Origin of the sequence: Nocardiopsis valliformis DSM 45023, assembly GCF_000340985.1 — a bacterium.
In the GTDB taxonomy this organism is placed as follows: domain Bacteria; phylum Actinomycetota; class Actinomycetes; order Streptosporangiales; family Streptosporangiaceae; genus Nocardiopsis; species Nocardiopsis exhalans.
On record NZ_ANAZ01000003.1, the window covers coordinates 57,451 to 115,121 of the forward strand.

46 protein-coding genes and 1 pseudogene (2 of these 47 only partly in view) are annotated in these 57,671 nt (G+C 70.7%); 16 read left to right on the forward strand and 31 right to left on the reverse strand.

Annotated features, from left to right (window positions below):
• The 3 genes in view from D457_RS0102965 to D457_RS0102975 are tightly spaced (each overlapping or abutting the next) and all read right to left on the reverse strand, a layout consistent with a single transcriptional unit that may run on beyond the window.
• Positions 1–558, reverse strand: the 5' portion of a protein-coding gene (locus D457_RS0102965) for an ATP-binding protein (protein WP_017579151.1). The gene continues 552 nt to the left of window position 1, outside the view; the window shows 558 of its 1,110 coding nt (coding positions 1–558); it begins with the start codon at positions 556–558; its stop codon lies off the left edge, out of view.
• Positions 555–2,186 carry a DUF5691 domain-containing protein gene (locus tag D457_RS0102970; protein ID WP_017579152.1) on the reverse strand — a complete coding sequence of 544 codons (1,632 nt, stop codon included), beginning with the start codon at positions 2,184–2,186 and terminating at the stop codon, positions 555–557. Before D457_RS0102970 ends, D457_RS0102965 begins: the two co-directional genes overlap by 4 nt.
• The gene (locus D457_RS0102975; protein WP_017579153.1) at positions 2,183–3,520 is read right to left on the reverse strand and encodes an SWIM zinc finger family protein; all 1,338 of its coding nucleotides are present in this window, start codon (positions 3,518–3,520) and stop codon (positions 2,183–2,185) included. Before D457_RS0102975 ends, D457_RS0102970 begins: the two co-directional genes overlap by 4 nt.
• A 390-nt stretch (positions 3,521–3,910) precedes the next feature.
• Between D457_RS0102975 and D457_RS0102980 the strand changes: the two genes are divergently transcribed.
• Together D457_RS0102980 and D457_RS0102985 are read left to right on the forward strand one after the other, a co-directional pair.
• The gene (locus D457_RS0102980) at positions 3,911–5,431 is read left to right on the forward strand and encodes a cytochrome P450 (protein WP_026116274.1); all 1,521 of its coding nucleotides are present in this window, start codon (positions 3,911–3,913) and stop codon (positions 5,429–5,431) included.
• Positions 5,432–5,644: 213 nt separating this feature from the next.
• Entirely contained in the window at positions 5,645–6,577 is a 933-nt protein-coding gene (locus tag D457_RS0102985; RefSeq protein ID WP_026116275.1) for a dienelactone hydrolase family protein, read from the forward strand.
• 581 nt (positions 6,578–7,158) lie between these two features.
• Here D457_RS0102985 and D457_RS0102990 read toward each other — a convergent pair.
• The 6 genes from D457_RS0102990 to D457_RS0103015 all read right to left on the reverse strand — a co-directional run bounded on the left by D457_RS0102990 (position 7,159) and on the right by D457_RS0103015 (position 15,008).
• Complete coding sequence (locus D457_RS0102990; protein ID WP_026116276.1) at positions 7,159–8,484, reverse strand: ABC transporter substrate-binding protein; 1,326 nt, start codon at positions 8,482–8,484, stop codon at positions 7,159–7,161.
• A gap of 24 nt (positions 8,485–8,508) precedes the next feature.
• Entirely contained in the window at positions 8,509–9,606 is a 1,098-nt protein-coding gene (locus tag D457_RS0102995) for a branched-chain amino acid ABC transporter permease (RefSeq protein ID WP_017579157.1), read from the reverse strand.
• Between the two features lie 6 nt (positions 9,607–9,612).
• Positions 9,613–10,464, reverse strand: a complete 852-nt coding sequence (locus D457_RS0103000) for a branched-chain amino acid ABC transporter permease (RefSeq protein WP_017579158.1) — start codon at positions 10,462–10,464, stop codon at positions 9,613–9,615.
• Positions 10,465–10,474: 10 nt separating this feature from the next.
• Entirely contained in the window at positions 10,475–11,194 is a 720-nt protein-coding gene (locus D457_RS0103005) for an ABC transporter ATP-binding protein (RefSeq protein ID WP_026116277.1), read from the reverse strand.
• A 47-nt stretch (positions 11,195–11,241) separates the two neighbouring features.
• A complete protein-coding gene (locus tag D457_RS0103010; protein ID WP_017579160.1) occupies positions 11,242–12,096 on the reverse strand; it encodes an ABC transporter ATP-binding protein in 855 nt (284 codons plus the stop codon).
• A gap of 137 nt (positions 12,097–12,233) precedes the next feature.
• Positions 12,234–15,008 (reverse strand): LuxR family transcriptional regulator, encoded by a 2,775-nt coding sequence (locus tag D457_RS0103015; RefSeq protein ID WP_017579161.1) that lies wholly within the window; start codon positions 15,006–15,008, stop codon positions 12,234–12,236.
• A 415-nt stretch (positions 15,009–15,423) separates the two neighbouring features.
• Here D457_RS0103015 and D457_RS0103020 point away from each other — a divergent pair, with 415 nt between their 5' ends.
• A complete protein-coding gene (locus D457_RS0103020) occupies positions 15,424–16,578 on the forward strand; it encodes a carboxylate-amine ligase (RefSeq protein ID WP_017579162.1) in 1,155 nt (384 codons plus the stop codon).
• 260 nt (positions 16,579–16,838) lie between these two features.
• Here the strand turns inward: D457_RS0103020 and D457_RS0103025 are convergent, their stop codons facing one another.
• On the reverse strand, positions 16,839–17,813 hold the full coding sequence (locus D457_RS0103025; RefSeq protein WP_017579163.1) for a carbohydrate kinase family protein: 975 nt from the start codon (positions 17,811–17,813) through the stop codon (positions 16,839–16,841).
• On the reverse strand, positions 17,810–19,099 hold the full coding sequence (locus D457_RS0103030; protein ID WP_017579164.1) for an AGE family epimerase/isomerase: 1,290 nt from the start codon (positions 19,097–19,099) through the stop codon (positions 17,810–17,812). Before D457_RS0103030 ends, D457_RS0103025 begins: the two co-directional genes overlap by 4 nt.
• 270 nt (positions 19,100–19,369) lie before the next feature.
• Between D457_RS0103030 and D457_RS37425 the strand changes: the two genes are divergently transcribed.
• Positions 19,370–21,361: a cation:proton antiporter domain-containing protein gene (locus tag D457_RS37425; protein WP_017579165.1), complete on the forward strand. Its 1,992-nt coding sequence runs from the start codon at positions 19,370–19,372 to the stop codon at positions 21,359–21,361.
• A gap of 33 nt (positions 21,362–21,394) precedes the next feature.
• Here D457_RS37425 and D457_RS0103040 read toward each other — a convergent pair whose 3' ends face one another.
• The 6 genes from D457_RS0103040 to D457_RS0103065 all read right to left on the reverse strand — a co-directional run bounded on the left by D457_RS0103040 (position 21,395) and on the right by D457_RS0103065 (position 28,282).
• Entirely contained in the window at positions 21,395–22,216 is an 822-nt protein-coding gene (locus tag D457_RS0103040; protein ID WP_017579166.1) for an alpha/beta fold hydrolase, read from the reverse strand.
• An 18-nt stretch (positions 22,217–22,234) separates the two neighbouring features.
• Entirely contained in the window at positions 22,235–23,659 is a 1,425-nt protein-coding gene (locus tag D457_RS0103045; protein ID WP_017579167.1) for an acyltransferase family protein, read from the reverse strand.
• 372 nt (positions 23,660–24,031) lie between these two features.
• Positions 24,032–24,862 (reverse strand): ammonia-dependent NAD(+) synthetase, encoded by an 831-nt coding sequence (gene nadE, locus D457_RS0103050; RefSeq protein WP_017579168.1) that lies wholly within the window; start codon positions 24,860–24,862, stop codon positions 24,032–24,034.
• 99 nt (positions 24,863–24,961) lie between these two features.
• Positions 24,962–25,546: a putative glycolipid-binding domain-containing protein gene (locus tag D457_RS0103055; RefSeq protein ID WP_017579169.1), complete on the reverse strand. Its 585-nt coding sequence runs from the start codon at positions 25,544–25,546 to the stop codon at positions 24,962–24,964.
• Between the two features lie 139 nt (positions 25,547–25,685).
• Positions 25,686–27,230: a sodium/proline symporter PutP gene (putP, locus tag D457_RS0103060; RefSeq protein ID WP_039830946.1), complete on the reverse strand. Its 1,545-nt coding sequence runs from the start codon at positions 27,228–27,230 to the stop codon at positions 25,686–25,688.
• A gap of 323 nt (positions 27,231–27,553) precedes the next feature.
• Positions 27,554–28,282 carry a FadR/GntR family transcriptional regulator gene (locus D457_RS0103065; protein ID WP_017579171.1) on the reverse strand — a complete coding sequence of 243 codons (729 nt, stop codon included), beginning with the start codon at positions 28,280–28,282 and terminating at the stop codon, positions 27,554–27,556.
• Between the two features lie 267 nt (positions 28,283–28,549).
• Between D457_RS0103065 and fxsT the strand changes: the two genes are divergently transcribed.
• A complete protein-coding gene (fxsT, locus tag D457_RS0103070) occupies positions 28,550–31,063 on the forward strand; it encodes an FxSxx-COOH system tetratricopeptide repeat protein (RefSeq protein WP_017579172.1) in 2,514 nt (837 codons plus the stop codon).
• 7 nt (positions 31,064–31,070) lie between these two features.
• Here fxsT and D457_RS0103075 read toward each other — a convergent pair whose 3' ends face one another.
• The 7 genes from D457_RS0103075 to D457_RS0103105 all read right to left on the reverse strand — a co-directional run bounded on the left by D457_RS0103075 (position 31,071) and on the right by D457_RS0103105 (position 43,284).
• On the reverse strand, positions 31,071–31,283 hold the full coding sequence (locus D457_RS0103075; protein ID WP_017579173.1) for a DUF397 domain-containing protein: 213 nt from the start codon (positions 31,281–31,283) through the stop codon (positions 31,071–31,073).
• Positions 31,284–31,840: 557 nt separating this feature from the next.
• A complete protein-coding gene (locus D457_RS0103080) occupies positions 31,841–33,046 on the reverse strand; it encodes an acyl-CoA dehydrogenase family protein (RefSeq protein ID WP_017579174.1) in 1,206 nt (401 codons plus the stop codon).
• A gap of 245 nt (positions 33,047–33,291) precedes the next feature.
• Positions 33,292–34,374, reverse strand: a complete 1,083-nt coding sequence (locus D457_RS0103085) for a ribonucleotide-diphosphate reductase subunit beta (protein WP_017579175.1) — start codon at positions 34,372–34,374, stop codon at positions 33,292–33,294.
• Positions 34,375–34,483: 109 nt separating this feature from the next.
• Positions 34,484–37,033 carry a ribonucleoside-diphosphate reductase subunit alpha gene (locus D457_RS0103090; protein ID WP_017579176.1) on the reverse strand — a complete coding sequence of 850 codons (2,550 nt, stop codon included), beginning with the start codon at positions 37,031–37,033 and terminating at the stop codon, positions 34,484–34,486.
• 722 nt (positions 37,034–37,755) lie between these two features.
• Positions 37,756–38,328: a hypothetical protein gene (locus D457_RS0103095; protein WP_017579177.1), complete on the reverse strand. Its 573-nt coding sequence runs from the start codon at positions 38,326–38,328 to the stop codon at positions 37,756–37,758.
• A 26-nt stretch (positions 38,329–38,354) separates the two neighbouring features.
• The gene (locus tag D457_RS0103100) at positions 38,355–40,115 is read right to left on the reverse strand and encodes an NYN domain-containing protein (RefSeq protein ID WP_026116278.1); all 1,761 of its coding nucleotides are present in this window, start codon (positions 40,113–40,115) and stop codon (positions 38,355–38,357) included.
• A 199-nt stretch (positions 40,116–40,314) separates the two neighbouring features.
• Positions 40,315–43,284, reverse strand: a complete 2,970-nt coding sequence (locus D457_RS0103105; protein WP_026116279.1) for a sigma-70 family RNA polymerase sigma factor — start codon at positions 43,282–43,284, stop codon at positions 40,315–40,317.
• Between the two features lie 229 nt (positions 43,285–43,513).
• Between D457_RS0103105 and D457_RS0103110 the strand changes: the two genes are divergently transcribed.
• On the forward strand, positions 43,514–44,269 hold the full coding sequence (locus D457_RS0103110) for a hypothetical protein (protein WP_026116280.1): 756 nt from the start codon (positions 43,514–43,516) through the stop codon (positions 44,267–44,269).
• Between the two features lie 362 nt (positions 44,270–44,631).
• On the opposite strand, the gene D457_RS0103115 is transcribed toward D457_RS0103110, so the two are convergent.
• The 3 genes from D457_RS0103115 to D457_RS0103125 all read right to left on the reverse strand — a co-directional run bounded on the left by D457_RS0103115 (position 44,632) and on the right by D457_RS0103125 (position 46,318).
• A complete protein-coding gene (locus D457_RS0103115; RefSeq protein WP_017579179.1) occupies positions 44,632–45,054 on the reverse strand; it encodes a hypothetical protein in 423 nt (140 codons plus the stop codon).
• Positions 45,051–45,518: an ATP-binding protein gene (locus D457_RS0103120; RefSeq protein ID WP_017579180.1), complete on the reverse strand. Its 468-nt coding sequence runs from the start codon at positions 45,516–45,518 to the stop codon at positions 45,051–45,053. The genes D457_RS0103115 and D457_RS0103120 overlap by 4 nt, the downstream gene beginning before the upstream one ends.
• Before the next feature lie 245 nt (positions 45,519–45,763).
• Complete coding sequence (locus tag D457_RS0103125) at positions 45,764–46,318, reverse strand: ATP-binding protein (protein ID WP_039830917.1); 555 nt, start codon at positions 46,316–46,318, stop codon at positions 45,764–45,766.
• Between the two features lie 307 nt (positions 46,319–46,625).
• Between D457_RS0103125 and D457_RS0103130 the strand changes: the two genes are divergently transcribed.
• The 3 genes from D457_RS0103130 to D457_RS0103140 all read left to right on the forward strand — a co-directional run bounded on the left by D457_RS0103130 (position 46,626) and on the right by D457_RS0103140 (position 48,420).
• On the forward strand, positions 46,626–47,435 hold the full coding sequence (locus D457_RS0103130) for a helix-turn-helix domain-containing protein (protein ID WP_026116282.1): 810 nt from the start codon (positions 46,626–46,628) through the stop codon (positions 47,433–47,435).
• On the forward strand, positions 47,432–47,611 hold the full coding sequence (locus D457_RS0103135; RefSeq protein ID WP_017579183.1) for a DUF397 domain-containing protein: 180 nt from the start codon (positions 47,432–47,434) through the stop codon (positions 47,609–47,611). Before D457_RS0103130 ends, D457_RS0103135 begins: the two co-directional genes overlap by 4 nt.
• 215 nt (positions 47,612–47,826) lie before the next feature.
• Positions 47,827–48,420, forward strand: a complete 594-nt coding sequence (locus D457_RS0103140) for a hypothetical protein (protein ID WP_017579184.1) — start codon at positions 47,827–47,829, stop codon at positions 48,418–48,420.
• Here D457_RS0103140 and D457_RS31770 read toward each other — a convergent pair.
• From D457_RS31770 to cutA, 3 genes and pseudogenes are all read right to left on the reverse strand, one after another.
• Positions 48,390–49,046 (reverse strand): annotated as a pseudogene (locus D457_RS31770) (GNAT family N-acetyltransferase). The gene D457_RS0103140 and the pseudogene D457_RS31770 overlap by 31 nt on opposite strands.
• Positions 49,047–49,115: 69 nt before the next feature.
• Positions 49,116–49,697: a hypothetical protein gene (locus D457_RS0103150; protein WP_017579187.1), complete on the reverse strand. Its 582-nt coding sequence runs from the start codon at positions 49,695–49,697 to the stop codon at positions 49,116–49,118.
• Entirely contained in the window at positions 49,694–50,035 is a 342-nt protein-coding gene (gene cutA, locus D457_RS0103155; RefSeq protein ID WP_017579188.1) for a divalent-cation tolerance protein CutA, read from the reverse strand. The genes D457_RS0103150 and cutA overlap by 4 nt, the downstream gene beginning before the upstream one ends.
• A 67-nt stretch (positions 50,036–50,102) precedes the next feature.
• On the opposite strand from cutA, the gene pyrE reads away from it, so the two are divergent.
• The gene (pyrE, locus tag D457_RS0103160) at positions 50,103–50,636 is read left to right on the forward strand and encodes an orotate phosphoribosyltransferase (protein ID WP_017579189.1); all 534 of its coding nucleotides are present in this window, start codon (positions 50,103–50,105) and stop codon (positions 50,634–50,636) included.
• A 105-nt stretch (positions 50,637–50,741) separates the two neighbouring features.
• Here pyrE and D457_RS0103165 read toward each other — a convergent pair whose 3' ends face one another.
• Positions 50,742–51,125, reverse strand: a complete 384-nt coding sequence (locus tag D457_RS0103165; protein ID WP_017579190.1) for a RodZ domain-containing protein — start codon at positions 51,123–51,125, stop codon at positions 50,742–50,744.
• Positions 51,126–51,556: 431 nt separating this feature from the next.
• Between D457_RS0103165 and fbaA the strand changes: the two genes are divergently transcribed.
• From fbaA to D457_RS0103200, 6 genes are all read left to right on the forward strand, one after another.
• Positions 51,557–52,579 carry a class II fructose-bisphosphate aldolase gene (gene fbaA, locus D457_RS0103170; protein ID WP_017579191.1) on the forward strand — a complete coding sequence of 341 codons (1,023 nt, stop codon included), beginning with the start codon at positions 51,557–51,559 and terminating at the stop codon, positions 52,577–52,579.
• Positions 52,580–53,254: 675 nt separating this feature from the next.
• Positions 53,255–54,031: an ATP-binding cassette domain-containing protein gene (locus tag D457_RS0103180; RefSeq protein ID WP_017579193.1), complete on the forward strand. Its 777-nt coding sequence runs from the start codon at positions 53,255–53,257 to the stop codon at positions 54,029–54,031.
• Positions 54,032–54,198: 167 nt separating this feature from the next.
• A complete protein-coding gene (locus D457_RS0103185) occupies positions 54,199–55,425 on the forward strand; it encodes an ABC transporter permease (protein ID WP_239645996.1) in 1,227 nt (408 codons plus the stop codon).
• Complete coding sequence (locus tag D457_RS0103190) at positions 55,413–56,123, forward strand: hypothetical protein (protein WP_239645997.1); 711 nt, start codon at positions 55,413–55,415, stop codon at positions 56,121–56,123. Before D457_RS0103185 ends, D457_RS0103190 begins: the two co-directional genes overlap by 13 nt.
• A gap of 45 nt (positions 56,124–56,168) precedes the next feature.
• Entirely contained in the window at positions 56,169–56,585 is a 417-nt protein-coding gene (locus D457_RS0103195) for a DUF3151 domain-containing protein (protein WP_017579196.1), read from the forward strand.
• A 274-nt stretch (positions 56,586–56,859) separates the two neighbouring features.
• Positions 56,860–57,671: the 5' portion of an adenylosuccinate synthase gene (locus D457_RS0103200; RefSeq protein WP_017579197.1), read on the forward strand. 472 nt of this gene lie beyond the right edge of the window; 812 of the gene's 1,284 nt are visible here — the first part of the coding sequence; it begins with the start codon at positions 56,860–56,862; its stop codon lies beyond the right edge, outside the window.

A 57,671-nucleotide genomic window follows, 5' to 3' on the forward strand; every position in this document is an offset into this window, starting at 1 on the left:
CAGGGCCTTCTCCGACAGCACGGTGATGAGACCGTCCTGCACGTCGGAGGGCATGCGGGTGAGCTCCTCGATGCGGCCGATGGAGCCGCGCGCCATGGCGGTCATCACCGGGCTGGGCACCATCGCGGCCTCGGAGGGGCCCTCGGCGAGCAGGCGGGCGTAGTTCCAGCCGTACCGGACGGCTTCCTCGGAGGTCCCGGCGGTGCCCTGGACCAGCAGGGTGGAATCGCCGGAGACCGCCGCCGCGAGGTGCTCGGACAGCCAGGTCTTGGCGGTGCCGGGAACCCCGATGAGCAGGAGGGCGCGGTCGGTGGCCAGGGTGGCCACGGCCACCTCCACCACCCGGCGCGAGCCGATGTACTTGGGGGTGATCTCGGTGCCGTCGTCGAGGGTGGTGCCCAGCAGGTACTGGGTGACCGCCCACGGGGACAGGTGCCAGCCCGGGGGCCGCTGGCGGTCGTCGGCCTTGGCCAGCGCCTCGAGCTCGGCGGCGTAGGTCTGCTCGGCGTGGGGTCGCAGAGCGGTCGCTGCCTGCGTGCTGGTGGCGGTGGTGGTCAACTGAGCTCCCTGTGCATGTCGAGGCGGAATCGGAGGGTGTCTCGGAGGAGGGCGTGGGGGTGGGCCTCCTCCTCGTGGGGCGGGCGTTCCGGGAGGAGGTCGAGGTGCTGCGGCGGCATGCGCTCGGCGATGACCCCGCGGAGCACCCTTCTGCCCCGGTCCCGGGCGCTGTGCCGGGAACCGGGTCGGCTGTCGGCGGGGGCGCCGGAACCGCCTTCAACGAGAAGTCTGACGGCTGCCTCCGACAGTTCGCGGGTCCACGGGGCGCAGACGGCGCGGAGGGTTTCGCCCAGGAAGTCGTGCCGGTGGGCCCGTTCGGCGACGGCGAGGGCCCGCGCGCACTGTTCGGCCTCGGGCAGGGCGGCGAGCAGCGGGGCGATCCGCTGCCCGAGGGGGTCGTGGGCGCCCACGGCGACCATCCGGGGCAGTCCAGTTTCGGGGTCGTCGAGCACGGCCCTGGACCAGTCGGCGTCCTCGCGCAGGCAGGCGGCCTCGATGAGTGCCGAACGCAGCTCGGGGTGGTCGGCCGCCAGGGCCAGCACTCCGGCCGGGTCGGTGTCGAGCAGCTCGGTCCACACATCCAGCGGGGCCTGGGTGACGAGCGTGCGGCTGAGGACCCAGCGTTCGTCGTGGGTGGGGTTGGTCTTCCGGGGCGCGGTGAGGGCGAGGTCGCGCAGCAGGTCGGCCCGGCCGGTGTCCAGGTCGGCGACGTCCACCGGGCGCGGTGAGGCGCGGTCGATCCGCAGGTGGTGGCGCAGGTGGTCGCGGAGCCGGTGGGCGTGGGCGCTGTCGGGCAGGTGAGTGAGCAGGGTCAGGGCTCGGCCGCGCACGGTCGCGTTGCGGTCGTCCAGGGCGGGGGCGAGCACCGCCTCGTCCTCGGGTCCGAGGTTGACCACCAGGGCCTCCAGGAGGCCGCGCCGCTCCTCCCCCCTGGTCTCCTGCGGCCAGGCGGCGGCGAGCAGGTCGCGGGCGGCCGCGGGGTCCACGGCGCGCAGGGCGAACAGAGACCGGCGGCGCTCGGCGGGGGTGCCGCCGTGCCAGGCGGCGTCGGTGTACACGTCGGTGGCCAGGGGTTCGCGGGCGACGAAGGACCACGCGCCGTTGAACGAGGCCAGCCAGATGCCCCGGCCACCGACGGCGGTGGCGACGAGGGTTCGCAGCCCGCTGTCCCGGGCGGCGCGTTCGAGCAGGTCGGGGAGGTGGGTGTGGCTGGCCCGGCGGTCGCACCGAAACGCTAGGTACAGCCATTCGGGCAGGAGTTCGGGGCGGTCCGCGAGGATGACGTCCAGCCGGTGGGTGGCGGCGGCGCTGACCTCGGGACGGTGGTCGGGGGCGTCGGGGGTGACCGGTTCGGCGGTGTGCGCGGTGTACCCGGCGCGGGTGCGGACGGTGTCGAGGGCGACCAGGTCCAGCAGGGCGGCGGCACCCTCGCGGGTGCTGCGGGGCAGGTCGGGAAGGGCGGGCACGGGTCGGCGGGAGGTGCCGACCAGCGCGGTGGAGACCAGGCGGTCCCAGGAGGAGGACGGGAGCGATGAGGGCTGGGGCTCGGCGGACGTGCTTTCGGCGGTCTCGGGCTCGGAGGAGATGTTCTCAGAGAGGGCGCTCTCCGGGGGCTGGGGGTGGTTCACAGAGTCACTGCCTTTCCGTCGGCATCCCACACGGTCATGGGGGTCAGGCCGGTGGCGGGTGACCACTCGGCGGCGACGGTGGCGGGGCGGCCGCCGGTAACCGCGAGGAGCCGCCACAGCTCCGCGCTATCCATGGGCAGGGAGGCCCCGGTGGGGTCGGCCAGGTGCCAGCCGTCGGCGCGGGCGGGGACCGCGTTCTCCAGGACCACCGGCCAGGCCTCCAACCAGGGGTCCTCGGCCAGAGCCTCGGCGTAGGCGTCCAGGGCCTGGTCGACGGTGCCGCCGGGCGGCGGCGGGGCGGGGCGTTCGGTCATCGAGCCGGTGCGGACCGCGCGGCGGCCGTCCGGGTGGAAGGCGAGTTCGCCCTCGGCCTCGGTGCCGGCGCGGAAGGGGGAGTCCGGGGTCTGGCTGGGGCGGGCGAAGGTCAGGGAGAGGGCGTACCTGCCGGTGGCCGACCCGCGCAGCCATTGGCGACGGCTGCGCATGCCGTCGGGGGTGAGGCTGTCCCGGTGGCCGAGGACCCGCCAGGCGTCCTGGACCCGCTCCCCACCGGCCAGGACCTCCTCGGTGCGGGTACTGATCCCCACCCGGGCGCGCAGCACGGCCCGGGAGCGGAGTTTGGTCCGTGCGAGAGTGTCGCCGGAGGAACCAGTGGCGTCCTGGGCATCGGCAGGACCCGGGTCGGACTCGGCTGCAGCGACCGCCAGGTAGCCGTCGACCAGCAGGTGCAGCATGCCCAGGCGTTCCAGGAGGCGGTCCGGCCAGCGGTCCCCGTTCTCCCCGCCGCCCCAGCCGCCGGTTTGGGGCAGCTGGGTGACCAGTGAGGCCGCGCCGCCCGCTTTGGCGTCCACCAGGCGTTTGGCCATCCGGTCCCAGTGGTCGTAGCCGAGTTTGGGAACCTCGGCGAGGCCGCCGTCGACCTGGTCGTGCAGCCACAGCCGGAGCTCCTCGAGCCCGGCGGTGACCGACCCTTCCCGGGCGCGCAGGGTGGCGGCCGCCTTCCCGGGGTCGACCGGTGCGGGGGCCGCAGCGCCGCTCGCGCGCTCCTGGCGGGCCACACGTCCCGCGAGCCACGTGGCGACCCACTCGGGCCGGTCCTCGCGCTCGGCCACCGCGCCCTGGCTCCACAGCGCGAGCAGGGCGAGGACGTGTTTGCAGGGGATCTTGCGGCTGGGGCAGCTGCACTTGTAGGCGGGGCCCTTGTCCCCGTCCAGGTGCACTGCGGCCAGGTAGGGCTTGGTCCCGCTCCCCTTGCACTCACCCCAGACGGCCGAGGCGGCGCCGCCGTCGGCGGTGATGACGCCGCACTCGGGCCACGATCCGGCCTTGGCCACCTTGAGAGCGGCCTTGTGTGATGAGGGGTCCGGAGCCAGAGCCCAGACTTCGTCGGTACTCCATCGATCGCTCACACAGGCAACACTAGGGAGCACCACTGACAATCCGGGGCCCTCGGGACACCGCCCAGCCCCGGACAAAAAAGAAAAACCCCAACACGGTTCCGGAAAAGAATTCGGGCAGGAACCGGCACGTGTTGAAAAGCCGGTGCGAACAATCCTAGGATGCCAGGATCAAGGCGACTCGATCCCCGGCCGCCCCGCCCCGTTTCTCGAACACCCCGCTCCCCTTCCTTTCACCTTGTCAGTGCCGCGTGTCCAGGTGACGTATCAACCCGAAGGGAGGGAAGCGGCCCCGCGAACCTTTCTCCGGGTGTCCGCACCCCCGAGATGACGACGAATCCGCACCATGCTGAGAACGGCGGCGAGCGACCCGCTTCCGCCCCGGTCCGCGACCCCGCCCCGCACGACCCGACCGGGTCTTGGGGCTGCCCGGTCACGGCCGCCCCGGCCACACAGGTTTCTCCGGCCACACAGGTCTCCCCGCCCACACAGAGTCCCCCGGCCGCCCACGGCTCTCCCGCCGGCAGGATCCGGCTGTACGAGCCCACCCCGCCCGAGGGGCGCACCGAGCTCTGGAAACGGCTGCGCGAGCGGCACGGGCCCCTCGTTCCGGTGGAACTGGAGCCGGGGGTGCGCGCCTGGCTGCTGCTCGACTACCGGGAGACCCTCACCCTCCTCCAGCAACCGCACCTGTTCGCCCGGGACACCCGCAAGTGGCGCGAGGCCGTCGAGGGCCGGGTCGACCTCGACCGCACCGTCCCGATGATGACCTGGCTGCCCAACGCCCTCTACGCGGACGGCGCCGAGCACGCCCGGCTGCGCGCGCCGATCATGGACGGCCTGGCCCGGATCGACATGAACGCCATGGCCCGCACCGTGCACCGGATCGCCGACGAGCTGGTGGACTCGTTCGTGACCCGGGGCAGCGCCGACCTCGTCGGCGACTACGCCGGCCAGCTCCCCGCCCTGGTGGTGAACCGGCTCTTCGGGCTGCCCGACAGCTACGGCCACATGCTGAACGGCCTCACCGCCCTCATCTTCCACGAGGACGCCCAGCGCACGGACGAGGCGATCAACGGCATGCGGCAGTACTTCGCCGGCCTGGTCTCCCGCAAGGCGGACAACCCCGGGGACGACCTGGTCAGCGGGATGATGGCGCACCCCTCGAAGCTCACCCCGCTCGAGGTCGCCTACGAGGCGTCTCTCATCGTCAGCGCCAGCCACATGATGACCGCCCACCTCATCGGCAACACCATGCGCACACTGCTCACCGACGACCGCATCCGCTCCGCCCACACCGACGCGCGCCTGTCCACGCACGACCTGCTGGACCACGTCATGTGGAACGACAGCCCTCTGCAGCTGCTGGCCGGACGGATCGCGCTCCAGGACGTGCGGATCGGCAAGGCGCGGATTCGCAGGGGCGACGCCGTCTACCTCGGCGTGGAAGGGGCGCACCGCGACCCGGCCGTGCGGGTCGGCAGGCCGGACCCGGACACCGGTCTGGCCAGCGGCAGCCGCGCCCACCTGGCGTTCGGCGCCGGGCCGCACAGCTGTCCGGCCCGCGCGATGGGCCGTCTGGTGGCCTCGACCGGTGTGACCGTGCTCCAGGACCGGCTCGGCGGGCTGCGGCTCGCGGTCGACCCGCGGGAGCTGCGCCCGCTGGCCTCCCCGTTCCTGCACGGGGTCCGGGAACTTCCGGTCGCCTTCCAGCCCGGCCGGCCGAGCGAACCGCCCGCCGTGTGCACCCAGCAGATGGAGCAGGTCCCGCCGGTAGCCGAGGAGGACCAGCCACCGGAGGACCTGCTCGGGAGGCTGCTCAACTGGTGGCGCGGCCTCGGAAGGTGAAGTATGACGTGGGTTTTTCGGGCTTGTGAACAGGGAAGCCGCCACTACTGGTGGTTCAACGGATGCACGTTCACGAGATCGACTTCATAGTCGGATCCACGCCCCCATAAGGCAGCCCGAGAAACCTGATTTCCGGGAATCGCCCTTTATGGGAACCGGTCCACGGGCCCCGTCAATTCCGTGGACTCCCGCTGCACGAGAAAAGGAAAATACGTGCGAACATTGAATCCCCCTTCCCCCGCTCCGGCGAAGGCCCCGAGGAAACGCTCCTGGCTGACCGCGATCGCCGCGAAGTCCGCACTCGTCGTCGGTCTCTCCCTGTTCGGCGCCGGCGCCGTTATGGCGCCCGCCCAGGCCGCCAACCCCCACGAGCGCGGCCCCGACCCGACGGAGCGGAGCGTCACCGCGCTGCGCGGCCACCTGGACACCGACACGACCCGCGTCTCGTCCCTGGTGAGCGGTTTCGGCGGCGGCACCATCTACCACCCCACCGACACCAGCGAGGGCACCTACGGCGGCGTGGTGATCGCGCCCGGTTACACCGCGAGCTCGTCCTCCATGTCCTGGTACGGGCACCGCATCGCTTCCCAGGGCTTCGTGGTGTTCACGATCGACACCATCACGCGGTACGACCAGCCCAACAGCCGGGGCCGGCAGCTGGACAGCGCGCTGGACTACCTGGTCGACCGCAGTGACGTCAGGGACATGGTGGACGGCGACCGCCTGGCGGTCATGGGCCACTCCATGGGCGGCGGCGGCACCCTCGCGGTGGCCGACGACCGGCCGGAACTGCGCGCGGCGATCCCGCTGACGCCCTGGCACACCCAGAAGAGGTGGGGGAGCGTGCAGACCCCCACTCTGATCATCGGCGCCCAGAACGACGTCACCGCGTCGGTCCGCTCGCACTCCATCCCGATGTACGAGAGCCTTGACAGCTCCCTGGACGCCGCCTACCTGGAGCTGCGCGGTGCGAGCCACTTCGCGCCGAACGTCTCCAACACCACCATCGCGAAGTACAGCATCTCCTGGCTGAAGCGGTTCGTGGACGACGACGTGCGTTACGACCAGTTCCTCTGCCCGCCGCCCCGCACCGGTTTCGGCACCGACTTCTCGGACTACCGGGACACCTGCCCGCACGGCGGCTGAACCGTCTGACACTGACAAGGGCGGTGGCCCGGAGGGAACTTCCCTCCGGGCCACCGCCCTTCGTGCGCTGCCCGGGTCTGAGGGCCCCGGTGACCCGCCCTTCGCCGGTCACCTCCCCGTTCCGGTGGAGACGGGAGTCCGGGTCGGCAGGAAACGCCGCTGCCCCGGACTCGGCGCCGGAGCTCGGAGCTCGGAGTCGCAGGGTCGCACCGGTCCGGCTCGGCCATCGAGAGCACGGCCGCGGCCCCGAGTCCCTACAAACTCGTCCGATGCACCCCGAGGACGCTGCTCCGCCGGTCGAGCGATGCACGGGAGCCAGCCTGGCCTCGTCCCCGTCCCTGCTCGGCGGGGCACGCTCATCGTTGGGGCGGCACCGTGGTCGACCTCGGGTCCCGCGGGAGAACCCGGCTCCGGCTGGCCGCGGGCGAGGGGCCCGGCCGCAGGGAGCCTCGGTGAGGAGCAGGGCGGACCGGGCAGAGGGGTGCTCGAAGCGGACGGGTCAGGAGGCGGTCAGGACACAGTCCGCGCACAGGACGGCGGCCCGGAGGGATCCCCCCGGGCCGCCTGTCTGATCCTGCCCGTTAGTCGTGGAAGGGAAGGTCCTCCGGGGAGAGCCGCTCGAAGTCGACCTCTTCGATGGGGCCGCCCTCGCGGTCGGTCACCCGGGCCTCCTGAACCATCTCGATGTCGCCGCCCGACTGGTACTGGACGACGTAGACACCCTCGTGACCACCGTGGTCACCGTCGCTGGAGGCGAAGGGCGTGTAGCCGGGGCCCTGCCACTCCTGGGTCTCCAGGGCGTCGATCAGCGACTGACGGGTGAGGTCCTCGCCAGCGGACTTCAGCACCTGGGCGAACATGACGGCCTGGGTCATGCCGAACACGTGCGTGTTGGTGACGGGACCGCCGTCGCCGTACTCGTCGTAGACGGCCAGGAAGAACTGCGCCCAGTCGTCGTCCTCGTCCTCCACCCGCGGCATGTAGCTCGTGATGATCGTGTCGGCCAGGAAGGCGTCGGCCGGCACGTCCTCGGCGTCGGTGCCCTCGGTGAACGTCGAGAGCAGCGCCTGGAGCGTGGCGGTGTCACCGCCGATACTGGAGACCACCCACTGCGGCTCGTAGCCCATTCCGGCGGCCTCGAGCATGGCGAGCGCGACGAAGGCGGGGATGCAGGAGCAGACGATCACCTCGGCCCCGGAGTTCTCCATCTCGGCCATCTGCGAGCTGAGGTCGGGGACCTCGGACTCGTAGTGCTGCCGGGCGACGACCTCGTCGCCGAGGTACTGGTCGAGCCCGGCCTGGGAGTCCACGCCGATGTCGTCGTTCTGGTAGAGGTAACCGACGTCCTGGCCGGCGAAGTTCTCGGCGATGTACTCGCCCTGGATCTTGGCTTCCTTGGTGTAGTCGGTCTGCCAGCCGTAGGTGAGCGGGTGCTCCTCGGTGTTGTTCCAGGCCAGGGCACCGGAGGACGGGAAGATGTCCGGGACGCCCTCCTCGTTGAGGTAGTCGAGCACACCACTGTGCGTGGGCGTGCCCAGACCTCCGACCATCGCGAAGATCTCGTCCTCGATGACCAGCTGACGCGTGACGTCGATGGTCTCGGAGGGGTCGTACTTGTCGTCCTCGACGCGGTAGTCGATCTGCCTGCCGTTCACGCCGCCCTGGGCGTTGACGTACTCGAACACGGCCGCGGCACCCTGGGAGACGGCCATGTATCCGGGCGCGGCGGGGCCGGTGAGGGGCTGGTGGGAGCCGATGACGACGGTGTCGTCGGTGACACCGGGAGCGACGTCCAGGTCGACGTCGGCACCCTCGCCGACCTCGCCCGCTCCGGAGCAGGCGGTGGCCAGCATGGCCAAGGCAAGGGCCGAAGCCAGGACGGCTCGGGTTCCACTTCGCTTTCGCATGGTTTTCTCCTTCGTCAGGGGGGATTAAGAAGAGTTGCTGTTGCGGGCTCGGAGCCGGGCTCTGAGGCTTTGGAGTGCGCCGTGGACCCCGAGGGGCCAAAAGCGCAGAACGAGGATGAGAACGATGCCGAAGAACACGATCGGAAGGTTGTTCTCGGCGTTACGGGTCAGGTCCATGGCCCGGGCCAGGTCCCTGGCCCAGATCTCCAGGTAGACGATGGCGATCGAGGCCCACAGGGCACCCCACAGGCTGCCGATGCCGCCGAGGACCAGGGCGGCGAGCAGGGTCAGCGAGAGCACCAGGGTGAAACTGCTGGGGGTGACGGTGCCGAGCACGTACGCCTGGAGGCCGCCGGCCAGGCCGCCCGCGGTGGAGGCGATCACGAAGGCGACCACCTTGGTCTTGCCGACGGGGATGCCGGCCATGGCGGCGGCGGTCTCGTCGTCGCGGATGGCGCGCATGCGGCGGCCCAGCCGTCCGGCGGAGATCGTGGCGAGCGCGGCCAGACCGATGACCACCGTGGTCCACACGACCAGGGCCCGCCACTCGCTGGTGGAGACGATGCCGTCGAGGAAGGGCGGGGCCCCGGCGGTGCGGATGTTCAGTCCGTTGCTGCCGCCGAAGACGTCGTGGTAGCGGTGCGCGAGCCCGGGCAGGCCGACCGCGAGGATGAGTGTGGCACCGGCCAGGTAGGGGCCGTGCAGGCGCGCGGTGGCGGCGCCGACCACGACGCCCGCCGCGATCGAGACCGCGACGATGATGAGGAGGTTGGCGGCCAGCGGCAGCATCGGCTGGTGCAGGACGAGCAGCGCCATCGTGTAGGCGCCGATCATCATGAAAGCGCCGTGGCCCAGGGAAACCTGGCCGGAGCCGCCGACCAGCAGTTGCAGCCCCGCGATGGCGAGCATGGTGTAGCCGACGGCGGCGACGCGTAGGGCGGTGAGGTCCCCGGTGGCGAACAGCAGACCGGTGACGGCGGCCAGCCCGAGCGCAGCCAGCAGCAGGTGCCGGGCGGGCAGCGGCAGCGCGCCCCACCGGGAGGTTCGGGGCAGCCCGGGCGGAACCGTTCCGGAGCCGGAGCTGGTCGAGCGCTCTTCGCGCTCGGTGGTGGGCGAGGTCATGTCTGGCTACACCTTTCGCGCGGTCGGTCGGGACAGGATGCCGTCGGGGCGCACGCTCAGGACGATGACGACGATGGCCAGAGCGGCCAGGGTCGCCAGTTCGGGGCCGACGTACCCGGACACGTAGGACATGCCGAGGCCGATGAGCAGGCCACCGATGACGGCCCCGAAGGGGTTGTCCAGGCCGCCGACGACCGCCGCGGTGATCCCGAAGACGAACACGACATCGAAGACGTTCGGGGAGATGAACGGCGGACCGGCGAGCATGCCCGCCAGCGCGCCGATGAGGGAGGCGATGCCCCAACCCGCGGTGAGCATCAGGCCGACCTTCACGCCGCTGAGGCGAGCGGCCTCGGGGCGGAAGGCGGCGGCGCGCATCCGCAGGCCGAGCGGGGTGAACCGGTACAGGGCGAACAGCAGGAGGGCGACCACGCCCACGGAGGCCAGTGCGAACACGTCAGAGGGCGCGAAGCGGCCCACGTAGCTGAACGCGTACCGGAAGCCGTGCTGCTCGTTGCCCCAGATCATGCCGACCCCGCCCTGGACCACCAGCAGGATGCCGAGGGTGACGATGATGGCGTTGAGCTGGGAGGTGCGGGCGATAGGCCGGACGATCACGCGTTCCACGAAGGCACCGACCAGCAGACCGGTGGTGAGGGCGGCGGCGAATCCGATCCAGTAGGAGCCGGTGAGCTGGGTGACCGTGTAGGCGGTGTAGACCGACAGGAGCGCGAGGGCAGGCTGGGCGAAGTTCACCAGCCGGGTGGCCTGGTAGATGATGACCAGGGACAGCGCCAGCGCCGCGTAGGCCGCCCCGGACGCCAGCCCGTTGAGGGTCAGGGTGATGAAGTAGTTCATGGGGTCTCCCTCAGAAGCCGAGGTAGGCGTGGCGCGTGCGGTCGTCGGCCAGGAGTCCGTCGGAGGGGCCCTCCGCGGCGACACTCCCCTGGTTGAGGACGTAGCCGTGGTCAGTGACGGACAGGGCCCCGGCGGCGTTCTGCTCGACGAGGACGACGGTGAGCCCGGTGCGGTCGCGCAGGTCGCGGAGCAGGGTGAAGATCTGCTTGGTGACCAGGGGCGCGAGGCCCAGTGAGGGTTCGTCGAGGAGAAGCGCCTTGGGCCGGGCCATGAGCGCGCGGCCGATGGCGAGCATCTGGCGCTCACCGCCCGAAAGGGTGCTGGCGGTCTTGTTCCGGCGTTCCACCAGGGGTGGGAACAGGTCCATGACCTCGTCGAACGTAGTGCGATCGCGCCGGTCGGAACGCCACAGGGCGCCCAGGCGCAGGTTCTCCTCCACGGTGAGTTCGACGATCACGCCGCCGCCCTCGGGGACGTGTGCCAGGCCTCGGGTGATGACCTTCTCGGTGGGCAGGCGGGTGATGTCCTCGCCCGCGAACAGGACCTTGCCCGAGGAGGCGCGGTGCAGTCCGGTGAGGGTGCGCAGCAGGGTGGTCTTGCCCGCGCCGTTGGCGCCCAGGACGGCGCACAGCCCGCGTTCGGGGATGTCCAGGCTGACGCCGTCGAGGGCTCGGACGGCTCCGTAGGAGGCGCTGAGGCCCTGGACGCTGAGGAGGGACTCGGCGGTCAGGGGTCCGCCGTTCCCGTTGGTGCCGGTGCTCGTGGCGGCCGGGTTGTTCATCGGAGCGCTCCGTTCCCGTTGCCGTTGCCGAGAGAGGGGTCGACGACGGCGGGGCCGCCGTCCGAGGGACCTTCGTCGGCGGGTGTGCCCAGGTAGGCCTGGGTGACGGCGGGGTCGGCCTGGACCTCCTCAGGGGTCCCGGAGGCGATGACCTTGCCGAAGTTGAGGACCACGATGTGGTCGCAGACCTTCATGACCAGGTCCATGTGGTGTTCGACCAGGACGACCGCCATGTGCTGGCTGAAGCCGCGGATCTGGTCGGCGAGCGTGTCCATCTGCTGACCGGAGAGGCCGCTGGCGGGTTCGTCCAGGAGGAGGAGTTCCGGTTCGCTGACGCAGGCGCGGGCGAGGGCGACCTGTTTCTGCACGCCGTAGGGCAGGGTGCCGGGCAGCCGGAGGGCGTACTCGGCGATGCCGAAGCGCATCAGGGTGGCCATGGCCCGTTCCTTGAGCTCCTGCTCGTCGCGGTGGTGCCGCCCGAACCCGCTGATCAGCGAGAACGCTCCGCCTTTGGCGGTGCGGTCGGCGCCGACCATGACGTTCCAGATGACCGGCATCATCGGGAAAAGGTTGAGGCCCTGGAAGGTGCGGGCGATCCCGGCCTTGGCCAGATGGTGGGTGCGCTTGCCGGGTGGCGGCGCGCCCTTCCAGGAGATCTCTCCCTTCGTGGGGCGCAGCACCCCGGACAGGACGTTGAAGAGGGTGGTCTTGCCCGCTCCGTTGGGGCCGATGAGGCCGACGACGGAGCCCGGCTCGACCTGGAGTCCGACGTCGTCGAGCGCGGTGAGCCCTCCGAAGCGCACGGTCACCCCGTCCGCTCTCAGGAGATGTTCCGGTGCGGTCGTTGTCATGACTGCCTTTCTCGCGGTAGCGACCAGAGAACCCGTACCGACCAGTTGGTATGACTGAGTGGAAAAAGCGCTGTGGATCAAGGGCGATGCTGATGTGGGGACCGTCCGCCTCGTCGCGGCCGACCCAGGGGGATGTTTCAGTTCAGTAGGCGTGCCAGGTCCACCCGGGACCTGATGTTGAGCTTGCGGAAGATGCCCCGCAGATGGTGCTCCACGGTGCGCGGGCTGATGAACATGTGCGCAGCCACCTCCCGGTTGGTCGCGCCCTCCGCCACCAGCCGCGCGATCTGCTGCTGTTGGGCGGTCAGCTCGCCGGTGGAGGGTGTCTCGGGGCCGCGGTCGGCGGTCCCGATGGCGCGCAGCTCGGCGCGGGTCTGTCGCACCCACAGCCGGGCGCCGAAGCGCTCGAAGGTCTCCAGCGCGTTGTACAGGTGCTCGCGGGCCCTTCCGGGTAGGCGGGCCCGGCGCAGGTGGGCACCGAAGAGCAGCTGGGTGCGTGCCTGTTCAACGTCGTCGTCTCCGCAGACCCGGTGCAGGGCCAGCGCGGCCTCGAAGTGGTCGGCCGCCTCCTCGCCCGCGGCGAGCAGGCCGTCCCCGCGCGCGGCCAGGGCCAGCGCGCTCGGGCTCTCCACGGCCTCGGCCCAGCGCCGGTAGCCGGCCTGGGAGGTGCTCGCCCATTCGGTCTCACCGGTGCGGACGGCGGCCTCCACGAAGTGCGGCGCGGTGAGCAGGCGCATGGTGGGGTGCCCGTGACCGGGGCCGGCGTGTACCAGGGAGCGCAGCCGGAAGAACGCCTCCGCGGCGTTGCCGCGGGACAGGTCCAGGACGGCCAGAGCCCAGGCGGCCAGCGCCGAGGGCAGGCCGAGGCTGTTCTCCCCGGCCTGGGCGGTGACGGCGCGCGCCCGGATCCGGCAGGTGTCGACGTCGCCTTGGATGGAGGCGATCATCGCGAGCGAGGCCAGGTGCTGGGTCGCCCAGATGGACTGCCCGGACTCGCGGGAGGCGCGCAACCCGGCCAGGGCGGTACCGGCCGCGGACGGGAATCGGCCGCTCCAGAACTCGGAGAAGACCAGGAAGGCCAGAGCCGAGGGGACGAACGCGTGCTCGCCTCGGGAACGGGCCGCCTCCACCGCACGGGAGGTCACATTGCGAACGAAGGGCGCGTCGGCCAGGCGCAGGCCGCTGATGCCCGCCCACACCATCTCCGAGGGCGCGGTCATCTCGTGCGAGAGGCGGACGGCCTCGCGCAGCAACGGGGTGGAGTTCACGTAGTCGCCCCGGAAGGAGATCGTGCACCCCTCCAGATAGTTGGCGGCCAGCCGCATCGGAGCCGGGTCGTCCGGGCGGACCAGGGGCACGGCGAGTTCGGAGGCCTTGGCGTGCCGGACCGGGTCACCGGCGTAGGAGGCGCTGTCGGCGGAGCGGACCAGCGCGCGCAGGGCCAGGTCGCGGTCGTGCGGAACGAGGTCGCTACCCACCGCGTACAGGCGTTCGGCGGCGTCGATCGCGTTGGAATCGCGCATCTCGAACTCGGCCTCGATGAGAGCGACGATGGCCCGGCGCCGGTCCGACACCGCGAGCGGCCGGGCCTGGCCCAGCAGTCGGGCGGCGCGCGCGGAATCCCCGGCCAGGTAGGACTCGAAGGAGGCGGTGGCCAGGCGGCAGGTGCGTTCGTCGGGGTCGGGGGTGAGGGCGGCGGCGCGCTCGTTGGTGAACGAGGCCGGCATCGGGCCCTCCAGGCGCTTGGCCCGCCTGGCCGCGGCCGCGACCTGATCGGCGAGGTCGGCGTCGGGGACGTCGGCCCCGCAGGCGGTGTGCCGGGCGAACTCGACCGGGGCGTACTCGCGGTCGGTCACCGCGGCCAGGGCCCGGTGGGCCTCGCGCAGACGCCCGGCGGGGGTGCCCTGGGCGACGGCCTCACGTAGCAGGGGATCAACGAAGACCAGGGTGTCGCCGTCCACGCGCACCAGGCCGCGCTCCTCGGCGGGTTCCAGTTCCGTCACGGACAGGTGCGGGCCGTCGGCGGCGTCGAGCAGCAGGTGGACGCGGGGCTCGGCAGCCAGGGCACCGAGCAGCAGGATCTGCCGGGTCCGCTCGGGAAGCTCTTGGTACGGGGCGAGCTGGGCCGCCCGCAGACGCCCGGCCAGGGGCAGGGGTTCAGGAAGGGCCTGGTCGCCCTGGACCTGCTCCGTGGTCAGGGCCGCGAGGAAGCCGAGGACGGCGGCCGGGTTGCCGTGGGCGGCGCGGACCAGGGCGGCGCGGACCGAGGAGGACAGGTGGGCGGGGGCGCGGTCGGTGAGGATGTCGTGGATCGCGCGGTCCTCCAACGGGGCGAGGACCTGCTCGGCGACCCCCGGAACCAGAGCGGATCCGGGGCCCTCCCCCGCGGCGAACACCGCGACGACCCGGGTGCCGGTGAGGCGGCGGGCGGCGAAGGCCAGGGCGGCGAGGGAGGCATCGTCGAGGAGGTCGGCGTCGTCCACGCACAGCAGGAGGGGCTGCTCGGCGCTGACTTCGGAGAGGAAGTCGAGAAGGGAGGTGTAGAGCGCGAAGCGGTCGGTCTCGGCGACGCCGCCCCGGGTGAGTGCCGCGCACAGCAGCTCGCGTCGGGGTTCGGGAAGCCGGTCCAGGGCCGGTTCCACCGGCCGGAGGAGGCGCTGGAGTCCGGAGAGGGGGAAGTCGGCCTCGTCGGTGACCCCGGCCATGTGCAGGACGGTGAATCCACCTGCGGTGTTACGAGTGTGTTCGAGAAGGGTGGTCCTTCCTCGGCCGGGGCCGCCCGTGAGGATCACGGACGCACCTCGCCCGGACCTCGCGTCGCCCAAGGCTTCGGCGAGGATCCGCTGCTCAGCGTCCCGGCCCCGGAGGCGTACGCTCAGGGGCTCCGTGTACCGTTCTGTCACGTTGCTCACATTCGCACAGCGACACCCTGTTCCGGCAGGTCTGTGTGGGCACACTGGTCGTTTCACCGATACCCGCACGGAGTCACACACGGTACCCGCGCCAGGGGGCTCGGACGGCTTTCGGAGGGCCTCCCGGGAGAGGTGTTCCGGGAGTGGAACCCGTTGCCCACCTGCGTTTCCGTGCTCGGGAAAAAGTGACACCCATCACCCCGGCAGGACGGTGGCGGCACCCCCGACCGCCCCCGCACGCGTCCGGCCTGGTTATCAAGACGTAACGTGCGGGCAACACCTCACCCGCGAACCAGACAAATCACCCATAGAACTCTCTGGATAGTTTTTTGTCCTCTTCAGGACACTGTCGGTGACGTCCCCGGCCGGGATATCCAGTGCGGGACACACTGGATCGGACAGCCGGAGGACCCGCATGGAGAACCGCTCCCTGACAGCGGACGACCGACCCGTTCCCGTCGGCACCGCGAACCGACCCCTCACGTTCGGTGTAGAGGAGGAGTTCTTCGTCGTCGATCCCCGCACCCGCCGCATCCTCTCCAGAGCACCCGACGTCCTGGCCCGCACCCGGGGCCTCGGCGCCCACCTGTGCGGTGAGTTCACCGGCGCCCAGGTGGAGGCCAACAGCCCCGTGTGCACTACCGCCGAGGACGCCCGCTCCTTCCTGGTGACCGCCCGCGGCGAACTCCACCGGGCCGCCGCCGACGCCGGACTGGCCGTGGCAGCCACCGGCACCGTGATCCTCGGCGACCCCGCCGCCGCCTCCCTCAGCGAGGGCCGCCGCTACGCCGCCATCGCCGCCCACTTCGGCGCCCTGCGCGACTCCCACGTGGTCTGCGGCTGCCACGTGCACGTCGGCGTACCCGACCGCCCCACCGCCGTGGCCGTCAGCGACCACCTGCGCCGGTGGCTGCCCTTCCTCGTCGCCCTCTCCGCGAACTCCCCCTTCCAGTCCGGCCGCGACACCGGCCACGCCAGCTGGCGCACGGTCACCTGGAACCGCCTGCCCTCCTCCGGACCGCCGCCCCTGCTGCGCACCCTCACCGAACACGAACGCGCCGTCCGGGGCCTGGCCTCGACCGGAGCGATCCTGGACCGGCACATGGTCTATTGGGACATCCGCCTCTCCGACCACCTGCCCACCCTGGAAATCCGGGTCGGGGACGTGGCTGCCACCGCCGAGGAGGCACTGCTCTTCGCCACCCTCACCCGAGGGCTCACCACCCGGGCCCTGACCGACGTACGCGTCGGCGCCCCGGCCCCCGCCATCAGCGCCCCCACCCTGCGCGCCGCCGTCTGGCGAGCCGCCCGTGAAGGTCTGGAGGGCGTCGTCCCCGACCCCCTGACCGGCGAGGCGCTGACCGCGAGCGCCGCGATGGAACGGGTTCGGCGGGCCGCGTTACCCGGCCTGGCCGTCACCGGCGACACGGACCTGGTGTCCTCCCTCCTCGACCGCGTCCTGACCTCGGGCTCGGGCGCCTACCGCCAACGCGCCGCCTACGCCAAACGGGAACGGATGACCGACGTGGTGGACCACGTCCTCACCCAGACCAGGGAAGGCCTCGGGTAACCCGCGCGGGGCTGGGGTGGTGAGTGGGTTCTGGGCATGCTGAGGCGGGCGGAAGCGAAGCATCCCCCATACATCGAGAATGCGGGCCCGCCCCGGCACGCCACAAGTCGGGTATCCCCAGCCTGTGGAAAACCCCGGCGAGAGCGGGAGTCGGATGCTCCCGCCGGGGCTGGACTGGAATGAGGCAGCCCCAGGGCGTGTTCAGCGGATCATTCCGTGCTCGCGACCACCAGGCTGCCTCTCGCGGCGCCGAACACGCCCTAGGCACCGAGCCTGTTCCGTAGTTCGGTGGCGGTGGGCGGGTCGGCGCCCTCCCTGGTCACCGTGTGGGCCGCGGCGGTGGCGGCGAAGGACAGCAGGGCAGTCAGGTCCTGCTCGGTGAGTCCGGCCAGGCGGTTCCGGGGTTCGGGGCCCAGGCGGTCGTCCAGGTCCAGGCGGTGGAGGAGGGCGCCCATGAAGGAGTCCCCCGCGCCCACCGTGTCCACGACTTCCGCCTCCGGGGCGGGAACCGAGGCCGACACCCCGTGGGAGAGGGCGAAGGCACCCTTCGCCCCCAGGGTGACCACGACCAGGGCGGGGCCCAGCGCCGCCAGGGCCTGGGCGGCGTCTTCCGGGCTGCGCCCCGGGTAGAGGAAGGCGAGGTCCTCGTCACTGGCCTTGAGCACGTGGGCCTGGGCGGCATGCCGCAGGGCCAGGGCTCGGGCCGCGGCCGGGTCGCCGATCACGTCCGGGCGGATGTTCGGGTCGAGGGTGACCGTCACCTGACCCCGGCCGTGCTCGCGCCGCAGCAGGGCCTCGACGAGGGAGGCCCCCGGCTCCCGGAACAGCGCGATCGAGGCGGCGTGTACCGCCCTGACTCCGGGCTCGAAGTTCTCCGGGAGCTCGCCTGGCTGCCACCGCCAGTCCGCGGCGTCGTCCATACGGAAGTCGTACCGCGCCGCCCCGTTCCCGTCCAGGGTTGCCAGGGCCAACGCGGACGGTTCCTCGGCGGCGATCAGGCCGGACGGGTCCAGCCCTTCGGCCAGCAGGCGGGCGCGGATCATCTCACCGAACCCGTCGGAGCCGATGCGTGCCAACAGCCGGGTGGGCAGACCCAGCCGGGCGGCGGCCACCGCCGTGTTGGCCGGGCCGCCGCCGGGCGCCGCACGCAGGACGTCGGGGCCGTGCCGGGTGGGCAGGAGGTCCATGACGTTCTCCCCGACCACCACGAGCCGTGCGGGAACCTGGTCGCTCACGCGACACCTCCGTCGTTGTCGGCGGCGGGCAGGGCCGCCGCGATCGAGGGTGCGAAGCCCACCTGGGGCAGGAGTGTGGCCTGGTAGGCGTGGTAGACATCCGGTTTGCCCGCCCACACCGAGCCCGAGGGCTGGTTCGCGGGGTCGAGTTCGTGCCGCCAGCTACCGTGCTCGCGGTCCACGTGGAAGCGGTCGGCGTAGGACCACCAGCGGTCGTAGTGCTCGGTGTAGGCCGGGTCGCCGGTGCGCCGGGCCAGCGTCCACGCCGCCATGGTGGCCTCGGCGACCACCCAATGCATGCGCTGGCGTACCACCGGCTTGTCCTGCCAGTCCAGGGTGTAGGCGAACCCCTCCGCGCCGTCCACCTGCCAGCCGCGCCGGACGGCGTTGGCGAAGAGCTGTTCGGCGTCGGTACGCAGCCAGGCGGGGGCGGCCTCGCCCACGCGCTCCAAGGCGAGTTCGAGGTGCAGAAGCAGGCGGGCCCACTCCAGCAGGTGGCCGGTGGTGCTGCCGAAGGGCCGGAAGGGGTGGTCAGGCTGGTCCAGGTTGTAGTCCGGGATCGGCTGCCAGTCCGGGGTGAAATGCTCGGGCAGGCGCCAGTCGTGCGCGGCGGCCACCCCGTGCACCAGGCGTTCGGCGATGGCCAGGGCCCGCCGCGTCCAGCGGAGGTCACCGGTGGCGTCGGCCGCGGCCAGGAGCGCCTCCACCCAGTGCATGGCGCTGTTGGCGCCGCGGTAGGGCTCGGCGACGGTCCAGTCGGCGTCCCAGCTCTCCCGGACGCAGGCCGCTTCCTCCTCCCAGAAGCGTTCGTCGAACACGGTCAGGGCACGGTCGAGCAGCTCACGCGCGCCGGGCCGGGCGGCGAGGACGGCCGACGACGCGGCCAGGACCACGAACGCGTGCGGGTAGGCGGACTTGTGCGGCAGAGCTGTGCCGCCCCCCACTTGGGAGCGCTCCCGAATTGCGGCCGCGTCCCCGCCCTCGGGCACCTCGTCGAACCAACCCCCCAGCTCAACGTCGTACAGCGGCCCGGACAGCGCGGCCAGGCCGTGGTCGGCCAGCTCCGCCGCGCCCGGGTCGCCGCGCAGGTGCGCCAGGGAGAACACGTGCGTCATGCGCGCGGTGATCCAGGTCTCGGTCGGGCGGTCAGGTTCCACGCCGCCCTTGGCGTCCAGCCAGCCGAAGCCGTCGGAGACCGCGGCCCCCGCGGCGAAACCGACCAGGCGCCGCTCCTCCGCCTTCAACCAGGCGGGGCCGCCGGGGAGCGAATGTGTCGATGCGGTCAAACCAGTGCCTCCTCGGGAGTCGTTGCGCGCGTAACCGTATCCCGCGGCCCTCCCCCCGGGAAAGACCGGGGAGCCACCCGCGGCGGGGCTCCGACAGCCCCGGGACCGCACGTGACATTCATGACGATATATCTTGACCAGTTGCCACGGCTCCCCACCAATGGTTTGGTCTGACCAGGTCAGCGCGACAACACCCCTGTGTCCTGCCTGCCACACGGGCGCCGCGGCGCACCCACACCACACCACCGGGAACATCCAGGAGACAGACCAATGATGCTCGCCGCGGGGGAGACCCCCGTATACCTAGGCCCCATCGTGGCCCTGCTCGTCGCGGCAGGACTCATCGGGGCTCTCTTCGTCCGGTTGAAGGTCGTGCCCATCGTGGGCTTCCTCCTGGCCGGCGTCCTCATCGGCCCGCACCAGCTGGGGGTGGTCGCGGACGAGAGCCAGGTGGAGGCCGCGGCCGAGATCGGGGTCATGCTGCTCCTGTTCACCATCGGCGTGGAGTTCTCCATCGCACGCCTCGCCAGGATCAAGAAGTTCGTGCTCGGCGGCGGAACGGTCCAGGTGCTGCTGACCACCGCCGTCGTGACGGTGCTCTGCGTGCTGTTCGGGGTCGACTGGCGGGTCGGTGTCTTCACCGGGTTCCTCGTCGCGCTCTCCTCCACGGCGATCGTACTCAAGGTGGTCGCGGCGAAGGGGATCACGCAACAGCCGGTCGGCCAGGCCTCGGTGGGCACCCTCATCCTCCAGGACCTCGCCATCATCGTGATGGTCCTGTTGATCCCGATCTTGGGCGGCCAGAGCGAGGGCGTGTGGGACATCGTCCAGGCCCTGGGGACCGCGGTGCTGGTCCTGACCGCCGTGATCGTCATCGCCCGTAAGGTGATGCCGCCGCTACTGGAGCGGGTGGCGCGCCTGTGCTCCCCCGAGATCTTCCTGCTGTCCATCGTCGCCATCGCGCTGGGCGTGGCCTACCTGACCTCTCTGGCCGGGGTCAGCGACGCCCTGGGGGCCTTCCTCGCCGGCATGGTACTGAGCGAGTCCCGGCACAGCGCCCACGCGCTGAGCGAGGTCATGCCGCTCCAGATGATCTTCAGCGCTGTCTTCTTCGTGTCGATCGGCATGATGCTCGACCTCGCCGTGCTGGCCCAGCTGTGGTGGATGGTCCTGCTGGCGGCGCTCGCCGTGGTGGTCATCAAGGTGGCCACCACCTACACGGCGGTCTCCGTTCTGCGAGTGGGGGCGCCGACAGCGGTGGGAGCGGCCTTCCTCCTCGCCCAGATCGGCGAGTTCTCCTTCGTCCTCCAGCAAGTGGGCGCCGAGTACGGGCTCAGCCCGGCCGGGCTGGGCGCCGACGGGGACCAGCTCCTCGTGGCCGTCACCGTAGTCCTCATGACCGCCACCCCCGCGCTCGGCGCCCTCGGCGAGCGCATCGCCAAACGGATGGGGCAGCGACCGGCCCCGACTGGGAACCAGGGCAGCCAGGAGCACAGCGACGCACGGGACCGCGTCCTGGTCTCCGGCTGGGGCCCGGTGGCCCGGAACCTCGCCGCCTACCTGCGTTCGAACAACGTCCCGGTGACGGTGACGACCCTCAACCCGGACCTGGCGGCCCAGGCCGAAGCGGAGGGACACACCGTCGTCCGGGGGGAGTCCACGAAGACGAGCGTCCTCCACGAGATCGACATGGACCGGGTGAAGCTGATCGCAATCACCGAGCACACGGCGGAGGAGGCCACCCACACCGCTCACATCCTGAACGGGGTCGCCCCCGGCATCCCGATCGTGGTGCGGCCCCTGGACGCCCCCGATGTCCCCGGCCTGTACGAGGCGCACGCCGCCCGGGTGGTGGACACCCAGCGCGCGGTCACCGAGCCGCTGGGGCGCGCGGTCCTGGACCTGCTCGGCATCGACCGCGCCGGGGAGTACCGCCCCGACCCCACCGTCATGTCCCTCTTCGCACCGGACCCCGGCTCCTCCTGCGCGCACACGGAGGGCCTCCAGCCCGTTCTGCCGAAGAGCCCAGGCTGCACCGAGTGCCTCCGGCGGGGCAGGCATGAGTGGGCCGACCTGCGCCTGTGCGCCGGCTGCGGTTTCGTGGGCTGCTGCGACAACTCTCCCGGCGCACACGCGCGTGCCCACGCCGAGGACAGCGGGCACCCGATCGTGACGTCCGTGGAACCCGGCGAGAGCTGGGGCTGGTGCTACCTGGACTCGGTCACGATCGAGCCGGACCGGTCCGAAGCCGGCGGGGCGTGATCCCGAGGGGGTGAGCTCCGCACCGGGCGGCGCTCACCCCCTCGGGGCCGTCCTGGCCCCCCGGTCCGCGGCGCGGCAGGTCCAGCGGATGTGCTCGGCGACGGTGCGGGGGTCGTCCGCCATCGGGATGTGCCCGGACCCGAGCAGGGACACCATGCGCGCGTTGGGCACCCGCTGGTGCGCGTGCTCGGCGCTGGAGGGCAGCAGCGTCCGGTCCCGGTCGCCCCAGGCGATGGTGACCGGGCAGGGGATCGGCCGCGGGGTGAAGTCGTAGTCGGCGATCCTCCGCACCATCCGCACATAGGGCGCGCCCGGTTCGAGACCCCGCACACCGAAGCGGGTCGCCTTGGCCTCCGGCGAGGAGGGGTCGCCGCGCAGGGCGATCCGGGCCGCGGCCCGCGCGGGCGGGGTGTCGGCGAGCCGTTCCTTGACCGGCATCGGGATGCGGGTGGCGAGGTTGGCCATCAGGCCCACCGTGCGCATGCCCCAGCGGGCGAGGTGGTCCGAGAACCCGGCCGGGGAGAACACCGTCACCGAGCCCGCGACCCCCTGGGCCCCGAGTTCCAGAGCGATGGAGCCGCCCAGGGAGTTGCCCGCCAGGTGCGGGTTCTCCAGGCCGTGCAGCTCGCAGAACTCCCGAATGACCCGCACGAGGCTGTGCACGTCGTAGGGTTCGTCCCGCTCCGGGGCCGGGGACGCCCCGAACCCCGGCAGGTCCACGCTGAGGACCTCGTAGTCGTCGGTCAGCCGGGGCGACACGGCCCGCCAGCACTGTCTGCGATCACCCAGCCCGTGCAGGAGCACCACGGGGCGGCCGCTGCCGTGTCGGTCGTAGGCGATGTGTCTGGGGTTCATCTCACCGGTCTACCCGAGCTATGCGCTCCGGCCGCCAACCCGAGCCACGAAACTAGACAAAAGGTGCACCCAGCTTGACCCTTCAGCTGACTCTCCGGCGGAGCCGTCCACACACTCGGGACGAACCCGCGGGGCCGCGGTCAGCAGCAGGCCCGACACCACGGCCACCAGGCCCAGCACCGGGGCCAGACCGAAGCCCAGACCGGCCACCGTCAGGGCCAGCAGGCCCCCGCCGATCAGCGCCGCGGCGGCCAGCACCCGGATCAGGCCCGGGTCGCCCCGCAGGACCTTCGGCGGGTTCTCGAACCGCACCGCCCAGTGGGCCAGCGGCAGCAGCAGCGGCAGCAGGACCGCCACACCGAGCACGCCCCACAGCAGCCACAGCCCGGTCATCGGGTCGGGCGTGTTGATCCCCAGGCCGTACACCACGACCCCGGCGACCGCGGTGATCGGCAGCATGTGCCACAGGTACACGGTCATCAGCTGCGGGGAGACCCAGTCCAGCATGCGCGCCGGCCCGGGCCGGTCCGACCACGCGGCGATCCGGTCCCGCAGCAGCACCGCGATGCCCACCTGGACCGTGCCCAGCGCCGCCAGCACCAGGGTCGGCGGGGCCACGTTCGAGGTCTCGGCGGCGAACACACCGGTCATGTTCAGCGAGTAGGGGCCCGCGTAGACCAGGACCACCGCGACCACGGCACCGGCCGCGGCCATCCACCCCGCGTGCACCCGGCGGATCGTACCGGTCGCGTAGTGGAAACCGAGCTGGTGGACGGCCAGCCAGACGAACGCCACGTTCAGGAAGCCGAACGCGTCCACCCCGAACCCGTACCGGCTCAGGTCGACGACGGCGGCACCGGTGAGCAGCGCGGCCGGAACCCACCAACCGAACCGCTCCTGCGCGGCCGCCAGCACCGGCGTGGCCACGACCACCAGCACGTAGGCGGCGAGGAACCACAGCACCATGCCCGCGGCGCCCGCGCCGACCAGGACCGGTTGCGCGGGTGCGCCGCCCAGGACCGCCAGGTGCGAGACGAGGATCCACACCACGGCGAGCGGGACCACCGGCCATGCCAGCCGCCGCAGCCGCTTGGCCCACCAGACCGAGGCCTTCTCGCCCCGGGCCGAGGCCGAGCGCCAGCTGATCAGGTTGGCGGCGCCGCCCACGAAGAAGATCAGGGGCATGACCTGGGAGACCCAGGTGAGCGCGAACCCGCCCGGGGTGCTCAGGACGCTGGTCGCCGCGAGCTCGCCCTCGGGCTGCACAGTCAGCACCGGCAGCCACCAGTGCTGGACGACCACCAGGACCATGACGAACAAACGCAGGGCGTCGAGGAAGCGGTCACGACCGACCACCGGTTTCGGCACGGCGCGTACCGGAGCCTTGAGGAGGGCCGTGGTCGGCGGTCGGTCCCCGCCTGTGGGCTCGACGGTCAGGGTCATAGAGTTGTCGCTCCTTGGTCTTCCCGGTCTCTGGGAGGCGGCCATGCACACAGCGGTGCTGAGGCCGTGATGACCGGGCTGTGCTGACCTGTGGGGGTTTCGACACGTTTCCCGGCGTCTGCCCTGTTCACGGGCGTTCACCGGCACGGATCCCGAGCGGTGACGGGTCGCTGTTAACGACCCTAGGCGCAGGGTCAAGGGGGTGCGAGGGCGCTGGGTACCCTCTCGTCCCGGCGGTCTGCCCACCCCTGGAAGGTGGTGCCTGCACTACCGGGGCCCCTGGTTCGCCTGTGGTACAGGGGTTGCCGCCGCCCCGGCAGGGGCCGGGGGCGGGTGCGGCGGGGTCAGCACGCGGTGACCGGAGTGCGCCGATCAGGGCGCGGTGGGCAGTGCGCGCTTGTGAGCGGTAACACCGTAGCGGTCGACGAGGGTGCGCGTCACCTGGTCGGAGACGGGCAGGCCCTCCAGGAAGTCGTCGATCTGCTCGTAGGTCAGCCCCAGCGCGTCCTCGTCGGGCTTTTGCGGGGTGAGCGTCTCCAGGTCGGCCGTGGGCACCTTGTGCACCAGGTCCTCCGGGGCGCCGAGCTCGGCGGCGACCGCGCGCACCCGGCGCTTGGTCAGGCCGGTCAGGGGCACCAGGTCCGCCCCGCCGTCGCCGTACTTGGTGAAGAACCCCGTGACCGCCTCGGCGGCGTGGTCGGTACCGACCACCAGGCCGCCCAGTCCGCCCGCGACCGCGTACTGGGCGATCATCCGCTGCCGGGCCTTGACGTTACCAACCACGAAGTCCTCGGCAGCGGCATCCTTGTAGGTCATGCCGCCCTCGCCGAGGGAGGCCGCCATGGCGTCGGTGGCCGGACGCACGTCCACGGTCAGGCAGCGGTCCGGGGCGCCGAACTCCACGGCCCGGGCGGCGTCCTTCTCGTCCTTCTGAACTCCGTAGGGCAGGCGCATGGCCACGTACTCGGCGTCGTGCCCGGCCTCGCGGGCCCGGTCGACGGCCAGGCGGCACAGGCGACCGGCGGTGAGCGAATCCACACCGCCGCTGATCCCCAGGACCAGCGCGCGGGCACCGGTCGTGGTGAGTCTCTCGGCGAGGAAGGCCACGCGGCGCTCGATCTCGGCCTCGGCGTCGAAGCGCTCGGGGACTTCGAGGTCGCGGATGATCTCGCGGCGTTCCTGGCTCAGCTCGGTCTCGGTCACGTGCGCTCCCTGCGTGTGGTGCATGTGCCCCCGATTATGACCTGTGCCGGGGAGGGACCAGGACTCCGGCCTCCGGCCACAGCGCTCCGGTCTCAGGGCTCAGGACTCCGAGCGCAGTCTTCGGGCGAACCGCTCGTAGTCCACCACCAGGCCGTCGCCGTCCACGGACAGCCGGTACTCGCCGTGCAGGGGGTCCCGGTAGGTGTACCGCTCCAGGCCGTCCTCGGCCGGGTGGCGGGTGTAGCGCTGGCGGACGCGGCGGATGCGCAGGGAGGGGATGTCGATCCACGCGACCGCGATGTCCCGGTGCTCCCCGGGCCGCAGGCCCAACCGTCGGATCGGGAGGGTGTTGGTGAGGGGGGTGGCCGCGACGTCCACGTCCAGGCAGCCCACCAGTTCGGCGAGGGGGTTGCCGTGGGCGTCGGCCCAGTGGCCATCCTGCGCCCGGAGGGTGACCGATTCCAGACCGGAGGCGGAGAGCACCTCGGCGCGGACCTCCCGGGTCGTCCAGGCCAGGTCCGTGCGGACGGTGAAGCGCGTGAAGAAGCGTTCCTCCCCTTCCACCACGGTCTCCCCCGCCTCGAGCCGGTGGCCGTCCGGTTCGGGCAGGAGCGCGCCGAGCCCCAACCCCTCGGGGACGTCGATGCGGGTCCAGGCTGCCGGGTGTTCCGTCAGTGACGACATGTCACCGTTCTACCGCTACGAGCGCCGGGGACGCCAGGGCGCAAGCGTGCCCGTGCCGAACACGACACGGGCACGGCGAGCCGTTCGTCACAGGGTCCGCGGCTCGCCCCTGGTGAGCCGCGGACCCTGTCCGGCGGAGTCAGGAGGCCTGCTTTGCCTCCTCGATCTCACGGACGACCTTGTCGAAGTCATCCGCCATCTGCGGGCTGACCCGACCGAGCCCGTTGAGGGCAAAGATCGCGACGAAGCTCAGCACGATGGCCGGGAGCATCGCGTACAGGCCGATGCCGAGGTAGGCGCTGTCGACGATGTCCCAGACGATCGCGGTGGCACCGCCGGCGATCATGCCGGCGAGCGCACCGACCCAGGTCATCCGCTTCCAGAACAGGGCCAGCAGCAGGACCGGACCGAAGCCCGCACCGAAGCCCGCCCAGGCGTAACCGACCAGATCCATGACGGACTGGTTGCCCCACAGCGCCACACAGGCGGCGATCACGGCGACAGCGACCACCGTGCCGCGGCTGATCCAGAGCAGCGACCGGGGCGCGGCGTCCTTGTCCACGAAGGCCTTGTAGCCGTCCTCGGTGAGCGCCGACGCGGCCACCAGGAGCTGGGAGTCGGCCGTGCTCATCACCGCGGCCAGGATGGCGGCCAGGAGGAGACCGGCGACCAACGGGTGCGTCAGGGCCTCGATCAGGCGCGGGAAGACCTGTTCCGGGGAGTCGAGCGGGGTGTCGAAGTAGGCGATGCCGATGAAGCCGACCAGGACAGCCAGGGCCATCGCGGAGACCGCCCAGGCCACACTGACGAACCCGGCCTTGGGGATGTCGGTCACCGAGCGGATGCCCATGAAGCGGGCCAGGATGTGCGGCTGGCCGAAGTAGCCGAAGCCCCAGGCCAGACCGGAGACGATGACGACCCAGCCCAGGGTCTCGGTGTTGATCCAGGCACCGGCGTCGCCGTCCAGGGACATGCCGCCCATGGCGGACAGGAGACCGTCGCCCTTGTCCGTGACCCCTTCCGCGAGACCGCCGAACCCGCCCATCGCGGTGATGGCCAGAACCGGGACCACCAGCAGGGCGGCCCACATCATGACGGCCTGGATCACGTCCGTGTAGGAGACGGCCAGGAACCCGCCGAGCACCGTGTAGAGCACGACGATGCTGACGCCGATCACGATGGCGGGGGCCGGGTCCAGACCGAAGACCTGGTCGAAGAGGGCCGCCATGGCGACGAGGCCGGACGCGACGTAGAAGAAGTAGAAGACGATGATGAGGACGGCCGAGACAGCGCGCAGGGAACGGGACCGGTCCTCGAAACGGTTCTCCAGGAACGAGGAGAGCGTCAGCGAATCGGACTCGCCTCCGGAGCGGGAGTCGGTGACCCTCTCGGTGTAGACCCGAAGACGCGGGGCGATGAGAATCCAGCTGCCGGCGAACCCCGCCGCCAGCCCGACCGCGATCCAGGCCTCACCGAGGCCGGAGACGTAGATGGCGCCCGGCAGGCCCAGGAGCAGCCAACCGCTGAAGTCGCTGGCGTTGGCACTCAGTCCGGCCACCCAGCTGTTGAGCTGCCGTCCGCCGAGCACGAAGTCAGACTGTGAGACGGTCCGCCGGTAGACCCACAGTCCGATGGCCACCATGACGGCGAGGTACACGCCGAACGTTGCGACTGACGCGAGCATGGAGTTGTTCACCAGTCCCCTCCCTTCCTTCGAAGCGCGTGATCTGAGCCTTACGCGCAGTTTGTCCAGAGGAGGCCGATCATCACTCCCCGCGATCCGGATCACAATGCCCTGTGCGCGGAAAAACACCCTTTTGAGACCCGGCCGAGTTCTTGACCAGGCACTATTGGCCGACCGGCCATCGCCGCGAGGGTCCTTTTGTCTGATCGGACATACATTACGTCCCGTGATCGGATGTGTTTCGAAGGACGAGAAACGGATGGTCCGGGAAGGAAACGTTCGGAAGTGCTCCGGCGCTGTCACCCCGCGGGCGCCCGAAGGGATCAGCCGAGCAGTTCCCGCAACCGCCGCTCCGCACCCTCCAGGTGCTCGCCCAGCGCCCGCCGCGCCGCCTCCGGATCGCGTTCGCGCACGGCGCGGACGATCCGGCGGTGCTCGCCGTCGCTGGCCGCCAGCCCCGCCTCGGACAGCGGCACCACGTCCATGAGCTGATTGATCCGCATCCGCACGTCCGTGAGCGCGGCGGCCATCCGCGTGGAACCGGTCAGCTGGGCCAGGGTGATGTGGAAGACGGTGTCGCAGCGCCGGTAGTCGGCGGTCCCGGCCTCGGCCGCCACGCCCGCGCGCCGGTCCAGGAGGTCGCCCTGGGCTCCGGTGAGCCCGGTCTCGGCCAGCCGGACCACGGTGCCCGTCTCCAGTCCGCGCCGGAAGGCGAGGAGGTCCTCCAGGACGGTGCCGGTTTCGCTGAGCTCACGGCGCGCCTCCTCCGGGGTGGGCCTGGAGGGCAGTCCCGCGACGAACGTGCCGCCGCTCCGGCCGCGCCGGGACTCGACGTACCCCTGGCGTTGGAGGAGGCGGATCGCCTCGCGCAGGGTGATGCGGCTGACGCCCAGACGGGCGGCCAGATCCCGTTCGGCAGGGAAACGGGCGCCCGCCGGGACGACGCCGAGTCTGATGGCGGACATCAGCCGCTCGACGGTGACCTCCAGGGCGTTACCGGCCTGGACCGGGCGGAAGACCGCCTCGGCCGCGGGATCGCAGGGTGGGACCACGGGGCCAGCTTAGGGCGTGTTCGGCACCCTCGCCCGGAAAAGACCGATCCCGGGCTATCGACACGGCGCCCGGGCAGAACTTAGCCTGGAAAACGGGACCTGCCCTGACCAGGAAGGGTTCCCATCACTCCCCCAGGGCCGTTCGCGCCCCACCCCTCCCTCCGCCCCTCCCGTCACCGTCCGAGAGCACCAGGTGAACGGTCTTGATGTCAGGACCCGCGGACCCCGGGCCCGACCTCACCGCCGCACGAGAAAGCTGGTGGACCGATGACGACCGGACCCGGCCGCCCCCGACGGGGGGAGCACGAGCTCCTTCCGGTCACCGGCGGGGTTCCCCGTGCCGACCCGCACTTCACCGGACGCGAGGCCGCCCTGGAGCGGATCCACGACTTCCTCGACTCCCGTCCCGGCGCGCGTTTCCTGATCAGCGGCGGCCACGGTGTCGGCAAGAGCCGCATCGCCGCCGAGTACGCGTACCGCTACTCCCGCGAGTACGACCTCATCTGGTGGATCCCCGCCGCCACCGACATCGAGACGCACCGCGCCTATCTGCGCCTGGCCGAGCACATCGGGCTGCCGGTCTCCTACGAGCACCTCCCCCGCACCGTGCAGTCCGTGCGGCGGGAGCTCTCCGAACGCGCCGACCTCGGCTCCTGGCTGCTGGTGTTCGACGACGTCGTGGACGTGGAGGCCCTGGCCGCCGAGTACTTCCCGCACAGCGGCGGGCACGTCATCGTCACCTCCCGGCACCACCGCTGGCTGCCCCGGGGCCAGGGCAGGCAGCGCTTCGACGGGCAGGTGGTGCCCCGGCTGACCACCGCCGAGAGCCTGTCCCTGCTGCGCCGGATCTGTCCCGAGCGGCTGGGTCCCCCGGGTGACGGCGAGCGCCTCGCCGAGCTGCTCGAACACCTGCCCCTGGCGCTCAGCCAGGTCGGCGCGTTCCTGCGGGAGTCCGCCATGCCGACCGGCGACTTCCTCGAGCTGTTCGAGGAGCGCTACGACGCGATGCTCTGGCAGATGGGGGCGGACGACGACCACACCGCCCCGCTGCGGGTGGCCTGGAGCATCCAGGCCGAACACATACTGGAGGGGGCCGACGAAAGGGAGCGGGAAACCGGGCGCACGGCCCTGGAGCTGGTCCGGCTCTGCGCGTTCTTCGCGCCCCTTCCGCTCTCCCGGGGCCTCTTCCACCGGACCGACGACGCCGTGCTGGACCGCGCCCTGGAGTACATGGGCCGGTACGACCTGGCCTTCTTCGACGACCGAAACAACGCCTTCCAGCTACACGAGCTGTGCCAGTCCGTGGTTCGCGACTCGCTCACCATGGCGGAGCGGGTACACCACCGGAACCTGGCCCACCTGGTCCTGGCGGACAACGCCCCGGAGGGGCCCACCGACCCGGCCCACCGCGCCGCCTACCTGTCCCTGTACACGCACGTGAAGGCCTCGCAGGCCTGGACCAGCCGGGACCCGCGAGTACGCGCCACGGTGCTCAACGTGGTCGACTTCCTCACCGAGGTCGGCAACTACACGGACGCGACCAGCCTGCTCGGGCAGGCCGTCAACGTCTGGCTCGACGACCCGAGCATGCTCCTGCACGCCCGGCTGCGGCGCAACAAGATCCGGCGCATCCACGGTGAGTACGTCACCGCGCTGGAGGAGGCCAGGAGCATCCACGCCGAACAGGTCGAGCGGGAGGGACCCGACAGCGACGAGACTCTGGAAGCACTCCGGGCGGTCGCCATCTCGCTGAGCGGCCTGGCCCGGTTCCAGGAGGCCGGACAGCTGTTCCGCGACATCCTGGGCCAGCGGCGCGAACGGCACTCCGCCGCCGACCGGCGCACCTTGGAGGCGGCTCACGACTACGGGCAGGCCTTGCAGGAGCAGGGCCGGTTCGAGGAAGCGCTGGCCATCGACCAGAGCACCCTGGCGGGACGCCGCGCCCTGCTCGGGCCGGACGACGTACAGACGCTGCGCACAGGACTGTCCCTGGGCCTGAACCTGATCCTGCTGGGCCGGTTGGACGAGGCCCGGGAACAGCTCACGGAGTGCATGGAGCGGTTCGATACCGCCGCGGAGCCCGACAGTCCGCACGCGCTTCAGGGGATGCTGTTCCTGTCTGTGGCGCACCGGCGGCTCGGTGATCCGGAACGGGCGCTGGAGCTGTCCACCCGGGCTCTGGTCCGGTACCGGCGCAAGCACCCCTCGACCGTCCGGCAGGTGCTGTACTGCCGGGTCATCCGCATGGTGTCGCTGGCGCGGACGGGTTCCCTGGACGAGGCGCTGCGCGAGGTGGACGACCTGATGCCGCCGCTGGACGAGCGCTACCCCGCGGAGCACCCGTTTCCGGCCGCGGCCCGGCTCAGCATGGGCATCGTCCTACGGGCCGCGGGGCGCCACACCGAGGCGCTCAAACGCGACCAGGAGGGCCTGGAGCGGCTGCTGCGGATCTACGGTCCGGGGTCGTTCAGCACCCTGCCCGCCGCGCTCAACGTGGCCACCGACCTGTACCACCTGGGCCGGTTCCGCGAGGCGGGGGACCTGGAGGCCATGACGGAGGCGGACTGCCGTCACCGGCTGCCCGCCGACCATCCGATCCTCCTGACAGCGCGCCGGAACCACCTGGTCAGCCGACATGCCGGGGGTGAGGACGTGAGCGAGGAATGGGACCGGCTACGCGCGGAATTCGCCGAACGCTTCGGCGGCGAGCACCCCGGGACGGTGTCCATGTCCTCGTTCACCCGTCAGGACTGCGACGTGTTCCCCGTCGCGCCCCTGTGAGGGAGCCTCAGAACGATCCCTTGGAAACCGCGAGAAAGGTGCTCCACTCGCGGTTGTCGAATCCCAGCTGGGCGTCCTCGGGATGCACCGAGTCACGGAAGAATGATTCCCCTGACTTCAGGTTGAGAACCTCACAGCAGGCCCCGATGTCATAGGAGTACTGCGACTTGCGCCACCGGCCGAAGAAGGCCTGAGATTCCCCCGCGCGCATTTCGGTCATGTTCTTGTCCTGATCTGTCAACGTTGACTTCGGGCTACTTCAAGCACGCCGAATCGGGGCCCTGACCGCACTGGACACAGCGATGACATGGCAGGTCAGAGCCCGGATACACGAGACGCGGAGGCGCCCGCGCGCGATGCGGCGGGAAACACAGGAGGAACGCTAGCGTACTCCAGCCCCAGGAAGCGATACCGCAACCGGGCATGGCTCACGAATTTCCTTGATCGTTTCTCATTAGTGATCATCGGGGATTCCTTCGACCTGTGTTGGGATTTTGGCAATCAGTGCTGCTTTTCGTACCCGTTTGGCCGCATTCAGAAAAGACAAAGGTGGGTTCTTTGACAGAGCAGTGGCGGCGGAGGGTGATCAACTGGGGCCGTTCCTCGGGGATCCGGCTGGGCAGCGGCGTGCTGTCTCCAACCCCACACCTGGAGTGCCCGTTGCTTCCGAAACCCCCTCATCCCCGGTGATCTTGCTACCAGAAGCAAGTTCGGCGCCGATTTCGCTTCTGGTAGCAAGATCATCTGCAGGAGGGGGACCTAAACCCGGAACGGAACCTATCCGACCGGCATCGCGAGGTGCTCGGTGATCCGGTCGGAGAGGCGGTCGGACCACTGCCCCCGGTCCACCCCCAGGGCGGCCTCGCCCAGCCGCAGCAGCTGGACGTCCGACGTCCCGGCCGGAGCGAAGATGTGGTGCGTGTCCCGCAGGTACCGCTCGATCGGTCGGTGCGTGTACAGCCCTTGGGCCGCGTGCACCTCCATCGCGTTCCGGGCGGTGTCCAGGGCGTACTCCACGTTCACCAGCTTGGCGTTGATCAGCTCGTGGTCGCAGGGCCGCCCCTGGTCCAGCAGCGAGACCGCGTGGTAGAGCGACAGCGTCGCCATCATCAGCCGGGACTGCATCTGCCCCAGCTTCAGCTTCACCGACGGCACCTCGGCCAGGGGTTTGCCGTAGCGGAACACCTCCGAGGCGTAGGCGCTGGTCTCCTCCACCAGGGCCCGGTGGATGCCCAGGGCCACCGCGGCGAGGTTGGCGCGCCCGTACAGGACGCTCGACGAGTAGGCCACCGACAGCCCGTCGCCCTCCGCGCCGAGCATGTTCGCGGCGGGCACCCGGCAGTCCTCGAAGACCAGCTCACCGAAGCTGAACCCGTGCAGACCCATGGTGCCCTGGTGCTCGCCCAGCGAGAAACCGGGCCGGTCGGACTCCACCAGGAAGGCGGACAGTCCCCGCGAACCGGTCCCCGTCCGGACGACCACGCCGTGCAGGTCGCCCACGTGGCTGTTGCCCACGAAGACCTTCTGCCCGTTCAGGACGTAGTCGTCGCCGTCGCGCACCGCGCTGGTGGTCATGCCCAGGACATGCCCGCCAGAGCCGTACTCGGTCACCGCGATGGTGGGCAGGCAGCGCCCGGCCGCGACCTCGGGCAGCCAGGTCCGGCGCTGCGCCTCGTCCCCGAAATGCACGATCTTGGCGACCCCCAGCTGCGAGGCCTGCACCATCGCGCCCATGGCACCGCTGACCCGCGAGATCTCCTCGATGATGATCGTCTTGGCCAGGTGCCCCAGCCCCATCCCGCCGTGCTCCGGCCCGACGGTGACCCCGATCCACCCCTGCTCGGCGATCAACCGCGAGAGCTCGTGGTCGACACCGCGAACACGCTCCATCTCCGGAACCCGGGGCGCCACCTCCCGCTCCGCGAAATCACGTACTTCCTTGCGCAGCGCCTCGTGCCGTCCGTCGCCGAAGTGATGCTCCATGTCTTTCCCTTCCGCGCCAGGAACGTCCTGGTCGCACCCGGTTCCGACGCGGCTCACGCGGGTTCGTTCCGGTTCTGACCTGCTCCGGCCAGAGCCCTACCGGAACCGGTCAGGAACCTGAGTGCCCGTGCTCAGGCTCGCGGAAGCAGCCATGGGTATCGGGCCCCGGGCATGCGAACGGCCCGGGGCGCGCGCCCGCCCCGGGCCGTTTGAGGGGAGAAACTCGGTCTCTCCCGGGAGAGGACCTAGTCCCAGTCCAGGCCGCCACCCGTCTGGTACTCGATCACTCGGGTCTCGAAGAAGTTCTTCTCCTTCTGGAGGTCCATCATCTCCGACATCCACGGGAACGGGTTCTCCGTCTCGCCGAAGATCGGAGCCAGGCCGATCTGCTCGGCGCGGCGGTCGGTGATGAAGTGCATGTACTTCTCGCACAGCTCGGAGTTGAGGCCCAGCACGCCGCGCGGCATGGTCTCGCGGCCGTAGGCGACCTCGAGCTCGCAGGCGTCGGTGAGCATCTGCCGCACCTCGGCCTGGAACTCCTCGGTCCACAGGTGCGGGTTCTCGATCTTGATCTGGTTGATCACGTCGATGCCGAAGTTCAGGTGGATCGACTCGTCGCGCAGGATGTACTGGTACTGCTCGGCGATACCGACCATCTTGTTGCGGCGGCCCAGCGACAGGATCTGCGCGAAGCCGGTGTAGAACCACATGCCCTCGAAGATCACGTAGAACGCGACCAGGTCACGCAGGAAGGCCTGGTCGGCCTCGGGCGTGCCGGTGCGGAACTCCGGGTTCTCCAGGTTCTGGGTGTACTTGAGCGCCCAGGCGTCCTTGGCGGTGATCGAGGGGACCTCGCGGTACATGTTGAAGAGCTCGCCCTCGTCCAGGCCGAGGCTCTCGCAGATGTACTGGAAGGTGTGCGTGTGCACCGCCTCCTCGAAGGCCTGGCGCAGCAGGTACTGGCGGCACTCCGGGTTGGTCAGCTGGCGGTACACGGCCAGGACGATGTTGTTGGCGACCAGGGACTCCGCGGTGGCGAAGAACCCCAGGTTGCGCTTGAGCATGAGGCGCTCGTCCTCGGTCAGCCCGTCCTTGGACTTCCACAGCGCGATGTCGGCCTGCATGGCCACCTCGGTGGGCATCCAGTGGTTGTTGCACCCGGACAGGTACTTCTCCCACGCCCACGTGTACTTGAGGGGCAGCAGCTGGTTGACGTCGGCGCGGGCGTTGATCATCGACTTGTCGTCGACGTTCACGCGCTCGGCGTCGCGCTCGATCTCGCCAAGGCCACTGGTGGCTGCGGCGCTGTTCTCGGAAACCGCGGTCATGCTCGGTACTTTTCCGTTCTCCGGTCGGGCCGGGGTCGTCTGTGGGAGCGGAGGGAGGGCGAGGAGGCGGGGCGCCCGCCCTCTGTGACGGGCGCCCCGGGGGTCCTCGTTACTGGCAGGCCTCGCACTCGGGGTCCTCGATGCTGCACGCCTGGCCGTCGACGATCTCGAACTCGTCCTCGGGCGTCACGGGCTCGGCCACCGGGGCCGGGCTCGGGGCCGGGGCGGCGGGCACCGGGGCGGCCACGGGAGCGGCTGCGGCCGCCGGACCGGACGACACCGCGTTGAGGCGGCCGTCCGTGCCCTTGAGCGTGCTCTTCTCCACGTGGGTGGCGCTCTGCGAACGCAGGTAGTAGGTGGTCTTGAGACCGGAGCGCCAGGCGCGGCGGTACAGGGCGTCCAGCTTCTTGCCGCTGGGGGCGCCCATGTACAGGTTCAGCGACTGGGCCTGGTCGATCCACTTCTGGCGGCGCGAACCGGCGTCCACCAGCCAGTTGGGGTCGACCTCGAACGCGGTGGCGTACAGGGCCTTGAGGTCGTCCGGGACGCGGTCGATGTCGCCGAGGCTGCCGTCGTGCATCTTCAGCGCGGACACCATGTCGTCGTCCCAGAGACCGCGCTCCTTGAGGTCGCGGACCAGGTAGTCGTTGACCACGGTGAAGTCGCCGGACATGTTCGACTTCACGAACAGGTTCCGGTAGACCGGCTCGATCGACTGGCTGACGCCGGTGATGTTGGCGATGGTCGCGGTGGGCGCGATCGCCATGACGTTGGAGTTGCGCATCCCGTTGCTCTTGACGCGCTCACGCAGGGAGTCCCAGTCCAGGGTCTCGCCGCGGTCCATGTCCAGGTCGCCGCCGCGGGACTCGGCCAGCAGGCGCAGGGAGTCGATGGGCAGGATGCCCCGGCTCCACAGCGAGCCGTCGAAGCTCTCGTAGGCACCGCGCTCACCGGCCAGCTCCATAGACGCCTCAATGGCGTAGTAGCTGATCAGCTCCATGCTCTCGTCCGCGAAGGTCACCGCGCCCTCGGAGGCGAACGGCGTGCGGATCTTGAACAGCGCGTCCTGGAAGCCCATGAGGCCCAGACCCACCGGACGGTGGCGCATGTTCGCGCGGCGCGCCTCGGGGATCGTGTAGAAGTTCACGTCGATGACGTTGTCCAGCATGCGCACGGCGGTACGGACGGTGCGGCGCAGGCGCTCGACGTCGATGCCGTTCGGGCCCACGTGCTGGGGCAGGTTCACCGAGCCGAGGTTGCAGACCGCGACCTCGTCCTTGCTGGTGTTCAGCGTGATCTCGGTGCACAGGTTGGAGGAGTGCACCACGCCGTTGTGCTGCTGCGGCGAGCGCAGGTTGGACGGGTCCTTGAAGGTGATCCACGGGTGGCCGGTCTCGAACAGCATGGTGAGCATGCGGCGCCACAGGTCCACGGCGGGCATCTTCTTGGAGACCTTGATGCGGCCGGCCTCGGCGTCGGCCTCGTACTTCTCGTAGGCCTCGACGAAGTCCTTGCCGTACTTGTCGTGCAGGTCGGGGACCTCGTCCGGGGAGAACAGGGTCCAGCTGCCGCCCTGCTCCACACGCTGCATGAACAGGTCCGGAACCCAGTTCGCGGTGTTCATGTCGTGGGTGCGGCGGCGCTCGTCACCGGTGTTCTTGCGCAGGTCGAGGAATTCCTCGATGTCGATGTGCCAGGTCTCCAGGTAGGCGCAGACCGCGCCCTTGCGCTTGCCGCCCTGGTTGACCGCCACGGCGGTGTCGTTGGCGATCTTCAGGAACGGGACGACGCCCTGGCTCTTGCCGTTGGTGCCCTTGATGTGCGAGCCCAGGCCGCGGACCGGGGTCCAGTCGTTGCCCAGACCGCCCGAGTACTTGGACAGCATGGCGTTGTTGCTGATGCCGTGGAAGATGTCGTGCAGGTCGTCGCCGACCGTGGTCAGGAAGCAGGACGACAGCTGCGCGCGGACCGTGCCCGAGTTGAACAGGGTGGGGGTGGAGGCCATGAAGTCGAACGAGCTGAGCAGCTCGTAGAACTCGATGGCGCGGGCCTCGCGGTCGTCCTCGTTGAGCGCCAGGCCCATCGCGACGCGCATGAAGAACGCCTGCGGGAGCTCGTAGCGGACGTCGTCGCTGTGCAGGAAGTAGCGGTCGTACAGGGTCTGGAGCCCAAGGAAGGTGAACTGCTCGTCGCGCTCGGCGTGCAGGGCCTTGCCCAGGCGCTCCAGGTCGAACTGGGCCAGCGCCGGCTCCAGCTGGCCCAGGGCGATGCCGCGGCCGACGTAGGCACCCAGGTAGCTGGCGTAGCGCTCGGCCATGTCGGACTGGGTGGCGGTCTCGGCCTCGCCGCCGACGAAGCTCAGGGCCTCGGTGCGGAGCTTGTCCAGCAGCAGGCGGGCGGCCACGTAGGAGTAGTTCGGGTCGACCTCGACGAAGCTACGGGCGGCCATGACCAGGGCCAGCTCGACCTCGGAGTCGGAGATCCCGGGGTAGAAGCCCCGCCGCGCCTCGGTGAGGACCTTGTCCGCCGAAACACCGGTGAGCCGCGCACAGGCCTCGGTTACGACGTGCTCGATCCGGTCGATGGCGGCGCGGGCGCCACCGCCGTTGGTCGGCTCGGGCCGAACGGATGCGGGCACGGCTTCGACGTCAAGGGTCATACAGCGGCTCCAACCTCGGTAAAGAAGAGTCCCGGCGGGGAAACGGGGTTCACGGGTAGCAGACGCGGCTCGCACCGGTGGCCCCCCGCACTGGATGCGGATGGACTCGCGACCGGTGGGTCGCGGCGGCTCCCCTCGAAGCCCCCTCGTCTGCGTTGCTGATGGCGGGCCCTGGGGACCCGCGGGTGACCTACTCGACCTCCGCTCCCGAGATCGATCGGACCTCGGCGGGCGTGGCGGTCGTCGTTCCCGCCTGCTTCACCAGGGCGGGAACCCCGGTGAACCACCAACGGGACCCGATACTACATCTAGGGGCGGCTGCCTTGGAACACCCCAAGATGATGGCGTGTCGCTGATTTCTCGGATTCATCGACGAGTGTCGAACACACACGTGGAGCGTGGTATGAGTGCCTCACCGGCGCCCGATTCCAGGGCACGGAGCGGTGAGTTCTCAGGCTTTCGGAGAGGGCCGAACACAGCCTAGAACGTCGGAGGGGCCAATGTATCCGCGCCCGCTCCCGCAGGATCGTCACAGGGACGTGTGAGAGCGACGGGAGGGCCTCCGCCGGGCCGGGCGGAGGCGGGGGAACCTGGCGTACCCGGTCGGCCCGGCAGCGCGACTCGGCCGCAGGGAGGCCGGAAGCGGACGCCCGCCCCCACATCGCCGCCGTGTCTGGGCGGAACGCACCCGGCCGGGTATCGGGCCGGGTGCGTCAGAAAGCTCACTCCTGATCGAGACGCAGATCCAGGTCGTCCTCGGGCAGGCCCAGATCGGTCCGGATGCGGAACCGGATCCGCAGCAGCTCCAGGAACAGGTCCCGGGCGTAGGCGGACAACTTCTGGCCCTCGGCCTCCCGAGCGCCCAGGGTGGCCCAGCGCTCCGCGCCCTCCAGGTCGTCGTGGGCGTAGAGGGCCTCGGCGACGTGGATGAAGGTGGAGAGCCCGGACCGGTCCGCGCTCTCCAACCGTTTCAGGTGCTCGTAGGCCAGTTCGCGCTCGTCGAGCTGGAGCAGCGCCCCGGCGCTCAGGGCGTGCGCGTCCACCACTGTCGGGCCGCCGTCGTCCATGGCCCGCTGGTAGGCGGCGCAGGCACGCTCGAACTCCTGCGCGATCTCCCACTGCTCCCCGGCGCGGACGAACAGCTCCGCCCGGGTGACCTCGCTCCCGGCATCGACCCGGTTGGCCAGATCCAGCAGCTGGGCGGCGATCCGACTGTGCTCACCCGACCGGACGGCGTGGAATTCCAACCGGTCGAGTTCTGCCGTCGTCACGCGGGTCAACCGCATCGCCCCCATCCCCTACTCGCACTCGCGCGCGCCGATCAGGGCCTGGCACGCTCCAACGCCTGCCAGAACCCCTGACGTAGTCCGTCACGGACCTCGTCGCGCAACAGGTGGTCGATCGGGAGTGAGGAACCCTGAAGCAGGCGCGCCTCCAGGTCGGAGGGCATCCGGGGTCTCCGTGCCAGCACGGCCTCGACCCATAGGGCGGGTGCCTCACGTGCGATCGACTCCGCGAAGTCGTTCCCTTCTTTGTGCGCGACATGCACCGCGTCATCAACGGTATTCGCGGCGGAGCCCGTCTGCTGGCCATATCCAGGACTGGGACTGGGTTCCTGGTATCCAGCGGGGCCGAATCGGCTGTCGAACTCGGGACCAGTAGGTCGCCTTCCCCCGAAACGGGGTGCGGCGCCACCGCGGCGTGCGGCGTCAGTTTCCGTACTGGTCCCATAGGTAGGGTTTGCGTCCGCCCCACCTCCGAAGCCCGGATCCTCGCCGGCTCCGAACCTCAGATCCTGCTGGGGGGGTGGCGTGTTTCTCTGCGGCGGGCCCTGCTGGCTGTCGGCGAACGAGGCCTGCGGCCCGGTTCCGGCGTCGAAGGCCCGCTGGGGCCCGGTACCGGCGAAGGAGGCCTGGGGCCCCGTCCCGCTGAAGGACGACTGGGCACCGGTCATGGGCGGGCCCTGCGGCTGCCCCTGGCCCTGCGCCTGTGGCGGCACCGGTCTTCCGGGGATCCCGTAGCCGCCCGGGTCACCCCCGCGCATGGACGGGTGTCCCCCGGTTCCGGAGGCCGGATAGCCGCCCTGACCGCCGGGACCGTGTCCGTTGGTGCCGTGTCCGTTAGCGCTGTGCCCGTTCGGCGTGCTCGGGGCGGAGTGCGCCCCGTTGGCCCCGGAGGCACCGGGGTAGGACCCGTTGCCGTTCACACCGGGCGGGACCTGCCCGCCGGAGGGGAAGCCGTTCACGTCGATCGCGCCGGAGGAGGCGTTCTCCGCCCCCGGTCCGGCCAGGTGGTCGACGCCGCGCTGTTGCGCTATCGAACGGCGCATCGCACGCAGCTGCTCCATGGCGCTGCCCTGGGGCACGGGCTGACCGCCGGTTCCGGCGAACATCGCCTCGAGGCCGCCGGTGGAGGTGTTGACCGGCTCGACCCGGCCGGTGTTGGCGGCCGCCGCGGGCTGGCGCGGCGTCTCGGGCGCCGAGCGGGCGCGGCCGTTGTTGAAGGGGGTGGTCGTCTTGGCGGCCGTCTCCTGGGTGGAGCCACCGCCGGAGAGCAGGCTGACGTGCGGACGCAGGTGCCCGGCGCCGATCTCGATGAGGTCGTCGCACTCCCGGCGCAGCGCGCGGGAGATGGTCCAGTTGCCTTCCACCGAGATGTGGACGACCGTGACGCGCACACCCATGTCCTGGACGTCGGCGACCACGGACGCCATGTCCTCGTCCCCGCTGACCAGCACCGCGTCGCACAGGACGCCGGTACGGGCCAGGGTGGTGAGGTCGCGCTGGACGTAGCTCTCCACGCCCTCGCGACGACCCGGACGTATCCGGGCGGCTCGGAACTTGATGCCGGGGATGTCGGCGATGCTGTCCTGCTCCTGGGCGCGCCTGTCGTCGGCGACCGCCTCGTACCAGTAGCAGCGCAGCAGCGGCAGCCCCGTCCGGTCCCGTGCCACCTCGTTGAGGAACTGGACGAGGCCGGAGTAGTCCCAGGCGACGGAGTCCCGGTTACGGGTTCCGTGTACGGCCATCGCGCCGTCGGCGAGAAGGTATCCCGCGTCGACGAACAACGCGCAGCGGTCCACGTGACACCGCCCCCTTCCCTGTCGATCTCTGGGGCCATATCCATGACCGGGGCACAGCCTAGCCAAGTCTGTCTCGTTTTGCGTGTCATCGGCAAACACTGACAGTTATGGACTTGCTACACACAGCCGATTTTCTGGGGTGGGCAGCGGTTTTCCGGTCGTCTTACCAGACCCGCAAAGGCCACCCCGGCAACGGACTTCAGGCGCGCATCGGGGCCGTGAGGGCGACAACCCCCACCAGAACCGCGTCCTGACCGGACGGGATTCGGATATCCGTTTCCCGGCCGAGTACCGCGTCGAATCGGACCACGTCAGTCCCGAAAGTCATCGGGTCCCCCACTGCACCGCGCGCGGAGCTCACGAAGGCGTTGTCGACACTGCCGTGTCCTCCCGAGGGCGCGACCGGGTTCCCGGATACCAGCACCCGGTCACCGCCCAGGTCGGCGTCGCCCTCCCAGGCCACCACGTGGAACCGGGCCGGAACCGACTCCGGCAGCAGCCCGGACACCGGGAACCGCGCCCCGGTCTCGTTCTGGAAGACCGCGGTAGTCTCGTCCAGCACCATCGCCTGGTGGTAGCCCTCGATCGCCGGGTCCTCCAGCACCACGACCAGGCTCCAGCCCGCGTGGACGCCCCGGCCCTCCCGGGCGGGGATGTCGCTGACCCACCACTCACCGCCGCCGCCTGCGCGGACCAGCTCGGTGACGTCGGCGAACGCCTGGTAGGCGGAGTAGCCCGGGAGCTCGGCGACCCGCGTGTCGGTGGCCGTGACGGTCGTGTAGGCGGCCATGCCCGGGCCCTTGACCCGGGCGGTGGGCGCACCGGGGTCGCCCGCCGCGGAGAAGTAGAGCCCGGCCCAGCGCACCGAACCCCCGGCGGGGAGTTCCCAGGTGGCGGAGCTGGAGGAGGTGGTCGTGGGGTCCCAGTCACGGTCGAGGGGGGACATCACCCAGTTGTCGTTGTCGAGCTTGTCGCCGACCCGCTCACGCGCGTCGGCGCACGGCCCGGACTTCTCCTCTTCCTCTTCCTCGCCGTATCCGTCCTCGGGGATGGCGGAGGGGTCGTCGGGGGTTCCGGTCCCGGGTATGTCCCCGGATCCGCCGCCGCCCGACCCGGCACCGCCCTCGGAACCGCCCTCTTCGGTGTCCTCCGACGTTCCGCCTTCGGAACCGCCCTCGGAGCTGCCCGGGGAACCGCTCGGGGAATCGTTGTCGAATCCACCCCCGGAGCCGCCGAGAAGCCCATCCTCACCAAGGGGACCACCGACCCCATCACCCGCTCCGGCACCAGGGGCACCGGTGTCGACGGGGGCCCGGCGCAGGTCGGCGGCGTCCTCCTCCTGGGACTCGGGCCCGGGCGGGGCCATCGGGCGCTCGTCCAGCAGGTCCCCCTGGCCGCCCGAGTCCCCAGAGTCCCCCGAGCCGCCCGGCCAGCCCCACCAGGGCCAGGGCCAGCCGCCCTGGGGCGGATCCGGTTCGGTACAGGTCAGCAGGGCGTTACCCACGGCCTCCGTACGCACCTGGCCCGCTGTGGCGTATCGGGCGGCGATGCCCTCCGGGGTCACCCCCCGCTCACCGACCGCCTGGTAACTCACCTCGCCCGAAGAGATCACCACGCTGGCGGGCACGTTCACGTCGGCGTCGGACGACACCCGGACGTCGAAGAACTGGGTGCTGTTCTCCCCTTCCTCCATACCGGTGCGCACGCACTCGCCGCCGCCGCTGCCCGCCGAGCAGCCCCAGTCGCCGTGGCCGACCGCCATCGGGACGGCGTTGCCCGCGCCGCCGGAGGAGATCATCTCCACCCCGGGCGGCAGGGTGATGGCCGCGAGCACGTCCCCGAGGGTGGCCGCCCCCAGGTTGAGCACATCCAGGACCATGATCCCGTCGTTGCCCGGGATCAGCGCCCCGACCGGGTCGATGCCCGCCGCGAACACCGGCTGGGGTTCCTCGGGCGCCTCGGGGGGCTGTGGAGGCTGGGGGGCTTGGGGGGCTTGGGGGGCCTCGGGGGCGTCCGGGTCCGGCGGGTCCGGCACCGCCGGGGGCGCGGCCGGGGACGACGGGCTCGGGATCGAGGCCGCCGGGATGTCCGCGGGCGCCCCGGGCACGGGTTGGGGCGCCGGGGCGTCCGGGTCAGCCGGGTCCTGCCCGGGCGGATCGGCCGGAGGGTCCCCGGCAGCGGGCGGGTCCCCCGCGGGCGGCTGGTCCTGGGGTGCTGCCACAGGCGGAGGGTCGGTCGGCGGTGCGCCCTCCCCGCCGACCAGGGCGAGCGCGACCGCGACAGCCAGGCCCGCGGCAGCCACGGCCCCGGCCGTGGTCTGCTGCTGGCGGCGGGACATCCGGTTCCACCAGGCGCCGGTCGCGGCCCCGCCCGGGGTCGCGGCGAGGTAGCCCGTGGCACCGAAGCCGACCACCAGCGGAAGGACGATCCCGCGCAGCCCGACGTTGACGTCCATCAGCTCCGCGTACACCTCGCGGCAGTCCGCGCAGTCGTCCATGTGCCGGTCGACCTTGGTGGTGTCGCGCTTGGACAGGCCGCCGCGGACGTAGGCGCCGAGCAGGCCGAGCGTGGGTCGGCAGGCCTCCGCCGCGCCGCCGCCCTCCAGGTGCATCTGGAGGTAGGCCTGGCGCAGGCCCTCGCGCGCCCGGTAGGCCAGGGCGGCCACGCCGTTGGCGTTCATCCCGAGGATGCTCGCGGCCTCGGAGGGCTTGACCCCCTCGATCTCCGTGTGCCAGAGCACGGACTGCCAGCGCTCGGGCAGCGAGAGGAAGGCGCGGGCGATCAGCGAGCGTTCGAGGCCCTCCAGCGCCGGGTCGACGAAGGGTTCGCCGGAGTCGTAGCTCTCCATGTCGTCCGTGACGACCTGGCGCTTCTCCCCCCGGCCCCGGTCGTAGGCGGCGTTGCGGACCGCGGTCAGCAGGTAGGGGCGAAAGGCGTCGCTGGGGCCGCCGCCGCGCTGGATGACGCTGAGCACCTTGGTGAACGCCTCGGCGACCGCGTCCTCGACCTCGGCCTCACCGCGCAGCAGCTGGCGGGCCAGGCCGCGGGCGGCGGCGGCGTGGCGTTCGTAGAGGGTTCCGTAGGCGGCGTTGTCGCCAGCCTTCACCCGCTCGATGATCTCCGCGTCACCGACGAGTGTGTCTGTGTGCTCACCTTCGGCGTCGGTCACCCAGCGCCCTTTCCCTAGTGGTCCCGCGGCCCCCGCCGCGAGCCGGAACCGGAAGGTGCTGGATGCGGGGGTGCGGTGTCAAAGAATCACCTGCTCGAAAAATATCCCGTATCCGCGTCATAGCCGCTACCGATCTCCGTGATTGAGATGAAGGCGAACGGAGGGGCCCACCGCGGGGGCGCGGGCCCACCTCCGTTCACCTGGCCAAACGACAACCGGGAGCTATGCCATGGGCGAGACCGATGTGGGTGCCGGAGCGCGGGACCGTGTGGTTCACCGCGCCCGGGGACTACGTGCGCCGTGGGGGCGCCGGAGCAGGGCAGAGGGTTGGGATCCGGGCGAGGACTGGTGGACGCCCTCCGTGGACGCCCTCTGCGAGGCGTACGCCGCCGGACGGGACCTGTCCGGGGCCTGCGCCCAGCTCGGCGAGGCCCGGGCCCGCTCCGGTGTGGAGATCGGCCGGACCCTGGACGACCTCGACTCCTTCGGCCGGGTCGTGGGCTGGGACCAGGTGCCGCTCCCGCTCGTCCGTGCGCTGGCCGAAGGCTGGGTCGAAGGAGGACGGGACCGGAACACCTGTCAGGACCCGCTCACCGGCCTTGCCGGCGAGGCGTACCTGCGCACCCGGATCAGCGAGCTCTACCGCGGCGCGGACGACACGGTCCCGGCGGCGTTCGGCCACCAGCTCGTGGTGGTGGCGCTGGATCCGGCGCTCGACCCCTGGCAGCGCGCCGCACGGCTGATCGTGCTCGGACACGAACTGAGCCGCTTCTTCACCCGGGGCGAGTCCGTGTGCCTGGTCAGCCGGGGCCGGATCGCGGTGGTCAGCCAGGACGGGCCCGCTCTCGAAGCCCAGATCGACGAACTGCGCAAGGGGATCGGCTGGGAGCACGGGGCCGCCGTGTGGTCGGTCCCGCTGCCCGGCACCCACCGGGAGGCGACCGCCCTGCTCGACGGGCTGTCCCGGTCGCGGAAGGACGAATGACCCACTGACGCCGCCGCGGACCGTGCGGCCCTCCTTGAGGGGGGAGGGCCCGGTCCCGGCGGCCAGCCGACCGCCGCGCCCGCCAGAGGGGACGGAGCGCGCAGCGGTCGGCAGCCCGTCCGACGGGGGTCCTCGGGCTCTCTGGCCCCCGACGAGAGGGCGGCCCACGGGACCGTCGGACGGGTAGGCGCCGCTCATCGCGGCGCCCGGAGGCGCGCTCACACAGGGGAGGTGGGCGCGCCTTCGTCATGTCAGCGGACGATGTGGTGGGGAGATCACCCGACCTTGAGCCGCCCGAGGTCAGCCATCCGCAGGCTGTGGCGGATCATTTCCACAGCCTGTGGACAGAATTCTCGCCTCCCCTACATGAGCAGTGCGGTGACGTGGCTGACCACCATCCCGGCCGCCAGGGCCATGCCGAAGGTCAGCGTCGAGGCCGCCCAGTCACTCCGCCACCACCGCGGGGCCCGGTGACGCCCGCGGGGCTTGCGCGGCGGGAACGGGTCGTCGGGTTCGGATTCCCACCGCTTGGCCTGCCTGGCCTTGCGCTCGGCCTGTTCGCGGCGGTCCCTGTCCACGGCCATCCACTCGGGGACGGCACCGTTCCTGAGCCGGTGGGCGACCCTGGGGTTGCCCGCCATCTGCCGGAGCAGGCGCTGTTCGCGCTCTTCGAAGGTCTCTGGGGCCGTCGCGACCCGGCGAGGTGTCGGCGCGGGGGTCCGGGTGAAGCGGGCTCCGTGCGGGGCGTCGAGAACTGACCTGACCCTGGTGTCCACGGCGGTCATCGCTGCCCACCGCCCAGCGTGAACTCGGCCCACACCGCCGTGCCCAGATCCGCGCAGAACGGGAACGACACCACCGGGTAAGCGCCCCATTTCGCGGCGAGCATCTCCACCATCAACAGGCCCCGACCCCGCTCGGCGCTCAGCCACTCCTGCTCGGTGCGCTCGGTCGGGATCGCCGGAGTGGACTCGCGGGCGCCGTCGTCCACGACCACCAGACGCAGCACACCCGGCTCGGACTCGAAGAGCGCCCGCAGGACCCGGCCGCCGGAATCGCCCGAGAGCGTGTGCTCGACCGCGTTGGCCACGAGCTCGCTCGCACACAACGTCAGCGTTTCGACCAGGTCTTCGCCGAACCCGGCCAGGTCGGCGCGCAGGTCCGCGCGCACGGTGCTCATCTGGGACAGGCGTCCCGGGTAGATCCGCGCCTGCCAGCGGTCAGGGCTCAGGTGAGGCACAATGGACATGTCGACAACTCTTTCTCTAAGGGGTGTTTGTCGGCCTGCTCTGGGGGTGTTGCTGCACCCGCCAGAGCTTTTTCGTGGGTGTTGAGGGTTGAGGGTTCAGCGTGTGGCCGTGATGGTGTGCCCGCAGTAGCGGCACGTGGCCGTTGCGGTATTGCCGCGCTTCACCGGTGGTTGGTCCGGGATGTAGTCGTGCCCTTTGGAGTCTGGGCAGGTGGTCTGGTTATCCATGCCGCCCTACCGGGGCCCTAGAAGTGACTCCAGGGGTTGTCGGTCAGGTCGTAGGGCAGGTGGAACCAGACCTGGCGGTTCTGAGTAAGCCCGTTGTCGCCCCACTCCGAAGCCAGAGCGTTGACCATGGCCAGCCCGCGACCGGCCTTAACCGTCGGGTCCAGCCCGTTCGGGTCGGCGGCCAGATAGCGAGGGTTGTCGGGAGTAGAGGGGTCCGGGGTGTTGATGCCCAGGTCCTTACAGGTCAGTCGGAGTCCGTCCCGCAGGCGCACGCACGTGAGGGAGTAGTAGCCGAACCGCTCCCCCGAGCGCGTGTGCCGGAGCGCGTTGGCGGCGAGTTCGCTGCCCAGGAGGGTGAACAGGTCCTGGTAGTCGGGGTCCTCCCGCTCAGCACAGGCGTTCAGGAAGGCACGCACCAGCGGCATTTGGAGAGGTCCGGCCCCGAACTCGTATCGCCGGTTCCGGAAAGGCGCCCGCCCGGAGTTCGGGTCGAAGTAGTGCCGGTACTTGGACTGCACGGTCGCCAGTAGGGGCACCGTCACCTCCGGCAGCTCCACCGTTGGCACGCTCACACCCCCACCCCGAGACCAGCAGAGCCAGCCGCACCAAGCCAACGCACGCGCACCGGCTTGGAACAGTCAAATCGGAGGAGATCACCCCTGAGCTGGCCCTCTCCCACAGTCTTCAGGAACCGTTTCATGAACTGTCCCATTTTTCGCTACCCCCATAGGAAGTCATCACTGAAGCATGCAGCCCATGATGAACGCTCCAACCACGCCTTCGTAAGGCAGAACGTGATTGTGGGAGATAAAGAACGACCACGTGATGTCTCGAATGATTTTGAAGACATACCATGCCTGCCCATGTTCCAATGAGCACATGACGACCCCTCAAGCCAAGAAGCGATTCGGACGTGAGCTAGCAAGGAACCGCAAACGCGCAGGAATGACCCAAGCGAAGCTGGGCACCATGGTCGAGGTCAGTACTTCCCATTTGTCTAACTTGGAGGGTGGCTACCGAAGTCCTGCCCTGCCATTGCTCCCCCGACTGGACGAGGTTCTGGGAACCGGAACACGCCTTCAGGACCTGTGGGACGATCTCACCGGCACCGGACGTCCGGCGTGGCTGGACGAAGTCACCAACGCCATCCAGAACGCCTCGGCCGTGTACGAATACCAAGTATTGGCGTTCCCAGCGCATCTTCAAACGGAGGCGTACACGCGGGCTCTCATGCGATATGGAGCCCCATGGCTCGCAGAGGACGAAGTGAATGTGCTCGTCGCGGAGCGTATGACCAGGGCCGAGGACTTGGCAGGTGCCACAACGCCTAAGCTGTGGCTGGTGGTGGACGAGTCGCTTTTGTCCCGTCGGTACGGCGGCGCTGAGGTGACACGGGCACAGCTGGAATACATCGCAGAACTAGCGGAACGGGAGCGCTTGACCCTGCAAGTGGTTCCCGTGGACTCCCCCAAACACCCCGGGAACTCCGGAGCGTTCAGCGTGATCGTGACGCAGGACAGTCCGGACTCCGTGTACGTGGAGAACGCCCGAGAAGGACAGTCAGTCACAGAGGCCGACGAGGTGGCACATCGCAGGATGCTGTTCGCCGCACTCCAGGCTGTGGCGCTGACCCCGGACAGCTCCCTGGAGCGCGTCCGAGAAGAGATCAAGAGGTTGGACAAGGCATGAATCAGCAGTGGCACAAGTCGTCGTACAGCGGGGCCACCAACAACTGCGTCGAGGCTCGGGAGACGCCCGCCGCCGTGGATCTGCGGGACACGCAGAACCGGAACCTGGGGCACCTCACGTTCCCGGGGGCAGAGTGGACCGCCCTGCTCACCACGGCCTGCACCGACCGGGCCTAAGCCTCTCCCTGAACCAACTCCGCCCCCGGCCATCGGTCGGGGGCTCGGCATTTCCAGTCTGGACGGGGATGACGTGGTGGCACGAGGAGGAGCGGCGTGCTGGCACGGGGAGGTGAGCACCCCAATTTATTCACTCATGAACCAATAACCCCCAAGGGACACATAGACCCCAAAGATCAGCGCAAATCGTCGATAGCGGTTGGTAGCTTCCAGGAATGATCGCGCGTTTTGCTGGGTTCTTCGTCGCTTCAGTGTTCGGGTTGGCCTTCGTTCTGATCAACAGCGGGCCGCCACTGCCTTCGGGGGTGTCGATGGGGGTTCGGGGCCTGGCTGTGGCTGCCGCCGTCGCCATCGTGGGTCTGGCCGTACTCGGGATGCGGAAGGAGAGTCGGACGGAGGCAGGTGACGCTTCCGCGGGCGCCCCCCGCTTCGGCGCCTTCTTCGGGATGGTCACCACGATCGAGGTGCTGCTGATCATCGGCGGGGCTCAAACCATCAGCCGACTCGACAGCATCCCCGACCAGGCCGGGGTGGCCTGGGTCGCCCTCGTCGTCGGCCTGCACTTCTTCCCGCTCGCCTGGCATTGGAAGCAGCCCGAGATCCTGACTGTCGCCTGGTACGGCACCGTGCTCGGCGGGATCGGGCTGCTCATGGCTCTGCTGGGGCACCCCGACTGGGTTCCGCTGGTCAGCGGGGTCGTCACCGGAGCGGGCTTCCTGCTCGGTCCCCTCGTGGTCCTGGTCCTCATGCTCCGTGGGACGGGAGCGTCCGCCGTGAGTCAGTCGGGCAGCTCACCCAGTCCGAAGTAGGGCAGGCACGGCTCCAGGCCCTCAACCGTCACCGGAACCGTGCGGTGCTTCTCCCAGTTCTCCCTGGTCAGCCGGTACCGGTCCTCGCTGACCTGCTGGCCCCGGAGCGCGACCAGGTTGCTCCCGTCCAGTTCGTAACCGAGCTTGCGCGTCACGCCCCGGGAGGCTTCGCTGGTCTTGAAGGCCTCCGTGACCGCGGCCTCCGCTCCCAGGCACTCGAAGGCCAGGTGCAGCACAGCCGCCCGCATCTCCGTGCCCAACCCCTTGCCCTGGTGGCTCCGAGTCAGCCACGAGCCGGTACTCACCTGGCGGGTGATCGCGAAGTCCTTCCCCGTCAAGTCCTGAATGCCGATCACGGTGCCCTCGTGCACCACGGCCGCGTTGAACGTCCACTTCTCAGGTGTCCACGAGGCCATGGCCTACCAGTTGTGCTGGATGACCCCGGACGCCAGGCGGCGGGGCGTCTGGTCGGTCCAGGGGACGATGAACGGCATCCACTCAGGGTCGTGGATGCCCGCGACGGCGGCTTCGGCCAGCTGGGACAGGTCGGTGTCGGAGGGCATCCGCAGTTGGAGGCGGGGAGTGTTCAGGCGTAGCCCCATCGGGGGGAAGTGGTCCGCGATCATGCCCTGATGATGGCGACGTCCGGCACCGCTGTCACCTGGTTTTCGGGCGCCCCGGGGCCGCCCCGGGGGTCAGCGGAGGAGTTCGTCGATGAGCGCGGCGAGCTCGGCCGCCGCCTTGGACCGGTCTCCCGTGGCGTCGCGCACCACCCAGCCGCGCATCCCGGCCAGGTGCGCGGGGTGCGCGAAGGCGGGGTCGGTCAGCAGGTACCCGCAGGGCGCGTCCGGCCAGTCCGGGACGGTGGGCAGGCGCTCGGTGCGGTAGGCGGCGGGTTCGCCCTCGCGGGGCGGAGTCTCGGTGAGGAGCTGGTTCTTGGCGATGTCGGTGCGGGTGGGGCTGCCGGGTTGGGGCAGTGGGGCGTCCACCAGTACATAGCCGTGGACGGGGCGGTGTGCGGAGCGCTGGGCCGCACCGACCGCCCCCAGAAGCGGGCCGCTGTCCCCCTCGGCGACCAGGACCGCCGGAGCCCGGTCGGCAGCGAGGCGGCCGATCTCCAGGCTCGCCCGGGCGACGTAGCGGGCGGCGTGCGGGGCGGTGTCGTCGTCCGGGATGTCGGGGAACACCGGGGTGTGCCCCTGGGCGGAGAGCGCCTCGGCGGCACCGGGGAGTGAGAAGGGGGCGCGGAGGGTGGGGGGTAGGAGAACAGTGATCACGCGGGACCGCCCGGGCGGGTCTCGTCGCGGACCCAGGTCAGGTACGCGGGGTTTCCGCCGGTCACCGGCACGGCGATGATCTCGGGCACGTCGTAGGGGTGCGTCTGGTTCAGGTGCGCGACCAGATCATCAAGGCGGTCCGCGGCGGTCTTGATCACCACCGTCCACTCCTCGTCGGCCTGGGTCGCGCCCTCCCAGCGGTAGAAGCTCCGGATCGGCCCGCCCACCTGGGCACAGGCCGCAAGCCGGTGCTCGACCACCGAACCGGCCACCGACTCGGCGCCCTCGCGGCTGTCGACGGTGGTCTCCACCCGAACGACTCCGGTCTCTTCCTTCACTGGCATCCCCTCCGGGGCGGGAGCCCAGGTCCGCGCGGCCCCACCCGGTGTTCTAGGCTCACTGATCATGAGCGAACGTGATGAACTCCTGCGTCAGATCAACGATAAGGCGGTCGTGCGCGGGAAGGTGACCCTGTCCTCCGGCAAGGAGGCCGACTACTACGTCGACCTGCGCCGGATCACCCTGGACGGGGAGGCCGCGCCGCTGGTCGGCTCGGTCCTGTTGGACACCGTCGAGGACCTGGAGTTCGACGCGGTGGGCGGCCTGACCCTGGGCGCGGACCCGGTGGCCACCGCGATGCTGCACGCGGCGCACGCCCGCGGGCGCAAGCTGGACGCCTTCGTGGTGCGCAAGGCGGGCAAGGCGCACGGCCTGCAGCGCCGGATCGAGGGCCCGGACGTCAAGGGGCGCCGTGTGCTGGCACTGGAGGACACCTCCACCACCGGCGGTTCGGTGCTCACGGCCGTGGAGGCCCTGCGTGAGGCGGGCGCCGAGGTGGTGGCGGTCGCGCTGATCGTCGACCGCGGCGCGCGCGGGAAGCTGGAGGAGGAGGGCCTGGAGTACCGGCCCGTCTTCGAGGTGTCCGACCTGGACGTCTGACCACCCCGGTGACCAACCCAGTTGATCGCCCCGGTGATCGCTGACCACTGACTGCTCGCGGTGGGGCCTTCGGGCCCCACCCCGGCGCGGAGGGCTCGGATGGGTTTACGGCTTGAGGGTGAAGCTGTGCCCCGGGTCGCGGTCGGAGACGTCGCGGTGGTCGCCGTTGACGTAGACCTCGACGGCGGTCGGGTCGCCGATGCTGACCTCGAGGCCGTTGGCGTTGCTGGGGTAGTTCACGGAGCTGCCCTGGGTGAGTTCCTGGTCCAGGAGTACGTCCCCGCCGGGTACCCGGACGAACACCTTGCTGGACTCGCCCACCACGCGGATGTAGAGAACGCCCATCTCGTCGGACTCCACCGCGTCGGCGGCCGCCTCAGAGGCGTTGGCGCTGACGCTGGTTCCGGTGCCCGGAAGTGCGCGGTACAGGAAGTACCCGCCGAGGGCCACCAGGGTGACCAAGAGCACGACGGCACCGACGATGGCCATCACCTGACCAACGCCACGAGGATCGTTCCTATGCCTGCCCACGGCGACGAATGTAGCGCGTATCACGACAAAAAGCGACAGCAGTCGTCCAGAACACACAGCTTCACCATCATTCGTGACATAGCCGTGCAGCATCCCCCGACCCATTCGGCACCCCCGCCCCTGCGCTCCTTCCTGTCCCCGTAAGCTGCGGGTACGTCGCCAATCCTGAGCTTTTTGGTCTAGACCTTTCCAACGGCTCCGGCTATTCGGGATACTTGGACGACGCCCGGTGGACACATCCGGACACGCGGCCCGCGGGCCGCCCCCGACGCTCCGGTCCCTCCACCGGGACAACGCACGTGGGGTGCCGTCAGTACGCGAGAGCTCGGCAGGCGAGAGCATCGCACTGGCGGCCGCTCGCTCCAGGCCGAACCAGGGAGAGTCAAGCCATGCCCATCGCCAGCCCCGAGGTCTACACCGAGATGCTGAGCCGCGCGAAGTCCGAGGGCTTCGCCTACCCGGCGATCAACGTGACCTCCAGCCAGACGCTGCACGCCGCCCTGCGCGGCTTCGCCGAGGCCGAAAGCGACGGCATCGTCCAGATTTCCACCGGCGGTGCGGAGTTCCTCTCCGGCGCTACGGTCAAGGACATGGTCACCGGCTCGGTCGCCTTCGCCGAGTTCGCTCGCGTCGTCGCCGCCAAGTACCCGGTGAACATCGCCCTGCACACCGACCACTGCCCCAAGAACAAGCTCGACGGTTTCGTCCGCCCGCTGCTGGAGATCTCCAAGGAGCGCGTGGCCAAGGGCCAGGAGCCGCTGTTCCAGTCGCACATGTGGGACGGCTCCGCCGTCGAGCTGGAGGAGAACCTCCAGATCGCTGACGAGCTGCTCGCCGCCTCCAAGGCCGCCCGGACCATCCTCGAGATCGAGGTCGGCGTCGTCGGCGGCGAGGAGGACGGCATCGTCGGCGAGATCAACGAGAAGCTGTACACCACCCCGGAGGACGCCCTGCGTACCGCCGAGGTGCTGGGCCTGGGCGAGAAGGGCTACTACATGACCGCCCTGACCTTCGGCAACGTGCACGGCTCCTACAAGCCCGGCTTCGTGAAGCTGCGCCCCGAGGTCCTCAAGACCGCCCAGGACGCCGTCGCCGCCAAGTACGGCAAGGCCAAGGCCTTCGACTTCGTCTTCCACGGCGGCTCCGGCTCCACCATGGAGGAGATCCACGAGGCGATCGACTACGGCGTCGTGAAGATGAACATCGACACCGACACCCAGTACGCCTACACCCGCCCGGTCGTCGACCACATCATGAAGAACTACGACGGCGTGCTGAAGATCGACGGCGAGATCGGCAACAAGAAGGCCTACGACCCGCGCGCCTACGGCAAGGTCGCCGAGGCCGGGATGGCCGCCCGCGTGGTCGAGGGTGCCCAGCACCTGAAGTCCGCCGGCAACAAGATGAAGTAGGGCCCCGGTAGGACCCCTGCCCGGTAGGGCCTCTGCCCGACCGCTCCCCCGCGGTCCGGCAGCCGGTGCCTGGTGCCCGGCGGTCGTGTCACGACCGCCGGGCACCGTCCTTTCTACTTCTCGGCTTTATCCCGCCCCCTTTCAGGGATGATCTTGCTACCAGAAGCAAGTTCGGCGCCGATTTCGCTTCTGGTAGCAAGATCACGGGGAATGTAGGGGTTTCGGAAGCAAGGGACACCCGCCGGAACGGGTTCTGGACACCCCTGTTCGACCCGCTCGCCGCCGGTCCCCTGCTCGTCCCTGCTCGCCCCTGTCCGCTCACCAGCTTTCCGATCGCCCCGGCGGCACGCAGCGGTCGCGACACGAAACGCGCCTGCGGACCGCCCGAATCACGAGGCCAGAAGATCTCTCCTGCCCCCGGACGGGAGAAACCCGGGTGCACTTTCCGGTGCATTTCCCCACAGGGCGCCCAGCCTCGAAAAAGGGTCTCCGACCTCCGGTTTCGGGATCGGGGGACCGGGCATTCCTCCTGCGCTTTCCCTTCGGACGGAATGAGGAAACGTGCAGGACAGGAACCGATCGGTCCGCCTGGAGGCTGTCGGCGTGCTCGTGGCGAGCTGCGTGCTCGTCGGGGGCTCGGCGGCCGCATTCCAGTGAGGAGAAAGGGACGGACCCATGCGGGTCACCGCTGAGGGTCTGGACTTCGAGTACCGGGGCTGGGGCCGCCGCGGCCGGAAGAAGGTCCTGGACTCCCTCACCTGGACCGTGGAGCCCGGGGTCACCGGGCTCCTCGGTCCGAACGGCGCGGGGAAGACCACCCTGCTCTCGCTCATCGTGACGCTGTTCCCCGTGCGGGGAGGGCGCCTGCTCATCGGGGAGCACGACCTGGCTACCGGGGCCGGCCGGTCCCGGGCCCGCCGCGAGCTGGGGTTCGTGCCGCAGCGCTTCACCCTGGCGGGCGAGCTGACCGTGGCGGACACCGTCGCCTACGCCGCTTGGGCGCACGGGCTGGACCGCCGCGAGTGCGGGGAGGCGGCCCGGCGGGCCCTGGCCTCCGTCGACCTGACCGAACTCGCCGACCAGCGCACGCGCTCCCTCTCTGGAGGGCAGCGCCAGCGCGTGGGCATCGCCGCCGCGCTCGCCCATGACCCCCGGGTCCTGATCCTGGACGAGCCCACCGCGGGCCTCGACCCGGGGCAGCGGCTCCGGGTGCGCGAGGTCGTGGCCGGTCTGGGCGAGGACCGGACCGTGCTGATCTCCACCCACCTCATCGAGGACGTCGCGCACCTGTGCTCCCGGATCGGGGTGCTGGCGGGTGGCCGGATCGAGTTTCAGGGGACCTTCCCCGAGCTGGAGGCACTGATCGACGACACCTCCGGGGCGAGCGCCTACGGCTCCGGGTTCGAGCGTGCCTACGACCAGCTGATCACTCGGGTCGGAGAACGCCCGTGAGCCCTGCTGGAACTCCATCCGAGAGCCCCGCCACAAGCCCGCCAGCGAACCAGTCCGCACCCTCGGCCCGCCCCGTGATCCCGTTCCGGAGCCGGTTGGCGGCCTCTCCGCTCTTCTGGCCGCTGCCACCACCGCTGGTGCTGGCCCCGGCCGGGATCATTCTCGTCATGACGCTGGCAGCCACCTGGGGCCAGCTCTCCTGGCGGGCTCTGGACTGGGTGTACCTCTCCGGACAGGTGGGGGTCCAGGCGCGACTGCCGGTCGTGGTGGCGGCCGGGGCCGCGGCCCTGGCGGCGGCCCGCTTCACCCGGCCGAGCCTGGTGTTCGCCCAGCCCTGGCAGCCCCGCATGGAGCGGGACCTCCCGCTGCGGCAGGCGACAGTGGTCACCGGCTGGTGCCTGGCCGCCTATCTGGTGGGGCTGCTCCCGCTGGCCGCCGCCGTCGCTGCCCAGGGCGCGGGTGTGCCGCAGCCGGTGCCGATCCTGGGGGCGCTGACCGGCTTCGCGGCCCTCACCCTGCTCGGCTACCTGTGCGGGGTCGCCCTGCGCGGGCCGATCGCGGTCCCGGTGGCGATCGGGCTGGTCTTCATGTGCACCAGCATGCCCCTGCTCGCCGACGCCTGGACCGCGCTGTCGCTCCAGCTTCCGTTCACTCTTTCGCTGGGCAACCAGGAGAGCGTCGCGCTCAGCTTCTACCGGCTGGGGTTCTTCCTGCTCCTGGTGACGGCCGCCGCGTGGACGACCGCCTGGCTGCTGCGGGCCCCGCACGGATGGTCGGCCCCGCAGATCACGGCGGTGGCCGCGGTGGCGATCGCCGCCGTCCTGCCCCACCTGTACGTGTTCCCGCTCGTGACCTATGCCCCGGGCGGCTCCGAGGTCTGCGCGGAACGCGATGGCATCCGTTACTGCGTGCACGAGGGGCACGCGGACGAACTCACCTTGATCGTCGAACTAGCCGCGCCGGTCTTCGCCGCCTACGGGCCGTCCGAAGCCCTTCCCGCGCAGGTGCGCGACCGCAGCCTGGCCACCGAGGACGACGACGTGCTGTACAGCGAGGAGCACGGCGTGCTCTGGGCGCGCGTCTATCCGGGCTGGGACCCGTACCAGCAGGTATCTCGGGAGGCCGCCGTCTGGCTGGTGCCCGGCCCGTGGGTGTGCGGCTCCGAGGGCGTGGGCAGCACGGACGTGGGGGCAACCCCGGAACAGCGGCGGATGAGCGCGCTGTTGGAGCTGGAGACGTGGCTCGCCTCGCGGCCCTTCCCTGATTCCTCCGGCGACGGATCACCCGCGGAGGCCACCCCCGACCCCGACGAGGTCCGGGACTGGATCAGCCGGAACGAGGAGCGGATCGCGGCGTGCGAGGTGGAACCGGAGGAGCTGCCGTGGCAACCGTGACACCACGCCGCTGGCCATCGGGCCGCTGGACACCGGGCACCGTACTCACCCCGCTAAGCCCCGCCCTGCTGCCGATGCTGTACGCCCTGGCCGCGGCCGTCGCGGCGGTGGTTCTGGGGCTGGCCTCCTCGGGCACCGTGGTGCCGGTGGCGGTGTTCGACTGGCCCAACGAGGAACAGCGGGTCCCCGTCGCCGAACTGCTGTGCGTGTGCGCGGCCGCGGTCGGGGCGTGGGCGAACCGGCCCCGCCTGTGGGAGTGGGAGCGGCTGGGCGGTGCCCGTACCCGGGTCCGGGCGGCCGCGGTGGCCGCGCTCGGCGTGCTGCTGCTCGGCGGCGCCGCGCTGGCGCTGCTGCCCTCCGCGTCGGAGGCGGAGAACTCATGGCTGCTGGTGACCAACGTCCTGTTGGCGGTGTCCGCCGTGTACCTGCTGGCGCCCTTCCTGGGGGCGGTGCCGTCCGGGCTGGTCGCGCTGGCGGGGATCCTCCTGGGGGCGGCCGCCTGCAACACGGTGCCGGGGCTGAACCGGGTGAGCCCGTACGCATACGTGGGATCGGACGGGTGGCGGGCCCCGGACCTGCTCACCGGGGTGACGTTGCCCGCGCTGGTCCTCGGACTGGCCACCGCCGCGGTGGCGGCGCACGCGCTGACGCACGGCTCCACCGCCCGGGTCCGACGGCGCAGTGCGGAGACGGGTTGAGCCCGGCGCTCCGGGAGACACCGCGCCCGGTGGCAGGATGGGGGCATGAACCTGCACCAGAACCTGCTGAACGAGCCGCCCGAGACGCGCCTGTCCGACGACCCCGAGGCGCGCGAGGCCCTGGCCATCGCCGACGACCCCACCCCGGTCGCCGGTCGCTTCCCGTCCTACTCCGCCGCCTGGGCCCGCCTGGCCGAGCTGGCCCTGGCCGACGGTCAGCCGGTGGCCGCCTACGCGTACGCCCGCACCGGCTACCACCGCGGGCTGGACCAGCTGCGCCGCTCCGGGTGGAAGGGCCACGGCCCGATCCCGTGGGAGCACGAGCCCAACCAGGGCTTCCTGCGCGCCCTGCACTCCCTGGGCAAGGCCTCGGAGCAGATCGGCGACGCCGAGGAGGCCGAGCGCTGCGCGACCTTCCTCCGTGAGTCCAGCGCGGAGGCCGACAAGGCCCTCAACGGCTGAGTCAGGCAGCGCCCGCAGCACCCGTAGCCCTCGCGACAGTCCGGCCGGTCCGGTTCCCTCCACGAACCGGACCGGCCCGCCCGGGGAAAAGGCCTGCGCACAAAGCACCTCGGAACCGTGTGGCGCAAGGGCCGCAGTGCCCCTCTTAACCCGGATGCGCAGGTCGTGTACGCTCAATACGCAACGGCCCCTGTCGCTGCCTTGCGCCAGGGGTTCTTCCATGTTCGGGGCCGGAAATGCCCCGGTCAGGTGTCGAGCGAAGAGGTAGAGACCAATGCCGGCGATCACGCTCGTGGGTGCCCAGTGGGGCGACGAGGGCAAGGGCAAGGCGACCGACCTGGTCGGCGACCGCGTGGACTATGTGGTCCGTTACCAGGGCGGCAACAACGCCGGGCACACGGTGGTCATCGGCGACCAGAAATACGCCCTCCACCTGCTGCCCTCAGGCATCCTGTCCCCGAACGTCGTGCCGGTCATCGCCAACGGCGTCGTCATCGACCCGGGCGTGCTCTTCGAGGAGCTGCGCGGCCTCCAGGAGCGGGGTGTGGACACGTCCCGCCTGGTCATCTCGGCCAACGCGCACCTGATCATGCCCTACCACCGGGCCCTGGACAAGGTCAGCGAGCGCTTCCTCGGCAAGGGCAAGATCGGCACCACCGGCCGCGGCATCGGCCCGACCTACGCCGACAAGGTGACCCGCCAGGGCGTGCGCGTGCAGGACATGTTCGACCCCAAGATCCTGCGCAAGAAGATCGAGCTCGCCCTCCACGACAAGAACCAGCTCCTCACCAAGGTGTACAACCGGCGCGCCCTCGAGGCCGAGCCGATCATCGAGGAGTACCTGGGCTACGCCGAGAAGCTGCGCCCGCACGTCGCCGACACCTCCCTGATCCTGAACAAGGCGCTGGACGAGGGCAAGACGGTCTACCTCGAGGGCTCGCAGGGCACTCTCCTGGACATCGACCACGGCACCTACCCGTTCGTCACCTCCTCCTCGCCCACCGCGGGCGGCGCGGCGGCGGGCGCGGGCATCGGCCCCAACCGCATCTCCAAGGTCGTCGGCATCCTGAAGGCCTACACCACCCG

Coding starts and splice junctions, on each gene's coding strand:
- D457_RS0102980 (WP_026116274.1), top strand. CDS start 3,911: ATGACGACGAATCCGCACCATGCTGAGAACGGCGGCGAGCGACCCGCT.
- D457_RS0102990 (WP_026116276.1), bottom strand. CDS start 8,484: ATGCGAAAGCGAAGTGGAACCCGAGCCGTCCTGGCTTCGGCCCTTGCC.
- D457_RS0102995 (WP_017579157.1), bottom strand. CDS start 9,606: ATGACCTCGCCCACCACCGAGCGCGAAGAGCGCTCGACCAGCTCCGGC.
- D457_RS0103000 (WP_017579158.1), bottom strand. CDS start 10,464: ATGAACTACTTCATCACCCTGACCCTCAACGGGCTGGCGTCCGGGGCG.
- D457_RS0103010 (WP_017579160.1), bottom strand. CDS start 12,096: ATGACAACGACCGCACCGGAACATCTCCTGAGAGCGGACGGGGTGACC.
- D457_RS0103020 (WP_017579162.1), top strand. CDS start 15,424: ATGGAGAACCGCTCCCTGACAGCGGACGACCGACCCGTTCCCGTCGGC.
- D457_RS37425 (WP_017579165.1), top strand. CDS start 19,370: ATGATGCTCGCCGCGGGGGAGACCCCCGTATACCTAGGCCCCATCGTG.
- D457_RS0103040 (WP_017579166.1), bottom strand. CDS start 22,216: ATGAACCCCAGACACATCGCCTACGACCGACACGGCAGCGGCCGCCCC.
- D457_RS0103045 (WP_017579167.1), bottom strand. CDS start 23,659: ATGACCCTGACCGTCGAGCCCACAGGCGGGGACCGACCGCCGACCACG.
- D457_RS0103055 (WP_017579169.1), bottom strand. CDS start 25,546: ATGTCGTCACTGACGGAACACCCGGCAGCCTGGACCCGCATCGACGTC.
- putP (WP_039830946.1), bottom strand. CDS start 27,230: ATGCTCGCGTCAGTCGCAACGTTCGGCGTGTACCTCGCCGTCATGGTG.
- fxsT (WP_017579172.1), top strand. CDS start 28,550: ATGACGACCGGACCCGGCCGCCCCCGACGGGGGGAGCACGAGCTCCTT.
- D457_RS0103075 (WP_017579173.1), bottom strand. CDS start 31,283: ATGACCGAAATGCGCGCGGGGGAATCTCAGGCCTTCTTCGGCCGGTGG.
- D457_RS0103080 (WP_017579174.1), bottom strand. CDS start 33,046: ATGGAGCATCACTTCGGCGACGGACGGCACGAGGCGCTGCGCAAGGAA.
- D457_RS0103085 (WP_017579175.1), bottom strand. CDS start 34,374: ATGACCGCGGTTTCCGAGAACAGCGCCGCAGCCACCAGTGGCCTTGGC.
- D457_RS0103090 (WP_017579176.1), bottom strand. CDS start 37,033: ATGACCCTTGACGTCGAAGCCGTGCCCGCATCCGTTCGGCCCGAGCCG.
- D457_RS0103095 (WP_017579177.1), bottom strand. CDS start 38,328: ATGGGGGCGATGCGGTTGACCCGCGTGACGACGGCAGAACTCGACCGG.
- D457_RS0103110 (WP_026116280.1), top strand. CDS start 43,514: ATGGGCGAGACCGATGTGGGTGCCGGAGCGCGGGACCGTGTGGTTCAC.
- D457_RS0103115 (WP_017579179.1), bottom strand. CDS start 45,054: ATGACCGCCGTGGACACCAGGGTCAGGTCAGTTCTCGACGCCCCGCAC.
- D457_RS0103120 (WP_017579180.1), bottom strand. CDS start 45,518: ATGTCCATTGTGCCTCACCTGAGCCCTGACCGCTGGCAGGCGCGGATC.
- D457_RS0103130 (WP_026116282.1), top strand. CDS start 46,626: ATGACGACCCCTCAAGCCAAGAAGCGATTCGGACGTGAGCTAGCAAGG.
- D457_RS0103135 (WP_017579183.1), top strand. CDS start 47,432: ATGAATCAGCAGTGGCACAAGTCGTCGTACAGCGGGGCCACCAACAAC.
- D457_RS0103140 (WP_017579184.1), top strand. CDS start 47,827: ATGATCGCGCGTTTTGCTGGGTTCTTCGTCGCTTCAGTGTTCGGGTTG.
- pyrE (WP_017579189.1), top strand. CDS start 50,103: ATGAGCGAACGTGATGAACTCCTGCGTCAGATCAACGATAAGGCGGTC.
- D457_RS0103165 (WP_017579190.1), bottom strand. CDS start 51,125: ATGGCCATCGTCGGTGCCGTCGTGCTCTTGGTCACCCTGGTGGCCCTC.
- fbaA (WP_017579191.1), top strand. CDS start 51,557: ATGCCCATCGCCAGCCCCGAGGTCTACACCGAGATGCTGAGCCGCGCG.
- D457_RS0103180 (WP_017579193.1), top strand. CDS start 53,255: ATGCGGGTCACCGCTGAGGGTCTGGACTTCGAGTACCGGGGCTGGGGC.
- D457_RS0103185 (WP_239645996.1), top strand. CDS start 54,199: ATGACGCTGGCAGCCACCTGGGGCCAGCTCTCCTGGCGGGCTCTGGAC.
- D457_RS0103195 (WP_017579196.1), top strand. CDS start 56,169: ATGAACCTGCACCAGAACCTGCTGAACGAGCCGCCCGAGACGCGCCTG.